We start from the raw sequence: 54,683 nt of genomic DNA, 5'->3' as shown, positions 1-54,683 counted from the left end.
CGCATTGGCCTGGCGGACGGCTTGATTTGATCAAAGGGGCCGAGCATGAGGTGCTTATGGAGGCCCCGGCGATGCGCGATGGCATCCTTGATGCGATTGTGACCTGGTTCGAGGGCGACAGTTAGGCCGCTTAACACGCGGCCGCGGTCAGACCGCCTCGGGCGCATCCATAAGAACGCCACCGTCAAGCCGCAAGACGCGATCCATTCGCCCGGCCAGCTCCAGATTATGCGTCGCGATCAGCGCGCCAAGCCCGCGCCCGCGCACCAGCCCCATTAAGGCATCGAACACGCGATCCGACGTCGCTGGATCAAGGTTTCCGGTTGGCTCATCCGCCAAAAGCAAGGCAGGTCGGTTCGCCAAAGCGCGGCAGAACGCAACGCGCTGTTGTTCGCCGCCCGACATCGCGGCGGGCCGATGGCTGGCGCGGTCTCCCACGCCGACGCTTTCCAATAGCTCTTGCGCATGCGCCTCGGCCTCGGCGCGGGGCGCCCCATGGGCCAGTTGCGGCAGCACGATATTCTCAGCCGCCGTGAACTCCGGCAGCAGATGGTGGAACTGATAGATAAACCCGATCTGTCCGCGCCGCGCCGCGGTCCGCGCCCGATCAGACGCTTGGCCCTGATCCACACCCGCGATTTCGACCACGCCTGCATCCTGAGTATCGAGCAGACCGGCGATATGGAGAAGCGTCGACTTCCCGGCACCCGAAGGCGCGACCAGCGCAACGATCTCGCCCGGTTGCACCTCCACGGAGGCTCCGCGCAACACGCGGATTTCATTCGGCAATCCGTGATTGTAGCCCTTCTCGATCCCATCGAGGCGCAACACTGGCTTACTCATAGCGCAGCGCCTCCACCGGGTTCATCCGCGCCGCGCGGCGGGCGGGGAAGATCGTCACGACAAAAGACAGGCCCAAAGACAGCGTGACCGCCGACATCACATCGCCCCATTCAAGCCGTGCGGGCAGTTGCGACAAAAGCCGGACCGATGGGTCCCAAACACCGCCACCCGCGACCCAGTTCACAAAGCTGAAGATCGGGTCAATCCAGATCGCAAAGGCGCAGCCAAGCGCCACGCCCACAACCGTGCCCGCGAGCCCAATGGCGGAGCCGCAGATAAAGAACACCCGCAGGATCGAGCCTTCGCTCAGGCCCACAGTTCGCAGAATCCCAATATCGTGGCTCTTGTTTTTCACCAGCATGATCAGGCCGGAGACAATGTTCATCGTTGCGATCAAAACCAGGATCGAGAGGATGACGAACATGATGTTGTCTTCCATCTGCAAGGCTTGCAGATACGCTCCGGAACTGTCCTGCCAGGTGCGGACATAGGTGCCCTGCCCCGCCGCTTGGGACACCTCCCAAACCACCTCTTCGACGGACTCGGGATCGCCGACTGCCACGTCAATGCTATCGGCCACGCCATCGCGGCCAAAGAAGCTCTGCGCCTCGGCAAAGGGCATATAGATGCGCACATTGTCGATGTCCCACCGGCCCACCCGGAACACATAGACGACCTCATAACCTCCGATCCGGGCGGCCCGCCCGCCGACAGTCTGCGCGCCCGTCGGTGAGGTCAGGCGGATCGTATCGCCGATCCGCAGCCCCAAACGCCGCGCCACGCCCTCGCCAATTGCGACACCCTCGTTGAAACGCTGCAAATCGCCAAAGGCGGCTTCCGGCTCGCGCACCAAAGGCACGGTGGCCAAGTCTTCGGCCGTGATCCCAATCACTTGGCCTAGCGTATTTTCGGCCCGCGCGCTCGCCATGACCTCGGCGCGAATGACGGCGGCGGCATGTTCGACACCGGCCACTGCGCGGACCGCGTCGGCCACCGCTTGCGGTGCTTCAATTGTGCGTGTGGTGGCCGCGCGCCCGGCCAAGGCCGCCGCGACATCCGGGTTCGCGTCGATCAAAGCGCGCTCTTCTTCGGTATAGTCGAACCGCTCCAACCCAAGAACAGAGATATGCGGGTTCGCGCCAACAATCGTCGCGACAAATTCATGGCGAAAGCCCGAGCGGACGGCCAAGGTCGCGATCAGCGCCATAACCGCCAAAGCGATGCCAATGAAGCTGATCCAGGTCATCACGCTGACGCCACCCTCGGCGCGGCGGGCGCGCAGATAACGCCAAGCGATCATAAACTCAAAGCCCGAGAACGGTTTGGTTCGGCCAGACATCCGGCGCTCCTGCCCATTATTGTTGCGCGCAAACTGGGTGCTTTAAGGCCAAGGGTCAAGCTTCGTTGATTCCAGCACCAATAACGCTTGCACCCACCCAACATGTCGCTTTTAATCTTTCATGTCGTTTTTCGACATCGAACCGTGGCGGTTAGACGGGCCGACAGATGCCTGCGCCCCGCCTTTACCCAGAATGCCTGGAGTTGACGACCAGGCCGGGCTCCTGCCCGTTCGTCCAGGGAGACAAACACCTATGACTCATTCCGCACGAAACGTGCATCCCGCAGCTATGGCCTATGCGCAGGAAGTCGCTGACGGCACGATGGACCGCCGCGAGTTTTTGACCCGCGCGACTGCGCTTGGCGTATCGGCCAGCGTGGCCTATGGCCTGATCGGCTCGGCCAAACCTGCCCGCGCCGCCGGGCATATCCAACAAGGCGGAACGATCCGCATCCAGCAAGAAGTCCGGGCGATGAAAGATCCGCCCTCCTATGACTGGCCGCAGATCGCGAATTTCAGCCGTGGGTGGCTGGAATACCTGGTGGAATACAGCCGTGATGGCGTGTTCTCGGGCCGACTTCTGGAAAACTGGGAGGTCAATGAGGACGCGACACAATACACGTTGTACCTGCGTCAGGGTGTGATGTGGAACGATGGCACGCCGTTTACCTCGGCCGATGTGGCCTACAACATCACCCGGTGGTGCGACCGCTCGATGGAAGGCAACGCAATGGCCTCGCGGATGGGCGCGCTCATCGACGAAGCGACCGGCGCGATTGCCGATGGCGTCTTGGAGGTCGTCGACGATCACACCGTGGTGCTGAATCTGGCACAGCCCGACATCACCATCATCCCGACCATGTCCGATTACCCCTCTGCCATCGTGCAGAACGGTTTCTCGGGCAGCCCGGTCGATAACCCCGTCGGCACAGGCCCCTATCGGCCCGTCTCTTACGAGGTGGGTGTCGGCGCGGTGATGGAGAAGAACCCCGATCACACCTGGTGGGATGCCGATAATGGCGCGGCGCTGGACCGGATTGAGTTTGTCGATCTCGGCACCGACCAATCGGCCCATTTGGCCGCGGCCGAGGCCGGCGAGATCGACATGCTCTATGAAACTGTCGGCAATTTCGTCGATATTTTCGACTCGATCGGCTGGACCAAATCCGAAGCGCTCTCGGCCAACTCGCTGGTGCTCCGGACCAATCAGAACAACGCACCTTATGACGATGTGCGGGTGCGCCGCGCCTTGGCGCTGGCATGTGACAACAGTGTTCTGCTTGAAATCGGCTATGACGGGCGCGGAACCGTGGCGGAAAACCACCATGTCTGCCCGATCCATCCCGAATATGCCGATATCGGACCGCCGGAATACAACCCGGAAGAAGCCCGTCGCCTGATGGAAGAGGCTGGTGTGCTCGACTTTGAGCATGAGCTGATCTCGATCGATGACAGTTGGCGGCGCCCCACCTCAGACGCACTGGCGGCGCAGCTTCGCGATGCCGGTTTGAACGTGACGCGGACCATCTATCCAGGGTCGACCTTCTGGAACGATTGGGCCGAATATCCGTTCAGCTCCACCGATTGGGGCCACCGGCCCTTGGGCGTGCAGAACCTGACGCTGGCCTATAAGTCGGGCGAGCCCTGGAACGAAACTGGCTTCAACAACGAAGAGTTCGACACGCTTCTGGCCGAAGCCTCGGCAATTGCCGATGCCGAAGCCCGCAGCCAGGTGATGGCCCGGATTCAACAGATCATGCGCGATGAAGGGGTAATCATTCAGCCCTATTGGCGCTCGGTCTATCGGCACCATAGGGAGGACATCGTCGGCGCGGAAACGCACCCGATCTATGAGATCCACCTACATTACCTGGGCTTCGCAGCCTAATGCAAAGAAGGGCGGCGCAGAATGCGCCGCCCTCTCCGGGACCATCTGGCAATGGATGGCTGCTTAGACCCACCCCACCAAATGCCCTTCCAGAATCTGTTGTACGCACGTCATCAGCTTCACGAGGGATGGGTAGAACCCCCGTCACGTTTGACAACAAATCCTGGGAACCGCCGCGCCTGCAAAACGGCGGATTTGATCTGATCTTGGCTAGAACAAGATCGTGTCCATCACGAATTCGACAAACGCCTCCCCACGATCGGTATGGTCCTCGATCACGACGGATTGCGCGCCAGCGAGACGCATCTTGACGTCCCCATCCGCCGTCACTGTGACATTGGCCGCTTGCCAGGCATCCAGATCGGCATACGCCGTCAGGAAGCCAAAATCGGACAGATCAATGGTGTCTTTGGCCGACCCAAAGACTTGCAGATCGGTGATCGTATCGCGGGAAAAGCCGCCGTCTTTGAAAACAAAGACATCTGCACCGGAGCCGCCAGTCAATTGGTTGACGCCCGATCCACCCTCAAGGCGATCGGTCCCGTGGCCACCGTCCAGCGTGTCAGCACCGGCACCGCCGCGGAGCACATCCGCACCGGAATCGCCGTTCAGCACATCGCGCCCCGCATCGCCCGACAGATCGTCTGCGCCAGCGCCGCCGTTCAGCACATCGCCACCGCCGCCACCAGACAAGACATCCTTGCCATTGCCGCCGAACAGAGCATCGACCCCTGCTCCGCCAGACAGAACGTCGTCCCCCTGGCGCCCCATCAACGTGTCATTGCCCGTGCCACCGTCCAGCATGTCATTGCCTTGGCCACCGCCAAGAAAGTCGCTGCCGCCGTCGCCGTAAAGCACGTCGTCGCCAATGCCGCCTCTCAACTCGTCATTGCCGGTGCCGCCATGCAACTCGTCATTGTCGGCCCGACCATAGAGAAGATCTTTGCCACTGCCGCCCCAAAGGATGTCATTTCCGTCTGCGCCGCCAAGCCGGTCATTGCCCGCCCCGCCGAACATGACGTCATCGCCCTTGCCGCCCCAGAGGAAATCGGCCCCGATACCGCCATCCAACGCGTCGTTGCCAGCGCCACCATAGAGACGGTCGTCGCCACCATCGCCCGTCAGGGTATCATCGCCATCGGCCCCATAGACCTTGTCATTCCCCTCGTCGCCCTGGGAGTGATCATGACCAGCACCACCATAAAGGCGGTCGGAGCCGGTGCCGCCGGACAAAACATCTTGATCAGCACCGCCATAGAGGCGATCCGCCCCGATGTTGCCGGAGATGTTGTCGTTCCCTTGGCCACCAATGGCGACATCATTTGCGCCGCCACCTGAAATCTCGTCATTATCATTGCCGCCAAAGAGGCTGTCTGCACCGGCACCGCCAAACATCTGATCCTGCTCATCGCCGCCGAAGAGTTTGTCGTTCCCTCCTTGGCCATACATGGTGTCATTACCATCACCACCCCAGAGTTTGTCATCGACGCCACCCGATCCGGAGCCAGAGCCGGAGCTAGAGCCACCGGCCCGGACATTGCCGCCGGTTAGGTAGTCGTCACCTGTGCCGCCATAAATTTTGTCCTGACCCGCGCCGCCATCGATCACATCGGCGCCACCGCCGCCGCGCAGCGCATCTGCACCACCTGCGCCAGAGATCGTGTCGTCGCCGCCTTGGCCATAAACTCGGTCGGCGCTGTTGCCTGCCGAAATCGTGTCGTCACTTTCTTTGCCGTGAATGCGGTCCGGACCTGCGCCGCCGCTGATCTCATCGGCCTCCGGTGTTCCGTATATATGTCTCGCCATTGTGGTCTCCCCTAACAGGCGTTGCGTTTTCTCATCACGCGACACCTATCGGACCATGGGGCGGAAGCGACCTGAGCAATGGCATATCTTCAGAAGAATTCGGATAGGCCCCCTGTCCGAAAGGAGAAGAAATGTTGCCCGACCAAACACAATCGGCACGATCAAAACAGATTGAAAATGAGCGTCATGGCCCGGCAAGATTGCACCGGCCAAACGTTCTGCCCCGGACATGCCGGGACAGTATGAGTCGTTAGAGTTCAGACACGCCTGTCTGGCGCTAGAGCCAAGTGTGGAAGCTCCGATCCGCCATCGGCTCTACCATCGCGCCAGCATGGCCATGATGCGGCGCATAGATCTCGGCCACTTTTGCCGCCGCCGCCTCCGCGCTCATCTCTTCGCTCTCGCCAGTCCGGCGGCAGGTGAGCTCCACGACGCCTTTGTCCAACCCACGTGGCCCGACGGTGATCCGCCAGGGGAGACCAATCAGATCCATGGTGGCGAATTTCGCGCCCGCCCGCTCTTCGCGGTCGTCATAGAGCGGTTCCAGACCCTTGGCTTGAAGCGCCTTATAGAGCCCCTCGCAAGCGGCATCCGTGCCAGCATCACCCTGACGCAGATTGACAATGCCGCAATGGAACGGCGTCACACCTTCGGGCCAGATGATGCCTTTGTCGTCATGGCTGGCCTCGATAATCGCCCCCATAAGGCGGCTGACACCGATCCCGTGACTGCCCATATGAACCGGCACTTTCTGCCCATCGGCGGTTTGCACCGTCGCGCCCATCGCGTCGGAGTATTTGGTGCCGAAATAGAAAATCTGACCCACTTCGATGCCGCGGGCCACCCGGCGCCGTTCTTCGGGGATTTCCATGAAGAGCGCTTCATCATGGGTCTCGTCGGTGCGGGCATAGCGGCTGGTGAACTCTTCCAACACAGCCTGACACTCTGCCTCGCTGTCGTAATCCACCGCGCGGTCACCGAATTTCAGATCGGTGATCTCGCTGTCATAAAACACTTCGCTCTCGCCGGTCTCGGCCAACACCAAAAACTCATGGGTGTCATCGCCGCCAATCGGCCCGCTATCGGCCCGCATCGGGATGGCCTGAAGACCCATACGCTCATAGGTGCGCAGATAGCTCACCAAATGGCGGTTATACGCGTGCATCGCGGCCTCTTTCGAGACGTCGAAATTATAGCCATCTTTCATCAGGAATTCGCGCCCGCGCATCACGCCAAAGCGCGGGCGGATCTCATCTCGGAATTTCCACTGGATATGATAGAGCGTCAGCGGCAGGTCCTTGTAGCTGGTTACATGGGACCGGAAAATATCGGTGATCAGCTCTTCATTGGTCGGACCATAAAGCATGTCCCGATCTTGCCGGTCGCGAATGCGCAGCATCTCTGGACCATAGGCGTCATAACGCCCGCTCTCTTTCCAAAGATCAGCGCTTTGCAAAGTCGGCATCAACATCGGGATATGGCCCGCGCGTTGCTGCTCTTCATTCACGATCCGCGCGATCCGCGTCAGCACCCGATAGCCAAGCGGCAGCCAAGAATAGATCCCCGCACTGGCTTGCTTGATCATCCCCGCGCGCAACATCAGCCGGTGGCTGACAATCTGCGCCTCAGCAGGGGTCTCTTTCAGAACGGGCAGGAAATAGCGGCTTAGGCGCATGGGTTCTCTCATCTCGGGGTCGCGTTCCGCCCGGGTTACGCGATTGCCCGAGGTCGGACAAGAGATCACGCACCATCACAGGATCGTGATCGCCGTGATCGGATCAAGATGACCCCTCGTAACCCCTTCCGTGTTCAGACAATGGGAGACACATAAATGAAAAAATTGCTTGCCACCGCCCTCACCGCGGCCACCCTGATGGGCTCCGCTGCCAGCGCCAACACCATCGTTGATATCGCCGCCGCCGATGAGCGCTTCTCGACCCTCGTGGCTGCCGTGACCGCCGCAGGCCTGGTCGATACGCTGTCTGGACCTGGCCCGTTCACCGTCTTCGCGCCGGTCAATGACGCCTTCGCCGCGCTGCCTGAGGGTACGGTTGAAACGCTGCTCTTGCCGGAGAACCAGGGGCAGTTGACCGATATCTTGCTCTACCATGTAGATGATCGCGAGCTGACCTCGGGCATGTTGCCGAACGGGTCGATCTATATCCGCCCGGCACTGACCTCAGCGCGCCTTTGTGTAACCGCTGGCTCGGGCGGCGTGTCCATCGCCGACGGCTCCGGAGAAATGGCCAATGTGGTTATCGCCGATATCGAGGCCGACAACGGCGTGATCCATGTGATTGATCGTGTGTTGATCCCTGGCGATCGTCCGGCCTGCCACTGAGCTTTGATCAGGGGCCGGAACGCACCACCGCTTCGGCCCCAATCGCACCTGCAAGCGCCTGAAACCGGGCCTCGGCCACCTCGCCAAACAGGTTCCGCCCCGCATCCGTCGTCAGTGTCAGCTCCAGAACTCTCTTTTTTGGATAAAGCTTGAGCCGCCCATGATCCGGCAGTCGGTCGAGCGCAAACATCGCGCCAAAGCGCATTGCGCGGCCCAGGATCTCCGCTTGCACCACATCGGCCTCAGGCAAAAGCTTCAACAAATCCGTGTCAAAATTCGTGCCCGAGCGGCTGGATTTATACCGGTGCAACAACGCCAGACCCAAAAACACCCGCTCCGCATGGGTCATGCCGCCCAAATTGGCGCGAGTTGCGGTGTCGAAACACACCTCGGCCCGGTAATCGGGATGCGCGCGCCAGCTTACATCATGCAACAGACAGGCCGCCCGCACCAAGCGCTTTCGCGCCGGTCTGGCATTGGAAAAAAGCGGTTCCACGAATTTGTAGAGCGCGCGACCAAAGCCCTGCATCCGCGCGTTCTGCGCCTCCGCATGGCGCGCGGCTTCGATCAGAGGGTCACGATGGCGGAGCTCCGGCCCCATCTGCTCATAGAGCAACCCCTCGCGGATGCCATAGCTTGAGATCGCCACCTCATGCGGCCTGATCTGCCGCATCAACACGCGCAGCACCTCGGACGCCAAAGGCACCAGGCGCATCCGCGCCTCGCTGGTGCCGGTTTGCCCCCGCAACACATCGATATCGGTCTTGGCGATGTATTTGATCGTCTCCATGATCGCGCGCGGCGTCATGCGATATTCATGCAGCACTTTCAAAGGGTACCCGCGCCGCTCCATGTCGATCCGGGCAATGGCACGCCACGATCCGCCGACTAAAAACAACCGCTCCGGGCGGTCCGGGAACTGGGTTTTGAGCGCTACGATCCGATCCTTGATATGGGCGCGAACGGCTTTTTTGCCGCCCTTGATCCCCATCAGCTTCAACGGCCCCAAATCCGAGGTCTCGCAACGGCCCACCTGGCCTTCGCCCAACAGCTCCGCCAGTTCCATAGACGAGCCACCGATATCGCAGATCAGCCCCTGCGCCCCGGGCCAGCCCAACAGCACGCCCTGCGCCGCAAGACGCGCCTCTTCCGCGCCATCGACGACGACAATCTGCAAGCCAGTCTCCGCCGCCACTTCGGCGCGAAACTCTGGCCCATCCTCGGCCTCCCGCACTGCCGCCGTTGCAACCGTCACCAAGGGCGACACATCCATCGCCTCGGCCAGTGCCGCAAAGCGTTTCAAAGCAGTCAAAGCCCGCGCGCGACCATCAACCGACAGCCGCCCGGTTTCGGCAAAGCCTGCACCCAGACCGCAAAGGATTTTCTCGTTGAAGAAGTAAGCCGGCGACCGCGCCGCGCCGTCGAACACCACCAGGCGGACGGAGTTCGAGCCGATATCGATCACACCCACCCGGCTTAGCGCGCGGGCTTGCGGCCCATCGAAAAGCGGCGCGCCAAACGGTCCCCAATCGGGGTGCGTCTCAATCGGAACGGCAGCCTCTCCCATCATAGTCACAGGCATGACATGCCGCTCACGCACCCGTCAATCATTCGAATGGGTCAGCGCTGGTACGTCTTTCGCCCCGGCGGACCCTCGGCCCGACAGCGACGGGTTCTCCATAAAGAACCGGTGGCAGGAAAATGGGTTCTCGATCTGGCTCAGGTCGGGGCGCTCAAAGCTGCCATCGGGGGTCAACACCCAGCTCTGCGCCACATCGGCCAGATTGGCGGCCATGATCTGGCTCACAATCTGCGCTTTCACCGTCGCATTTTTGCATTCCACCAGAGTTTCGACCCGTCGGTTCAGGTTCCGACCCATCCAATCCGCCGAACTGATATAGACCCGCGCCTTCTTCGACGGCAGGCCCGATCCGTTGCCAAAACAGACAATCCGCGAGTGCTCCAGGAACCGGCCTACAACCGATTTCACCCGGATATTCTCGCTCAACCCCTTCACCCCAGGCCGGAGCCCGCAGATGCCCCGGATCACAAGATCGATCTTCACCCCCGCCTGGCTCGCCTGATAGAGCGCGTCAATGACATCAGCCTCGATCAGGCTGTTCATCTTGGCCCAAACCATCGCAGGTTTGCCCGCTTTGGCATGCGCCGCCTCGGCCTTGAGGTTCTCGAGGATTGTCGATTTCAGGCTGATCGGAGAGATCGCCAGATTCTCCAGCCCCTCCGGCTCGGCATATCCGCCGATATAATTGAACACCTTCGTCGCATCTCGGCCAAGCGCATCATCGCAGGTAAAGAGGCTCAAATCGGTGTAAATCCGCGCTGTGATCGGGTGGTAATTGCCGGTTCCGTAATGGGTATAGGTCACCAGCTTGTCACCCTCGCGGCGCACGACCGTCGAGATCTTGGCGTGGGTTTTATAGTTGATGAAGCCGTAAACCACATGCGCGCCCGAGCGTTCCAGCTTGCGCGACTGTCGGATATTCGCCGCCTCATCAAACCGCGCTTTCAACTCCACAAGTGCGGTGACCGACTTGCCATTCTCCGCCGCCTCACACAGCGCCTCGACAATCGGGCTCTCGTTAGACGTCCGATAAAGCGTCTGTTTGATCGCAACCACATTCGGGTCCCGCGCCGCCTGCGCCAGAAAGCGGACCACCATGTCGAAGGTCTCATACGGGTGATGGAGCAGCATATCCTTCTGCTGGATCGCAGCGAACATATCCCCTTCGTGATCCTGCACCCGCTCGGGCACGCGCGGCATGAAACCGGGCCAGAGCAGGTCGGGGCGTTCGTCGATCACCAGTTCTTTCAGAGCGATGAGGCCGATCATGCCTTTGACTTCAACGATCTCGTCGCCTTGAACATTCAGTTGTTCGATGATCTCCGCGCGCAGATTTTCTGGCGCTGCATCAGAGATTTGCAGGCGAACAACTTCGCCACGGCGGCGGCGCTTGAGTGCGGTCTCAAATTCGCGCACCAAATCTTCGGCCTCTTCCTCAACCTCCAAATCGCTGTCGCGCAGGATGCGGAAGCTGCACGACCCGGTGAGTTTATAGCCGGGGAACAGCGCCCCCACATGCAGCAGCAACAACTCTTCCAATGGCAGGAATCTGGCCTGCCCGTCTGGTGCCTGTAGTTGCACAAAACGGTCGATCTGCCCCGGGATCGGCAAAAGCGCTTGCAAGCTCCGCCCGTCGCGCTCGCGTTTCATCTGCAAGGCCAGCGAGAACCCCTCGTTGGCGATAAACGGGAACGGATGCGCCGGGTCGATGGCCAAAGGCGACAGAACAGGAAACACCTGGGTCAAGAACACCGTTTCGAGATAGGATTTGTCCGCAGCGGTGAGGTCCGACCGGGCGACCACGTTGATCCCCTCGCCTTCCAGTTCCTTTTTCAACGCAATCCAAACGTCCTGCTGGCTCTGCATCAACGCTCGGGCATCGGCATTGATCAGGGTCAGCTGTTCGGTCGGGCTGCGGCCATCGTCGGAGGGCATGACATTGCCCTCAAGCGCCAACTCTCTGAGGCCCGCGACGCGAACCGTGTAAAACTCATCAAGATTGCCCGCCGAGATCGAGACAAACCGAACACGTTCCAAAAGCGGTACACGCGGATTTTCGGCCTCTTCCAAGACTCGCCAGTTAAACGCAAGCCAGCTGAGTTCCCGATTGAAAAACCGTTGCGGCCCCTTGGTTTGCGCCTCGGGCAAATCAACGGGGTCGGGAATTGGGGCCGTGAGGAAATCTGCTGTGCTCATGGGTTCTTGCGTTAGGTCAGTTCTATATCAAGAACGTGACATTTATTCCTTGTCATCCGCAAGGATCGCCTTGGCCATTTTGCGGGTGGGTGGGCGTTTTGCCGCCAATGCCATCGCGTCAAGCGCCGTGATAAAGGCTTGAGCGGCGGCAAAAGAACGTTCGATCCGAGCCAGGGCGTAGCTCAGGATGCGTGGCTTGAGGGGCATCTCCCTGTCTTGGGCGAGTTTCAACATGACCGCCGCCAGAAGCGCGTCATCGGGTGGAGACAAACACAACACGCCCGCCTGCCGCATCCGACTGTCCAGATCGGGCAAATCGAGCCCCCAACGTTCCGGCGCATCCCGCGCCGTCAGGAGGAGCGGCGCATCGCGCCCCGCCAGGGCATTGTGCAAATGGAACAGCGCCGTTTCTGCCTCCGGTTGACCGGCAATGTCATCGGCGTCTTCGACAGCAACGCCCGGCGCATCGGCCAGCGCCTCAACCCGCGCCGCCGTCAGATCGCGCGCTTGGATCAGAACCGCGCCTGACATGTCGGCCCAGACATGCGCCAGATGGGTCTTGCCCGCCCCTTCGGGACCAACCAAGATCATTTTCCCGAAAGGCCAGCTTTGCCAACCGTCGATACCGGCGACCGCCACCGCATTGCCCGGGGAGACGAAGAAATCCTCGCGCCCCATCGCGGCGCGGAGGGGAAGTGTGAAGACCAGTTGCTCGGCCATCGCTAGTCGTCCTTGGTCTCGCCAAGGCCCTGATAGAGCAAACTCTGCTTATATTGCTCCACCCCATATCGGACCAAAACACCGATCACGGCCGCGACCGGCACCGCCACCAATAGGCCAACAAAGCCGAACACCGCGCCAAACGCCGAAAGCGCAAAGATTAACCACACCGGGTGCAGCCCGACCGAGCCCCCCACCAGATTGGGGGTCAGGATATTGCCTTCGACAACCTGGCCGACTTGAAAAATCGCCGCCACGGCGACAATCCACCACCATTCGCCCCAGAATTGGAAGAGCGCCAGGCCAACGGCCAGAACCCCGCCAAACAACGCCCCGATATAGGGGATGAACGAGATCAAACCGGCGATAAACCCGACAACAACGCCAAATTGCAGGCCGATAATCATCAAGGCAACGGCATAGAACGTGCCTAGGATCAGGCAGACCGTCCCTTGCCCGCGGACGAAACTCGCCAAGGTCTGATCAATCTCGGAGGCCAGGCGACGGATGACGGGGCGATGATCGCGCGGCAGAAGATCGTCGATCCGGGCCACCATCCGATCCCAATCCCACAGCAGATAGAATGAGACGACGGGCACAACGACGATGAACACGATGACATTGATCACCGACATGGCGGAACTCAACACGCCATTGAGCAACTCGCCGCCACGGGATTGGATCGTCTCGCCGATTGCCACGAGCGAGCCCCGGAGTGGTGAGCTCTCATCCATCAATTGCGGGAACTGCGTGATCAGGAAATCGCGCAATTGGATGAAAAGATCAGGTGCCGCGGAGATGAGGCCCGTGAGCTGACTGATCAGAAGCGGCACCACGATCAGCGCCGCAATGACAACGACCAGCAGCGCCATCAATGAAATCAGAACCGTGGCCCAGATGCGTTTGAGCCCCTTTGCTTCGAGCCAATCGGCCACAGGATCAAGGAAATACGCCACGGCACCGCCGACGACGAACGGCAAAATGACATCGCCAAGCGCCCACAGGATCAAAAGGAACACCGCAAAGGCGATGCCCCAATAGATCAGTTGTTGTCGGACCGGCAAAGCCATAACGCGCGGGTCTCCTTCCTGCCCCCTTGATGCGACAGGGGCCGGATCAGGGCAAGAGCAAACCCAAAGGCCGGTTTCCGCGAGGAAACCGACCGGAAAACGCGCGTTTTCCGGCTCCCTCTCCTCAATCTCTCAATATTGGGCGGATCAGCCTCGGGCTTCCCCAATCAAGCGCAGAATATCCTGAGCCGCTTCCGGGATGTTCGTGCCGGGCCCGAAGATGGCTTTGACACCAGCATTTTGCAGGAATTCATAATCCTGGTGCGGGATCACACCGCCGCAAATCACGATGATATCCCCGGCATCATTGGCCTTCAGCGCCTCGATCAGCTTTGGCGCGAGGGTCTTGTGCCCGGCGGCCTGAGACGAGATGCCGATGACATGAACGTCATTGTCGATCGCGTCCTGCGCCGCCTCCTCCGGGGTTTGGAAGAGCGGCCCCACATCCACATCAAACCCGATATCGGCGAAGGCCGTGGCAATGACCTTGGCACCCCGATCATGCCCGTCCTGTCCCATTTTCACCACCAGCATACGCGGGCGGCGGCCCTCTGCCTCGGCGAATTTCTCCACATCGGCCTGGATCGCCGCGAAGCCTTCATCGCCCTCATAGGCGGCACCATAGACACCGGCCAGGGTTTTGACTTCCGCCCGGTGGCGGCCAAAGGATTTTTCCATCGCCATGCTGATCTCCCCCACGGATGCCCGCGCGCGGGCCGCTTCGACGGCCAGTTCCAACAGATTTCCAGTGCCGGTCGAGGCGGCCTGCTCAAGCGCCGCAAGGGCACCCTCGCAGGCCGCCGCATCACGCGTCTCGCGGATGCGCGCTAGCCGCGCCACCTGCGCCTCCCGAACCGCGGTGTTGTCAATTTCGAGAATGTCGATCGGGTCTTCCTCGGTCAGCCGGTACTTGTTCACCCCGACAATCACCTCATCGCCCCGATCGATCATCGCCTGGCGTTTGGCTGCACTTTCCTCGATCCGAAGCTTCGGCATGCCGGTGGCGACAGCTTTGGTCATGCCGCCCATCTCTTCGACCTCTTCGATCAGGGCCCAAGCCTGCTCGATCAGCTCTGCCGTCAGCGCTTCGACATAGTAGGAACCCGCCAACGGGTCGACCACATTGGTCACGCCGGTTTCTTCTTGCAAAATCAACTGCGTATTCCGGGCGATCCGGGCGGCAAACTCGGTGGGCAATGCGATGGCTTCGTCCAGAGCGTTGGTATGCAGCGACTGCGTACCACCCAGAACCGCACTCATCGCTTCATAGGCAGTGCGCACCACGTTGTTATAGGGATCCTGCTCCTGCAGGCTGACCCCCGAGGTCTGGCAGTGGGTCCGCAGCATCTTGGAGCGTTCGGATTTCGCACCGAACTCCGTCATGATCCGGTGCCAGAGGAACCGCGCCGCGCGAAGCTTGGCCGCCTCCATGAAGAAATTCATGCCAATGGCAAAGAAGAAGCTCAGCCGCCCGGCGAATTTGTCGACATCCATGCCGCGGGCCATCGCCGCACGCACATATTCGCGGCCATCGGCCAGCGTATAGGCCAGTTCTTGCACAAGGTTCGCCCCCGCCTCTTGCATGTGATAGCCGGAGATCGAGATCGAGTTGAATTTCGGCATCTCATTCGACGTATATTCGATGATGTCGGCAATGATCCGCATCGAGGCCTCGGGCGGGTAGATATAGGTGTTCCGCACCATGAACTCTTTCAGAATATCGTTCTGAATCGTGCCCGAGAGCACCGCGCGCTCATGGCCTTGCTCCTCACCTGCCACGATGAAATTCGCCAGGATTGGGATCACCGCGCCGTTCATCGTCATCGAGACAGAGACCTTATCAAGTGGGATCCCGTCGAAGAGGATTTTCATATCCTCCACACTATCGATCGCCACACCGGCCTTGCCCACATCGCCCACAACGCGGGGATGATCACTGTCATAGCCCCGATGCGTGGCCAGATCGAAGGCGACCGACACACCTTGCTGCCCGGCGGCCAGCGCTTTGCGGTAAAAGGCATTCGACTCTTCCGCCGTCGAGAACCCCGCATATTGCCGGATCGTCCAGGGCCGCCCGGCATACATCGTCGCCTTCACGCCCCGGGTAAACGGCGCCTCGCCCGGCACGCCTCCCATATGTGGCAGGTCCGTCGCATCTTCAGAGGTATAGAGCGGTTTGACCGGGATGCCCTCCAGCGTATCCCAGGTCAGATCGTCCAAGGCACGACCGCGCAATTCTTTCGCGGCTAGGTCACGCCAGGCGTCGGTGTTCTCCGTCATATTAGGATCCTCTTACTTGTCTTGTCGCGTCCCGATCTGTGGTCGGGTCGTCGATATCTCGTCGCAGCTCAGCGGCCTTGACGGACCACCAAGGCAGATTTCCCGGCAAACGGGGCCGCCCGATCAGCGGCGAACCTTGCACCGGCTTAAGCCCTTCAATTGAAGCAGGTTTCGCCCGCCACAATGCCGCAGCACATCTGTGAGCCAGGCAAATCAGGTTTTTGCGGTAATCCGAGGCGTATTGCGCCACGAAACCCTTCGCATTCCATCGCTGACCCCCTATATCTGGCAGAGACGGAGGATTCATGCGCGCATCCCTACTGACCAGCCTAACCCTTGGTTTTTCACTGTTTCTCGCCTTGCCCGGGGCCGCGCAAGATGTTGCGATGGCGCAAAACGAGACTGGGGAAACCGAAACCGAGGCTGTTGATCCGCTGGAACCGCGCAGCGCGGTTGATTTGGATTTGAACGACTTTCTTTGGGTATCCAGACCGATTGTCGTCTTTGCCGACACCGATGCCGACCCCAGATTTCGCGAGCAAATGGCGCTTCTGGCCGACCGGCCCGACCCGCTTTTGGAGCGCGATGTGGTGATCATCTTCGACACCGACCCCGAGGCCCGGTCGGAGATTCGCCGCCAACTGCGCCCACGCGGCTTTGCACTGGTGCTGATGGACAAAGACGGCACCGTCAATCTGCGCCGCCCCTCGCCACGCGATGTGCGCGAGATCATGCGCGCCATCGACAACATGCCGCTCCGCATCGAAGAGCTGCGGTCGGACGGATAGCCCGCGCCAGGGGTATGCGGAACGGCCCAGGTCACCGGATCACTCGAACTCCATAATCACGTCATCGACCGCAAGGCTGTCACCGGCGCCTGCGTTGATCTTGGCGACCACGCCTTTCTTCTCGGCGCGCAGGATGTTTTCCATCTTCATCGCCTCAATGGTGCAAAGCGCTTGACCTTCCTGCACCTCATCGCCCTCGGCGACATCAACCTTCACGATCAAGCCCGGCATTGGGCAGAGCAGCAGCCGCGACGTATCCGGCGGCAGCTTCTCGGGCATCAGCCCCGCCAATTCGGCCTGCCTTGGCGTTCGCACCACTGCCTTGAGATCCGCACCGCGATACCTGAGCCGCGCGCCCCCTCGGATGAAATCGGTCTTCACGATCATCGGAAGCTCACCCACGCTGCCTTCAAACAGCGTATCGCCAAGCTGCCAGTCCGAGTTCACCTTGAAATGACTGTCATCGGCGAAAGTCACCTCGGTGCCGAAATCGGTCTCTTCGATATGCACCGGGAAGGATTCTTTGCCGACAAACACCACCCAATCGGGCGCAACGCGGCGCGAATGATTGGGCATCGTCCCGCTGATCTTGGCGGCCCGCTCTTCTTTCAACATCTTCATATGCGCCGCGACCGCGGCCAGATGTTTCAGATCATTGCCCTGTGGTGTCACGCCCTCGAACCCATCGGGATATTCCTCCTCGATAAAGGCCGTCGTGATCTCACCCGAGACAAAACGCGGATGGTCCATCACGGCAGCGAGGAATGGCAGATTGTGCCCAATCCCTTCCAACTCGAACCCATCGAGCGCGTTGCGCATGCCTTCAATCGCTGCGGGCCGATCCGGTGCCCAAGTGCAGAGCTTGGCGATCATCGGGTCGTAATACATCGAAATCTCGCCGCCCTCGAAGACGCCGGTGTCATTCCGCACCGCCGTTGTGCCGCTCGGTGCCTCACCCTGCCACTTGTCACTGTCCAGAAGCGGCCCCGACGCGACTTCCGCCGGCGGGCGATAACGCACAAGGCGCCCGATGGAAGGCAGAAAGCCGCGATACGGGTCCTCAGCGTAAAGCCGACTCTCGATCGCCCAACCGGTCAGCGTGATGTCGTCTTGCGCAAAGGGCAGCGCCTCGCCGCCCGCAACGCGGATCATCTGCTCCACAAGATCAACGCCGGTGATCAGCTCCGTCACCGGATGCTCCACCTGAAGCCGGGTGTTCATCTCAAGGAAATAGAAGTTTTTCTCACCATCGACGATGAATTCCACCGTTCCCGCACTGGTGTATCCGACTGCTTCGGCCAAGGCGACGGCCTGCTCCCCCATCGCTTTCCGCGTGGCCTCATCCAGGAACGGCGACGGGGCCTCTTCGATCACCTTTTGGTTCCGGCGTTGGATCGAGCATTCCCGCTCGCCCAGATAGACCGCGTTGCCATGGCTGTCAGCCAGAACCTGGATTTCGATATGGCGTGGTTGGGTGACGAACTTCTCAATGAAAATCCGGTCATCGCCGAAGCTGCTGGCCGCTTCGTTTTTCGAGCTTTGGAAACCTTCGCGCGCTTCGTCATCATTCCAAGCGATCCGCATGCCTTTGCCGCCACCACCGGCGCTGGCTTTGATCATCACCGGATAGTCAATCTCATTCGAGATTTTGACTGCCTCTTCGGCATCCTCGATCAGCCCCATATAACCGGGTACGGTGCTCACCCCCGCCTCTTGAGCAATCTTTTTCGAGGTGATCTTGTCGCCCATCGATTCAATTGCGCCGGCGGGCGGGCCGACAAAGGCCACGCCTTCCGCCTCGAGGGCCTCAGCGAATTTCTTGTTTTCAGAAAGAAAGCCGTAGCCTGGATGCACAGCCTCGGCGCCCGTGTCGCGGATCGCCTGCATCACCTTGTCGATCACGATGTAGCTTTCCGACGCGGCTGGCGGACCAATATGTACCGCTTCATCGGCCATCTTCACATGCAGCGCATTGCGATCCGCATCGGAATAGATCGCGACCGTCTTGATCCCCATCTTCTGCGCTGTCTTGATAACGCGGCAAGCAATCTCGCCGCGATTGGCGATGAGCAGTTTCTTGAACATTATTGGCTGTCCCCTTCTTTCAGGCGCAGTGGCCTGTCTTCAGCACAAAAAAGGCCGCCCGGGGTTCTGCCCCGGCGGCCTTCTGTTAGATCGTTGGTACGAGTTGTGGCGGGTCGCGCCTTAGTTGCAGAGCCCCGCGTCGTCGCAAAGCGCGCCGCCGGCCGCACCGATAAGCACACCGGTTGCGATATTGCCGTTAAGCGCGGCTGCGGTGACACCACCGGCCGCGGCACCAAGACCGGCGCGTTCCAAATCGGACGCCACGCAAGCCGATAGGCCCAGGGTGGCAACAAGGGCGAGTGTGAGTTTGTAGGTTCCGCGCATTGTGCGTCTTCTCCTGTCGATTTTATGCCTCTATCGCGACAGCCTACCTCAGTTCGCCCCCGGAAAAAAGGCGGTCGGCACAGAAACCTGGCCGACCGCTTCGAAGGGGAAGGGTAACACGTCTTGTCACGACCGGCCCGAAAACAGCTGGGGACAGGGGCCGGTAAAAGGACGTTGGCACAGGAAAAACCGGCCCAAAAGGACAAGTTACCAGCAAATCTGCTTTGGGCCGGAAACCGCGCAATCGAGAGGAGCATAGGCAGCATCATGCCGATCCGCCCTCCCAAATACCGCGCCCGTCGAAGGCCTCAGGGAAGGATGCGCGGGCGCGACCCTCATCAATCTGCAGAAGAGCGTCATAACTCTTGGGATCAAACGGATCTTCGGCGGCAACGACTTCACGACCGAACACCCAACTCAGCCGTCCGGCATCCAGATTTCCGCGCTCAAAAGGCTCTGACCCGAAATAGAGCCAGAGCGCCTCCATGAAGGCCGCATCCGCGCGCCGATCGGCAGGGCGTCGGTCGGCATGGCGCTCCCGCCGGATAAGCGGTGTTGCTCCCGCCTTGTTTTCACGGCGGATGGTGAATTGATAATCGCTGCCCGGAAGGCGGCCAGGGAAGCCGCGATGCTTGATCATCGCGGCCCCCAATTCTCAGAGTTACGGAACCCGTGGGCCACCAGCGGCGTTCTGACCACGCCCACCGGTCTGGGTCGAACTGTCGTCACCATCATCGCCGATCGGCTGACGTCCGCGATCATAGACAGGCGGGCAGATCGCCACATTCGCGCCAGCTGTGTAGCTTTCCTCACAGACCTCGTCGCAGTTCGGAATATTAGACGAATAATTCGTACCGGGCACAGGATCACTTGGGACACAAAGCGCCTCGCCGGATTTGGAAAAGAGTGGCATCGCTCGCGCCACTTGCGGCTCTGGTGGCTGTGCACATCCGGCCAAAACCAACGCCGCGGGGCCCGTAATGGCCAACAATCGTATTCTAAGCATGGGAGTCTCCCCTTCAAAAATGTGACTTCACAATACTGTGTTCGCGTCACATTACAAAGAGGTTCAAAAAAGATCGCCGCCGGAGTGGCCGCGATGTGCCGGACGGACAGCAAAGCCCGTCCGGCGAGGACACCGTCAGTTGTACTTGTTGTACACCGGTTCCTCGACAATAGGGGCCGGCTCGACAATGATGATTTCTTCCTGCGCGGGGGCCTGCGCACAAGCGGCGACGCTTGCCAAAAGTCCCAATGCAAGAAGCGCTTTGATGCTCTTGGACATCTCGCTCTCCTGTTATGTGTGACCCTGCCGGGGTTGATCCCAGTCATGATCATTGGTTCGGTCACTTGGAGGTAACCAGGGCCGAAGATACCCTGAATTGGGATCAATCGACACCGGTTTCGCGGGACAGCTCGGGTCTGTGGCGCGCTTGCATCAAATGCTTGTCGGCATGAACCGCGATCCGCAACATATTGTGGCTGCATCAAAAACCCTCCCAGATGCAGGAGTTGTCGTCAAAGACATACCCGGCAAAAACCTGCGCAGCTTCGGCATCGGCCTGACCACGCGGCACCACCCGATCCATGATCTGCACAACGATCTGCACTAGCGGTTCGGGGGCAGCGTCTACAGCCCCCGGCGCGAAATGCGTGCATGCCCAATCCAAATCCTCCTGCGGGTCATCCTCGGCATCGGCAAGATCCGGGGCCAGAAGTCGGATCACCGCCCATAACTCCTCGGAATAGGGCTGCACCTCATAGAGCACCTCGTGCAACGTCACCGCCATCCCCGACGGCGCGACCACCTCTTCCGCCTCCGCCGGTGCCGCCACGAGGGCGAGAGGGATCACCAACGCCTTCATGGCCGCCGCGCCAACATGTCGATTTCGACCAATGCGCCCACCGCCAACGCCGTGACCCCAACGGTCGTGCGCGCGGGCCGCCGATCCGCCGAAAAATAGCTCTGATAGGTCTCATTGAACGCCGCATAATCGCGTTCGAACTCGGTCAGATAACAACGGCATTGCACCACATGTCTCAGATCAAGCCGAACGCCCTGAAGCACGATCTTAAGATTCCGCATCACGGCCTGGGTTTGCGCCACGATCCCGTCCGGCAATGGCCCGTCGGGGTTCTCCGGATCGGTCGGCATCTGGCCGGTCAGGACAACCCACCCGTCCGTCTCGACCGCGTGGGAAAACGGCGCTACGGGGCGAGGGCCGCCCAAAATCATATGGAAAACCGGCTCAGACATCCCGACTCACAACGGAATATTGTCGTGCTTCTTCCACGGCATTTGCACGTGCTTGGTCCGAAGCGCGGCAAAGGCCCGGCAAACCCGCCGCCGGGTGGAACGCGGCTGGATCACTTCATCGATGAAGCCGCGCTCGGCGGCGACAAACGGGTTCGCAAATCGGTCCTCATATTCCGCCGTATGGGCCGCGATTTTCTCCGGATCGTCCAGATCGGCGCGATGCAGAATCTCCGTCGCCCCTTTCGCCCCCATCACCGCAATCTCTGAGGTCGGCCAAGCGTAGTTGATATCGCCCTGCATGTGTTTCGAGCTCATCACCACATAGGCGCCGCCATAAGCTTTCCGGGTGATCACCGTCACTTTCGGCACCGTCGCCTCACCATAGGCGAAGAGCAGTTTCGCGCCGTGTTTGATGACGCCCGCATATTCCTGCCCGGTTCCGGGGAGGAAGCCCGGCACATCGACAAAGGTCAGGATCGGGATTTCAAACGCATCGCAAAACCGCACGAACCGTGCCCCTTTTCGGGCGCTGTCGATATCCAGCACACCGGCGAGGTTCAGCGGCTGATTGGCGACCACACCGACCGTCTGGCCCTCAAGCCGGATGAAGCCGGTGATGATGTTCTTGGCGAACTCCTCCTGAATCTCGAAAAAATCGCCTTCATCAGCGGTCTTCAGGATCAGTTCCTTCATGTCATAGGGCATGTTCGGATTGTCGGGGACCAGCGTGTCGAGGCTCTCCTCAATCCGGTCGGGGCTGTCGAAAAACGCACGCACCGGCGGCTTTTCCCGGTTCGACAGCGGCAGGAAGTCGATCAACCGGCGCACTTCGTTCAGCGCTTCGACGTCATCTTCAAACGCGCCATCCGCGACGGACGATTTGCGGGTATGGGTCGTGGCCCCGCCCAGTTCCTCAGCCGTCACATGCTCATTGGTCACGGTCTTCACCACGTCCGGCCCGGTGACGAACATGTAGGAGCTGTCCTTCACCATGAAGATGAAATCGGTCATCGCCGGCGAATAGACCGCGCCGCCCGCACAGGGGCCCATGATCATCGAGATCTGCGGCACAACGCCAGAGGCGCGAATATTGCGCTGGAACACCTCGCCATAGGCCGCGAGGCTGGAGACGCCTTCCTGAATCCGCGCGCCGCCGGAATCGTTGATCCCGATCACAGGCGCGCCGTTCTGCATCGCCATATCCATGATTTTGCAGATTTTCGCCGCATGGGTCTCCGAGACCGACCCCCCCAGAACCGTGAAATCCTGCGAAAACACATAGATCATCCGCCCGTTCACCGTGCCCCAGCCGGTGACAACGCCATCGCCGCGCGGTTTGGTCTTCTCCATCCCGAAATCGGTGCAGCGATGGGTGACGAACATGTCGTATTCTTCGAAACTGTCCTCATCCAGCAAAAGCTCGATCCGCTCGCGCGCCGTCAGCTTGCCCTTGGCGTGCTGGCTATCGATGCGTTTCTGGCCACCGCCCAGGCGGGCCTCTTCGCGACGATGCTCAAGCTCTTGCAGGATGTCTTTCATGGGGTCCCTCCGATCCAGGCGCGAGATACGCGCGCGTTTCCGGGCAGGTTATCCAGATGGCCCCCGCAAAGACAGCCCGAACTCGCATATTTGCAAATTCATTCGCAACCTGCACTGTAATATTGCAAATTCGCAAATACCCAAGATGCACAGCCGCCTGTGCATCCGCGCCATGGACAAGCTCCGGGCCGCGACATAGACCTCTCATATGAGTTCGCGGCCGACTGTCCGGTTTTTAGACCGGACAACCCCTCCACATATCTTCACCCTCATCGTGCTGACCGGGCTCGGCGCGTTGTCGATGAACCTGTTTTTGCCCTCGCTGCCGAATATGTCGGTCTATTTCGACACCGACTATAGGGTGATGCAGCTCTCGGTCGCGGGCTATCTCGGCATGAACGCCGTGCTGCAACTGATCGTCGGCCCGATCTCTGATCGCTATGGGCGCAGGCCCGTCCTGCTCTGGGGTCTGGGCATCTTCATTCTCGCCACGATCGGCTGCGTCTTTGCCACAACGGTCGAGATATTCCTGGTGTTCCGCATGATCCAAGCAACCGTTGTGGTCGGCATGGTTCTGGGCCGGGCCGTCGTCCGCGATATGGTCCCGCAAGAAGAAGCCGCCTCGATGATCGGTTATGTCACCATGGGGATGGCGATCGTCCCGATGATCGGTCCGGTCTTTGGCGGCATCATGGATGAAACCCTCGGCTGGCAATCGACCTTCTGGCTCCTGGCCATCCTTGGCATAATGGTCTGGGCCCTCATCTGGCGCGATTTAGGAGAGACAGTCGCCCGCAAAACCACGAGTTTCAGGGCACAATTCGCCGAATACCCCGAGTTGCTCGCCTCGCGTCGGTTCTGGGGGTATTGCCTCGCCGCCGCCTTCGCCTCGGGCGCGTTTTTCGCCTATCTCGGCGGTGCGCCTTATGTCGGGTCCGAAGTCTTTGGCCTCTCGCCCGCGATGGTTGGGTTTTTCTTCGGCGCCCCGGCTGTGGGCTATTTCTTCGGCAATTTCGTCTCTGGTCGCTACTCGGTCCGCGTCGGCATCAACGCGATGATCCTTTGGGGCGCGATTATCTCGGCAACCGGCGTTTTCCTCTCGCTCTTGTTCTTCTTAGGTGGGGTGCAGACGGCCCCGATCTTCTTTGGCTTCATGACCTTTGTCGGCCTCGGCAATGGGATGGTCCTGCCCAACGCCACATCCGGCATGTTGTCTGTCCGGCCCCATCTGGCGGGGACGGCCTCGGGTCTTGGCGGGGCCTTCATGATTGGCGGCGGCGCGGCGCTCTCGGCATTGGCCGGCACCCTTCTGACCGAAGGCCGCGGGGCCTTTCCGCTGATCTGGATTATGCTGATCACAGCCCTTTTGGCGGTGGCGTCGATCCTCTACACGATCCGCCGCGAGCGGCAGGTTTCTGGCCTCTGAACCAACGCGAAACGCGCAAGGCTGCCCAGCCCCTTCCAAAACACACGACCACCGGGTAGATTTGCAAACTGATCTGCAAATTCTGCAAACCGAGGGTCATATGGCCGTTCAGAAACTCTATGCCGGGGCCAAGCTCCGCGAACTCCGCACCCGCCTTGGCCTGACGCAGAAGGATTTCGCCGCCAAGCTTGGCGTGTCGCTCCCGTACCTCAATCAAATGGAGAACAACAACCGCCCGGTCTCGACCACAGTTGTCCTCGGCTTGGCGCAGGAGTTCGGCTTCGACGTCACCGAACTCAGCACCGGTGATGCCGAACGTCTGGTCTCCGACATGCGCGAGGCACTGGCCGATCCGGTCTTTACAGACAGCACCCCACCGCTGGCCGATCTGCGCCTGGCCGCCTCAAACGCCCCGGCCCTCGCCCGCGCCTTTCTCGACCTGCATCGCAGCTATCGTCAGACCCACGAACGCCTCGCTTCGCTGGACGAAGCGCTAGGCCAAAGCGGGACACCCACCGCCGCCTCCCCCTGGGAAGAGGTGCGCGATTTCTTCCACTATTGTGACAATTACATCGACGCGATGGACCGCGCCGCCGAACGCTTCGCGGCGCAGGCCACCTCCGATCTCGCCAGCCATACCGAGGATCTGCTCCGCGCCCGTGGCATCACCATCCGCCGTGCGGCGGGCGAAGGCGTCCGCCACTATGACACAGCCTCGCGGACCCTCACCCTCTCGCCCCGCGCCGCGCCTGAAACCCAGCGCTTCCAACTGCTCCACCAATATGCGCTTCTGGAACAGGCCCAGCTTCTGGAGGCCACGCTCGATCTCGCCCGGTTCCAATCCGACACCGCGCGGGCCATCGCGCAGATCGGCATGGCCAACTATTTCGCCGGCGCGGTGCTCATGCCCTATACCCGCTTCGCCGAGGCCGCCGCCGAGACCCGCCATGACCTGGAGCGCCTCTCGATCCAATTCGACGCCTCGATTGAGCAGATCGCCCATCGGCTCTCGACGCTACAACGCCCCGGCGCCAAGGGCGTGCCGTTTTTCTTCACCCGGGTGGATCAGGCCGGCACGATCACCAAACGCCACTCCGCCACGCGGCTGCAATTTGCGCGTTTCGGCGGCGCCTGCCCCCTTTGGAATGTGCATAGCGCCTTTGAAACGCCGGGCCGGTTCCTGCGGCAACTGGCCGAAACCCCTGATGGCGTCCGCTATGTGATCCTCGCCCGCGACGTTTCCAAAACCGGCGGCGCCTGGAACAGCCCGACCCGGCGCTATGCGATCTCGCTTGGCTGCGAGGTGAAACATGCGGGTGCGTTGGTTTATGCCGATGGGCTGGACCTGACCAGCGCCAGCAGTTTCCAACCGATTGGCATCTCCTGCCGGATTTGCGAACGGGTTGGCTGCCATCAACGCTCGGTCCCGCCGCTTGAACGCAAGCTCAGCGTCGATCCGAACCATCGCGACACGCTGCCTTATGAGATCGAACGTTGACGCGGCCCGCGCCTGCGCTCTACTCCTGATCAGACCGCCTGGAGGAGACGTTTCATGGAATTACACGCCACCCGCACCATCGCCGCCGACCGCGCCACGGTCTGGGCCGCGTTGAACGATGCCGAGACCCTGAAAGCCTGCATTCCGGGCTGCGAAGAGCTGACCGGATCGCCGGAAGAGGGGTTCTCCGCCGTGGTCAAACAGAAGGTCGGCCCGGTAAAAGCCACGTTCAAAGGGGAGGTCACGCTCAGCGATATCGTGCCCGAAACAAGCTATACCATTTCCGGCGAGGGCAAAGGCGGGGTGGCCGGTTTTGCCAAAGGTGGTGCAGAGGTCACGCTCAGCGATGCCGAGGGCGGAGGCACCGATCTGCATTATGACGTGGACGCTAAAGTCGGCGGCAAAATCGCTCAACTCGGCTCGCGCCTGATCGACAGTTTCGCCCGGAAAATGGCCGATCAATTCTTCGAGAACTTTCAGGCTCAGGTCGAAGGCACCGACGACGACGCCGAGACCGCTTAGCTCTGGCGCACCAAAGGACTTATCGATCCAACATAGATCAGCGCTCCGCCGAATAGGATCAGGGGCAGCGGGATCAGGACCATCACCTGCCAAACGGCCAGAGCGTCAAAATACACGGCCGCGAACAACCCTGCGGCGACGATCAATCCGCCGCCGAGACGCTCATACCGAAACGCGACAGCAACCAGGATGGCCAGCCCAACCCAGGGCAGGGCATTGGGGCTATTTCTCAGCACACCGCCCGCCTGTTCCGCCCCGGAGAGCAGCGCGAAGATGAACCAGATCAGGCAAAACATCCCCAAACCGACCCGCGCAACATAACGGAGGCCTCTTACAAACCTGATCTGTGGGGGATCTGGTTGGGACACTCTTGCACCCTGAAAACCTGCTTTGCTTGGCAGAGCGCCGCATGTCACGACCGGCAGGTGGAACGCGCCATGCAGCGCTTGGGACCTCCGGTCAGGCCTTCGCCAACATCGCCGCGATCTGATCTTTCAAATGCATCCGCTCTTTCCGCATCTGCACCTGGGCCAGGTCATCGCAGGGTTCCACGCCCGTCTCTGCGCGGTGCACGGCACGGTTCACCTCGTGATAGTCCTTCATCAGCTTGGCAAAATGCTTGTCGGTGGTCTTGAGCATATGAATCTGCTCGACCTTATCCGGGAACTCCTCGGCCAATTCATGTGGGGTGTGGGACATACGGGTTTCCTCCTGCATGCTGCGTGCGACTCAATTGGTAGCACTTGCGCCCGCGCTCCGATTTGACGGAAATCAAGTCATCCGCGCGGCGCGCGCCATCCCGCTGCTTCGGCCTCGGCAATTGTGCAAAACCAACGCTCGCCGCGCGCTAGATCGATCCGCGTTCGGCCATAAGATCGGCTCCCCGGCACATGATAAATTCGACCGTTGTCCGAGATATTGCCTTTGATCGCACAGCCCGCCGCCACATCCGACAGCAGCGCGCCGCACCGCGCGCGATGGTCGGCGGGGGCGCTCCACGCACCGGCCCACAATCCAACGCCAGCCGCCCGGGCCGCGTCCTCTTGCGCCGCATAGGCCATCGAATACCGCCGATAGGCCCGCGCCATGCCACCGCTGACCAACCAGTCGCCCAGATCCTGCCCAGTCTCAGTGGTGCAGCGCGCCAGAAGCCGACCATAGCGGTCGGTCTCGTCTCCCACGCAACTCACAACGGCGCCGCGTGTTTCTGCCGCCACTTGCGCCGCGACCCAGACCCCGCAGGCCCAGTCATCCCCATTCGTTCGGCGACAGCGTTGATCCTGCTCCGGTGCGTCGATCCCGTCTAGTCGGACAACCCGCCTGTCCAGACGTAGGGTATCTCCATCGAGGATTTCGACAGCCCCGCGCAGCACCTCCGCGCCACCGGGGGAGAGCGTGAACAGATACAGGGTGGCAAGAATGCAAACAAAGCATGAACATTTTCTCATGCCTCCCCATCTAACGCGATGCGACCCAGCACAAGGTAAATCTTACGGAAAGGTTAACCATCGGGGCTGCAGCGACGTTATTCCGCCACCATCATCGGCAGGCCGCGCCACGTTTCAATCACCCGATCCACCCGCAAGATCGGTGCCCGCACGATCGGCGGATCAAAGCGCTCGTTTTCTGCCAAAACGCCGGGATAGGCCAAGCAGGGCAGGCCCGCCTCCCGCGCGGCCTCCGCCGTGGCGGGGGTATCGACAATGGCCACCGCCTGTTTTGGCGCCAATCCCAGTTCCGTCAGCGCCAGCACCATTGCCTCGGGGTCTGGTGCCATCCGGCGGACATCGCTGCGCAGAATGATCATGTCAAACGGAATGCCCGCCCGCGCCCGCGCCGTCGCTTTCAAAAGCGCCTCGACGGGCCCGGCTTCGGACCGGCTGACCAAGACAATCGGCAGCCGCGCCTTCGCCGCCCAACGCAGCACCGCATCGACGCCCGGGCGAAGCGGAATGCCATCAGCCAACCGCGCCGCGAACAGACGCTGATGCGTGACGTCGAGCCGCGCCGCATCCACCTCCATGCCGAGATAATCCGCGAAGCGGGCAGCCAATTGCCAATCGCCGCCGGGGCGCATCAATTCGGCATAGACATCCCAGGACCAGTCCCAGCCAACGCCATGTATCCGAAAGGCCGCATTCCAGGCCTGCCGGTCCAAATCCGCGCACTCCACCAAGCTGCCGAGCCCGCCAAAAATCACTGCTTTCGGTGCCATCATCAACCCTCCGCCCTATCACCGGGGAGGAGACTGGCGCGCAACGCAACCGTCGCATTAGAATTGCCGCGTCGCAGCAGAGGGTTTTGGTCTCGCAATGGGCGCTGCCGCAAGACGCTGCCTCATTTCTGAGCATGGCAAAGACCGCACGCTAGCGCGTTGCGATCGCATAATCTTCTAAAAGAAACAGAATGTTAACCTTTGGTCTGCGACACAGCCGGGGTGACATTGCGCCGCCGCAAGACCGCCTCGCGCCAGGTCATGAAACTGATCGCCGCGATGATCAATCCGCCCCCCGCGATCACCCAGATATCCACCGGCTCGGCAAAGACCAAGGCGCCCAAAGCGGTGGCCCAAACCAACTGCAAGAACGTAACCGGCTGCGTGACCGTCAAAGGCGCCGCCGCAAAGGCCAGCGTCATCGTATAGTGCCCCGCCGTCGCAAACACCGCGACCAGGAAGAGCCACCCCAACTGCTCCCACGTGACCGGCACCCAGACCGCCCAGGCAAACGGCGCCAGGCAAATCGTGACCGTGATCGAGAGCATGCCCACCACCACCGCCGCATCCACCTCATCGGCCATAATTTTCGCCACCAGATACCCAACGGCAAAACTCGCCGCCGTGATCAGCATCGCAAAATGCCCGGGGCTGAGTTCTCGAAACCCGGGCCGCAGGATGATTAACGCGCCGACCAGAGCGACAACAATCGCCAAAATCCGCCGCACCGCCATCCGCTCGCCCAGAAAGAAGACCGCGAGAATGCTGACATAAACCGGGCTCAGATAATTCATCGCCGTGACCTCGGCGATCGGGATTTGCGTCATCGCATAGAACCAGCAAATCACCCCCCCGGTATGGGCAACACCGCGCAAGCCAAAAAGGCCAATCGCCCGGCGGCTCAACTGCGCCCGCAGGATCGGACGGATCATAGGGATCAGAAACACCAGCCCCAAAACATAACGCAGAAAGGCGGATTGCGCGGGCGGCACATCGGAGCCCACGACCTTCACAATGGCGGTGACGGCCACAAAACAAGCCCCGGTGACCAACATCCAAAACACCCCCATCAGGGGGCGGGTCGTCGGCTTTTCAAGGGTTTGCGCGGCATCGGCCATGACCGCCAAAGAACCCTATCGCCCGGGCGGCTGCAAGTCGGTCAGATCAGAAAGATCAGCTTATACGCAATCGCCCACATCACCAGGCCAACAAAGACGTCCAGAATCTGCCAAGCGCGGGGCCGCGCGAAAAGCGGCGCCAAAAGCTGAGCGCCATAGCCGAGGGAGAAGAAAAATACGAAGCTGGACGTCACCGCGCCGGCCCCGAACCAAACCGCGTTCTCGCCATATTGGGTGGAGATCGAGCCCAATAAGACCACCGTGTCCAAATACACATGCGGGTTCAGCCAGGTCAGCGCCAGAACCGTCAGGATCGTCGCGCGCAAGCTGCCAACGCCATCGCGCCCCACGGCAAGTGCGTCGGCGCCCCTCCAAGCCGCCCAGAAGGCCTTGGCACCATAGACAATCAGGAACGCTGCCCCACCATACCGAAAAGCCGGGGTCAGCCAGGGCAATGCCTCGGCCACAACCGAAAAGGAACTCACCCCCAGGGCGATCAGAAGCGCGTCGGAGACCGCACAGGTCAGGCAGACCGCGAAGACATGCGCCCGCCGAATACCTTGCCGGAGCACAAAGGCGTTTTGCGCCCCGATGGCGAGGATCAGGCTGAACCCGAGGGCAAAGCCGGGCAGGAAGGCAGTGGTCATATCGCGCTCTCGCTCTTGGCAACCCGCCCCGGTTAGGCCATAGGCTACCATAAGACCAGTTACGTTTTCTGAAGCCACATTAGAATTGCCAATGATCGACACGCACGCCCTGATGGCGCTTTCCGCGGTCCTGCGCTCCGGCTCGTTCGAGGGTGCAGCGGCCGAGTTGAACATCACCCAATCCGCCGTTTCGCAGCGGGTGAAGGCGCTGGAAGAGCGGCTCGGCACGGTCCTGATCCGCCGGACCCGGCCTGCAAGTGCAACCAGGGCGGGCGCGCGGCTCTTGCGCCATGCCGAGGAGGTGGGCTTACTCGAAAAAACGCTCGCCGCCGATCTCAAAGGTCTTTTGCCCGATCCGGCAACGCCGCTTCGGATCGCGGTGAATGCCGACAGCTTGGCCAGTTGGGCTATGCCAGCCTTGGCCGCCGTGCCTGGCTTTCTCTACCACTTGGAGATTGATGATCAGGACCATTCCGCCGATTGGCTGAAGCGGGGCGAGGTCTCGGCGGCGGTGACGGCGGGGGAGTCCGTGGTGCCCGGTTGCGATGCCTTCCCGCTCGGGTCGCTCCGCTATATCGCCACCTGCGCCCCCGATTTTGCCGCCACGTGGTTCGCCGATGGCGTGACCGCCGAGGCGCTGGCCAAAGCTCCGGCCCTGACCTTCAACTCCAAAGACCGCTTGCAACAAAGATGGGCGGAACAGATCACCGGCTCGAAGATCGCGCTTCCGACCCATTTCCTGGCCTCAAGCCATGGATTTGTCGATGCGGCAAAGCTCGGCATTGGCTGGGGGCTGAACCCTGAAATGATGGTGGAGCAACCGCTGGCCGAGGGTTCGCTTGTGGCGCTTGCGCCGGACCAGGTCTTCGATACGCCGCTCAGTTGGCAGGTGCCTCGGCAGATGGCAGAACCGCTCCGCCCGCTCACCCGGGCGATCCGCAAAGCGGCGGCGGCGCATCTGATCCCGGCGAAATAGGTTACAAGAAACGCCAGATTTCGGAATCTTCGTAACCTATTGCCGCGGCTCAGAGCTGCGCCATCACCTCGTCGGAGATGTCGAAATTCGCGGTCACGGTCTGGATGTCGTCGTCATCCTCCAGTGCCTCGATCAGCTTCATCAGCTTCTGCGCGCCGTCCAGATCAAGCTCCGTTGTGGTCGTCGGGCGCCAAACCAGTTTGGTCGACTCACTCTCGCCCAGTTCAGCTTCCAACGCGGTCGAGACCTCGTTCAAATCCGTGTCCGCGCACCAGATCACATGCCCATCCTCGGCGCTTTCCACATCTTCGGCGCCAGCTTCGATCGCGGCCATCATCACCGTATCCGCATCGCCCACATCCGCCGGATAGCTCACCTGCCCCTTACGGTCGAACATGAAGGCAACCGATCCGGTCTCGCCCAGATTTCCGCCATGTTTTCCGAAGGTTGACCGCACGGTTGAGGCAGTTCGGTTGCGGTTGTCAGTCATCGCCTCGACAATCACCGCAACGCCATTCGGCCCATAGCCCTCATAGCGGATTTCGTCGTAATTCTCGGCATCGCCACCCTGGGATTTCTTGATCGCGCGGTCGATCACATCCTTCGGCACCGACTGCCCCTTGGCCTCTTTCACGGCAAGGCGGAGGCGTGGGTTTTTCTCTGGATCCGGGTCGCCCATCTTGGCGGCGACGGTGATTTCCTTGGCAAGTTTCGAGAACAGCTTGGAACGCGCCGCGTCCTGCCGCCCCTTCCGGTGCTGAATATTCGCCCATTTTGAATGGCCTGCCATCGTCGTCTCCCGCGCAAAATCTTCGGCAGCCCCGTCTATACGGCAGGCCAAGCAGGCTCGGCAATCCCCTGGGGCCGGATTTCGCGCAACGCCGGACTCATCGAGAAACATGCCGTTTTCGAGACCCAAATCCGGCGCAAAACCTGCTAGGCTGTCCTGAGCCGGGAGGAGACTGCCATGATCATCTACCCCACGATTGAACTGCAAAACGGCCATTGCGTGAGCCTCTATCGCGGTCGCCTGGACGAGCCGCAGATCTGGCATGTGGACCCGGTTGCCAAAGCGCAGAGTTTTGCCGAGGCGGGCGCAGAATGGTTGCATGTGACCGACTTCGACTGGGTCGCTGGCGAAGGCGGCAATCAGGATCTGGTACAAGAGATCATCCGCAGCGCGGGTATCCCGGTGCAGATCGGCGGCGGTTTCCGGTCGCTCGATTCCATTGCAAACTGGATCGATATGGGGGCGGGCCGCGTTGTGGTCGGGACGCTTGCGGCGACCAATCCGGATATCGTGAAGGAGGCGGCAAAACGCTTTCCAGATCAAATCGTTATTGCGCTTGACGTGTTCCAGGGTCAGTTGATGACCGAAGGCTGGCGCAGAAGCTCCGCGATAACGCCCGAGGCGTTTCTGGCCGCCTATGAGACCGATCCACTGGCGGCTGTGATCGTGACCGATATCGATGCGGATGTGGAAGATAGCGACGGGTCTCTCGCCCTGGTCACGCGGCTGGCCGACATGGCGCGCGCGCCGGTGATCGCGCGCGGGTTGTCGCGCAGCCTCGATGACATCTCGCGGCTGAAATATGTGCCGCATGTCTCAGGTGCGATTATCGGGCGGGCCCTCTTCGACCGCTCGATCGATCTGGCCGAAGCGCTGGCCGTCGCCAACGCCGTTTCAGGCCGCACGCCCGAGTTTCTCTAGACCCGCGACCGATTGCGTGGGTAACTGCGGCCATGACGGCTGATCAGATTATCCTCTTCGCGCTCTTCGGCGCGGTATTCGCGCTGCTCCTTTGGGGGCGGTTTCGCTATGATTTGGTGGCGTTTTCCGCCTTGATGGTTGGGGTTTTGCTGGGCGTCGTGCCCTCGGATGCCGCGTTTTCCGGCTTTGGCCATCCCGCAACACTGGTCGTGGCGCTGGTTTTGGTGGTTTCTGCCGGGCTGGTGCGCTCAGGCGCGGTGTTCTTGATCACCCGAACGCTGGTCGATGCCTCCCGCTCGCTTGGCGCCCATATCGCGATTATGGGCGGGGTGGGCGGCGTGCTCTCGGCCTTCATGAACAATGTCGCCGCGCTGGCGCTGCTCATGCCGGTCGACATCGCCACGGCGCGGAAAGCGGGCCGGTCACCCGCCGTTTCGCTGATGCCGCTCAGCTTTGCCACGATCCTTGGCGGCATGGTGACGCTGATCGGGACGCCGCCCAATATCATCATCGCCACGATCCGCGAGGACGCATTGGGCGAGCCGTTTCGGATGTTCGATTTCGCCCCCGTGGGCGGACTCGCCGCGATTGCCGGGCTGGCCTTTGTCGCGCTGATCGGCTGGCGGCTGATCCCGACAAGGGATAGCGGCGTGGGCGGTGATCGGATGGCTGAGCTGGCACCCTATATCGCGGAACTGGCGATTCCAGAGGACAGCAAACTGATTGGTACCCGCATTCGGGAGCTGGTAGAACCTGCGGAAAAGGCCGATGTGGCGATTTTGGGGTTGCTGCGCGATGGCAAACGGCGGTTTGGCACCGGGCGGAACCTGCTTTTGAAAGCCGGCGATATCCTGGTTCTGGAAGCCGCGCCCGAAGCGCTTGACGAGTTCCGCACGGCCTTTTCCCTGCCTTTGGCGCCGGCGGACAACCCGGCTGCGAATGCGCTTGGGGACGGGGTCCATTTGGTTGAGATGGTCGTGCCGGAAGGGGCGCGGATTGCCGGTCGGACGGCCGAAGCCATTGGCCTTGCGTGGCGCAAACGCACGGTTCTGATGGGCATTGCCCGGAAAGGCAAACATATCACCAAACGCCTGCGCAAGACCGAGATTGAGCCGGGCGATATTCTGCTGTTGTTGATCCCATCTGACAGTGTCGATGATGTGGTGGATTGGCTGGGCGGCCTGGCGCTGGCCGACCGCGGTTTGAACGTTACGCAGGACGGTAAGACCTGGCTCGCGATTGGACTCTTTGGCGGCGCGGTCTTAGCGGCATCACTTGGGCTGGTCTATCTGCCGATTGCGCTTGGCATTGTGGTGGTGGGCTATGTGCTGACCCGGATTCTGCCGATTGCCGACATCTACGATCATATCGAATGGCCGGTGGTGGTGCTCTTGGGCTCAATGATCCCGCTCGGCGCCGCGCTCGAGAACTCCGGCGGGACGGAGCTGATCGCAGGCGCTCTCGTATCGCTCACCCAAGGCTTGCCCGCTTGGGCCATTTTGACCGTATTAATGGTGGTGACGATGACGCTGAGCGACATCTTGAACAACACCGCCACGACCATTGTTGCCGCCCCTGTCGGCATTCAGATGGCCAATACGCTTGGGGTCTCCGCCGACCCATTTCTGATGGCCGTGGCCATTGCGGCTTCGGCGGCGTTTCTGACGCCGATTGGACATAAGAACAACACGCTGATCCTGGGGCCAGGTGGGTATGGGTTCGGCGATTACTGGCGGATGGGATTGCCGCTCGAGATCATCATTATCGCGGTGTCGATCCCGTCGATCCTCGTATTCTGGCCGCTCTGAGACATCCGATCACGGCTGATCGGGTCAATCCTCTGGCAGTGGTGGTGGCGAGGCGAAAGTCCGGGTTCTGCCGGTCTCATCGGTGATGGTGACAGTGGCCAGGGGCGCGATCACGTCGGGGCCGCCAAGTGCGGTGAAGATTTCTTCCAGAATGAAGCGGACCGGATTGGTGCCCGGATCGATCTCAACCGTATAGGCATAAGGCGTCGGGCAGTTTTGCAGTGTGCCGGACCAGCCGGTTGTGGCCCCTTCGGGTGCCGTGCCGGTGCAGGTGGTGCCGTTTGACATCGGCACGGTGAGGCTGGTGTCGGTCAAGCTGACCGAGAGCGGGCGCGGCGGGGTGGTGGCGCAGGCCGAGAGGCCGAGGGCGACCGCAGAGATCAGAAGCAAGAGGCGCATGGGAAGCTATCCTTCGCGAGGGGTTATAAGGGCCATATGAGCGGGATAACCGCGCTGACCACAAGGCCGAGGCTGAGCGTGAGCGGAATTCCGACCTTCATGAAATCGGTGAACTTATAGCCGCCGGGGCCGTAGACCAGCATATTGGTCTGATAGCCAATAGGCGTCGCGAAACTGGCCGAGGCCGCGATCATCACGGCGATGACCAGCGGGCGCGGATCGACGCCGATGGCTTGGGCCAAGCCGATGGCAACCGGTGTGATCACCACCGCCACGGCGTTGTTGGAAACCAGTTCGGTCAAAATGGAGGTGATCAGATAGATCGCCCAGACCAGGAGGAAGGGCGGCAGATCGGCGAGCCAAGGCGCAAGATTGCCGACGACCAGAGCCACCGCGCCGGTTGCCTGCAGGGCCGCACCGATGGCCAGCATCGAGAAGATCAGCGCCAGAAGGCGCCCATCGACGAAGGAAAACGCCTCATCGGCATCGATGCAGCGGGTTAGGAGCACGACAGCCACGGCGACAATCGCCAGAAGGAAGATCGGCGCCACATTGAACGCCGCCAAGATCACGACGCCTGCCATTGCCCCGATCGCAATTGGCGCATGGCTCCGCCGATAAGCGCGTGCGGAGGGTTTGGTGACGTCCACGAGGTCCATATCAGCAGCGAGGCGTTGAATATCCGCCGGATCGCCTTCCAAGAGAAGCGTGTCGCCAACACGGACCACCAGATCATCGAGCTGCCGCCCGATATTCTGGCTTCGCCGATGCACGGCCAGCGGATAGACACCATAGCGACGGCGCAGGCGGAGCGCGCCAAGCGAGCGGCCAATCATCCGGCAGCCGGGCGTGATAAGCACCTCAACGGTCTGGGTCGCGACCGAGCTCAACTGATCAACCGTGCGGAGCTGCTTATTGGCTTGCAGCCCCAGAACCTCGGACATCTCGGTGCGCAGTACCACGCGATCCCCGGCCTGCAACACGACGCCCGCCATATCGCGCCGAAGCGAGGCGTCGCCGCGCAGCACATCGATCAAACGCACGCCATCACGGCGGAACAGATCCACTTCATTGACGTTTTGGCCGATGAGCGCGCTGTCTTCGGGCAGGGCCACCTCGGTGAAAAACTTCATCCGACCGCGATTGGAGAGCATATCAGCCATCGAGCCGCGGTCGGGCAGCAAGCGCGGCGCGACAAGCCAGAGATAGAGCATGCCCCAGGCGACCACCACGAGTCCGATCGGCGTGACCTCGAAAATCGTAAACGGCTCCAAGCCTTGCGAGCGCGCGACACCATCGACCAGGAGGTTCGTCGAGGTTCCGATCAGGGTCAGGGTACCGCCCATAATCGCGCCATAGCTGAGCGGGATGAGCAGTTTGGAGGCTGGCCGACCAAGCGTGCGGGCGATTTGCACGAAGACCGGGATCATCACCACCACAACCGGCGTGTTCGATACGAAGGCCGATCCGATGACCACAAACGCCATCAAAGCCCCAAGCGCCAAGAGGGGTTTTGTCTCTGCATTGGCCTCCGCCATCGCGGTGAAACGCTCCAACGCGCCGGTGCGCACCAGGGCGCCCATGGTGATGAACATCGCCGCGATGGTCCATGGAGCCGGGTTTGACAGAACAGCAAGCGCGTTCTGATACGGCAAAAGCCCGGTGACGAGCAGCAAGGAGACGCCCGCCAGCGCCACAACCTCGGTTGGATAACGCTCGCGAATGAACATCACAAACATCAGGCCGACCACCGCGAGGGTCGCGATGGCTTGGGCCTCGGCCGAGAGAGTCAGATCAATCATATGTGCCTTTGCAACCCTGCCTCAGCGGGCATCATTCCCCAGGGGCGCGGCCCCGTCCAGCACCTCTTTCGGTCGGGGCTGCACGAAAAACAGGCCAAGGAACATCACCACCAACGCCGCCCAGACCCAAGGCGAGTAGGTTTCGGCCAATAAAAGCTTGGCCCAGAGGATGCCGCAGCCGGTGACCAGATAACTGACCTGCGCCGCAAAAACCGGCCCGGCGCGCCCAACCGTCCAGACATATCCGGCATAGGCCGTTGCGTGGAACACACCGGAAGCCAGGATCGCCAGGTCAGGCAGGCCGTAGGGCGGCAGGGGTGAAATCCACTGTCCAGTCATCAAAGCGAGCGGCGCCGACATCACGATCCCGACCAGAGACGCCCCAAGTAAGACCTGCACCGGACCCAGCCCTTCGGTGCCGTAGCGCGAGACGAAATTGCCCTCAATGGCATAAAAGGCGGGGGCGATAAGGGCGACCGGCAGCCACAAGACCATGGCGCGGTCAGGCAAGCTGGTCTCCGGCGCGGCGATCAGGACGATGGCGATCAACCCCAATATTAATCCAAAGAGCCGGAGCCAAGAGAAGCGATCCAGCCCCCACGCCAGCGCAATCGGAAAGGCCAACATCGGCACCAGAGAGATCACAATCGACAAGATACCGGCAGGCAAATGGATCGCCGCCGTGTAACTGGCCGAATTGGGCAGCAGCGTCCCGATCAGGGCGATGATCACATACAGCGCCAGATGCCGCCCCTCCCACGGCAAGCGGCGGCCCCGGACCCAGGTTATGGCCCCGAGAAGGATGGCTCCGATCACGAATTGCCAGAAGATGATACCGAAATGGCGATACCCTTCTGAGACCGCGATTTTCGAGAGCGGTTGGGTGATCCCCCAAGCGGCGCCGAGCACGAGCAACAGCGCCCATAGCCCGACCCAGTCGCGTCTCACGGGGTGCTCTCTTGCAATCGGCCGCCAACGCGGATGGGCTCGATCCGGGTGGCTTTGCCCGTGCGATCATCGGTTTCGACATAGACGCCCGAGAGTGTGGCCTCGCCCGTCGCCGGGGTGAAGCGTTCCTTTGGCATACCGGTCAAGAAGCGCCTGAGCGGCTCGGCCTTTTCCATGCCGATTACAGAGTGATAGTCGCCGCACATCCCGGCGTCGGTCATATAGCCCGTGCCGCCGGGCAGGATTTGCGCATCGCCGGTCGGCACGTGGGTATGGGTGCCCACCACCAAGCTCGCCCGCCCGTCGCAGTAATGCCCAACGGCCATTTTCTCGGAGGTTGCCTCGGCATGGATATCTACAATCACTGCCTGCGCCTGCCCACCCAATGGATAGGCCGTCAACGTGGTTTGTAGAGCCGAGAATGGGTCATCGAAGGGGCGTTTCATGAAGACCTGGCCCAAAACCTGCGTGACCAGCACCTTCCGCCCGCCCCGCGCCTCGAAAAGCCGGGCGCCTTTGCCTGGCGCGGCCTTCGAGAAATTCACCGGGCGCAGGATACGCGGCTCGCTTTCGATGAATTGCAACATATCGCGTTGATCAAAGGCATGATCGCCAAGCGTCATGCAATCGATCCCGGCCTCCAAGAGCGTTCTTGCGTGGCCCGCCGAGAGACCGGCGCCCGAGGTCGCGTTCTCGCCATTGACGACGACAAAATCGAGCCGCCAGTCTTCGCGCAGTTTCGGCAGTTGGCTTGTGACCGCAGCCCGACCGGCGCGGCCCATTACATCACCTAGGAACAAACATTTCATAGGGTTCGGCTTATGCGTTCAAGCTCGTTACGGCAAGGGGGCGGACGGCGGGCGCACCGTCCCCGCCTCGGTCACGATAACGTCCAGCACCTGATCCGTCGGCTCCTGCACCAGCGCCGGGAGCTCTTGTGCCGCGAACGCAAAACCAATGGCACGCACCAGCCCCCGATCCCGCCGCAGCTTGGCCAATGTCCGATCGTAAAACCCTCCGCCATAGCCCAGGCGATTTGCGTCTTTGTCGAACCCAACCAGGGGCACGATGAGGATATCCGGCTCCAACCAGGCGCCTGATGCAGGCACCTTGGCCCCGAAAGGGCCATCGACCATCGGCACACCAGGTGCCCATTCCCGAAATCTCAACGGCTGGCCTGCGGCCTCAATCACCGGCACGCAAATTCGGTTCTCGCCAGCCAAGGCCGTCATCGCCGGGACCGGGTCAAGCTCGGTTCGGATTGGCATATAGCCGGAAATGATCCGGCCTCGCACGGGTCCGATTTCCGCCAAAAGCGCCGCCGTCGCCGCAAGCCCATGCCCTTGGTCAAACGCCGCTTTCCGCGCTGCATAGGCCGCTTTGCGCAAGGCGGCTTTCTGATCAGAGATACTCATGGCCAGGCAAGCTCCGGACCGGTTTTGAAATAAGAGACGTTATTGGTGAAGATGCTCTCAGGCAGCAGCCGGATCAACCGGCCATTGGGGTCTTCGATCTTGGCCACGGCGTCGACGAACCAAGGGTTCCACGCCGCCGGATCAGGGCCGAGATACTTCGCCAAAAGCCGCCGGAACAGCGCCGGATCCATCGGGGTGATCTCGGCCCTTCCCCGTAGGCCCAAATGCAGCAAAACGCCCCTTTGCGGATCGAACTGCACAATCTCCACCGCGACCCGTGGATCATCGGCGATCCGGCGCACCGAGCTTGACCCCGCATCGCCCAAGAGCCAGAGCGCGCCCGCCTCCCAAAGGAACCACATCGGCGCGTTGCGCGGACCATCGGCGCAAACCGTTGCCAGATTGGCCATCAGCGGCGCGTGCAGAAGCACATCGGAGTCAAATTCCTGAGCCATCCTGTTATCTCTGGCGGAAATCACACATCAGGCAAGTCCAAACATGCGGATACCCTTTCGTCGGCCTGCGCCAACGGCTATAGGCGGCCCATGGCCCTCAACCCTCCCAATCTCCGCCCCGATCTGGCCCCTGCGGCCCGGCTCCCCGAGGCCGCGCGCCCGGGCCAGCCGACGATCGGAATGGTCTCGCTCGGCTGTCCGAAAGCGTTGGTCGATAGTGAACGTATCCTGACCCGGCTCCGCGCCGAGGGCTATGCGATCTCGCCCGACTACACGGGTGCCGAAGCGGTCATCGTGAACACCTGCGGCTTTCTCGATAGCGCCAAGGCGGAAAGCCTGGATGCGATTGGCGAGGCCCTGGAGGAAAACGGGCGGGTGATTGTGACCGGCTGTCTGGGGGCGGAACCGGAGTATATCACGGGCGCGCATCCGAAAGTGCTCGCCGTCACCGGCCCGCATCAATATGAGCAGGTGCTGGATGCGGTGCACAAAGCCGTGCCGCCCGCGCCCGATCCGTTTGTTGATCTGCTGCCCGCGACCGGCGTGCCGCTGACACCGCGCCATTACAGCTATCTGAAGATCTCCGAAGGCTGTAACCACAAATGCAAATTCTGCATCATCCCAGATATGCGCGGCAAGCTCGCCTCGCGCCCGGCTCATGCGGTGCTACGCGAAGCGGAGAAACTGGTTCAAGCGGGTGTGAAAGAGCTTCTGGTGATCAGCCAGGACACCTCCGCCTATGGTCTCGACCGGCGCTATGATGTGAACCCGTGGAAAGACGGCGAGGTCCGGTCTCATATCACCGATCTGTCGCGAGAGTTAGGACGGCTTGGGGCCTGGGTGCGGCTGCATTACGTCTACCCCTACCCCCATGTACGCGAGTTGATCCCGCTGATGGCGGATCCAGAGAATGGGCTTTTGCCCTATCTCGACATCCCATTCCAACACGCGCACCCGGATGTCCTCCGCCGCATGGCGCGCCCTGCCGCCGCCGCGCGCACCTTGGATGAGATCGCGGCGTGGCGGGAGATTTGCCCAGAGATCACGCTCAGAAGCACTTTCATCGTTGGCTACCCCGGCGAGACAGAAGCGGAGTTTCAATCCCTGCTCGACTGGATGGACGAGGCGCAGCTCGACCGGGTCGGCTGCTTCCAATACGAAAATGTCGAGGGCGCGCGGTCCAACGCCTTGCCTGATCACGTGCCCGATGAGGTGAAAGCAGAGCGATTCCACCGGTTCATGGAGAAGGCCCAGGCCATCTCGGCGGCGAAGCTAGACGCCAAAGTAGGTCAGCGGATTGATGTGATCGTCGATAGTGTTGACGCAGAGGGCACGACGTGCCGGACGAAAGCGGATGCACCCGAGATCGACGGGAACCTCTTTATTGATCAGGGTTTTGAGACGCTGGCCCCAGGGCAGATCGTCTCGGTCGAGGTGGATGAGGCGTCGGAATACGATCTCTGGGGTCGGTTAGTCTGACGGGCCGCTCTGCGGACACCTTCCCGACTTTCGCTTCGGCTGCGCCAATGTCTGGTTCCATAAGCATCTCCTCGTCTTCTGGATGAGTCATTGCGCAAGGATGCGCAAAGGCAGATGCTGCCGCTATGGCGACGGAAACTGATTTCTCTTTCAAAACACTGACCGACAGGGCGCGTCGGCACATTCGGGTGTTTCAAATACATCAGTTTCTTGACCGTTTTGCCATGGGTCTCACAGTGGCCGTGGTCGCGCTCGCACTGACCGATCGCGGCATGGACCTGTTCCAGATTTCGCTGCTCTTCGGGGTCTACTCGCTCACAACCATGGCGATGGAATTGCCGTTCGGCGGGCTGGCCGATAACATCGGTCGCAAGCCAGTATTCCTCGCGGCGGTCTTGGCCAGTTTGGTTTCACTGGCGCTTTTTCTGTCATCGAGTGACTTCGGAGTCCTGGCTCTTTCGTTCGCCTTCATCGGCTTTGGGCGCGCCCTGCGCTCAGGCACGCTTGACGCGTGGTTTGTCGAGACCTTCAAAGCTGCCGCGCCAAATGTGGATGTCCAACCCGCTCTCGCGAAAGCGCAATGGGCCAACGCGATGGGCCTCGCGGTCGGTGCCGTTTTGGGAGGTCTCTTGCCAGACATGCTCGGCGCGATAGGCCTCCGGCATGGGATCAGCATCTATGATGTATCCTACGCTGCGAGCTTCATCGTGATGGTCGGTGTGCTCGTCTACACCATGTTCGCCATCGCCGAAGACCCGCGCCCACTGAACCGCAATGCGCTCAGACAAGGCTTCGCCAGCGTTCCGTCGGTGATTGCCGAAGCCAGTCTTCTGGCCCTAAAGCATCCGACGCTCTCCAAGCTTCTGGCGGCTCTAGCGCTGTTCCTTATGGCAACAAACCCGGTCGAAGTGATCTGGCCAACATATGCCAAGCCTATGCTGGACGAGGATTATGCCAACACCGTCATCGGTGTCCTGACGGCGGGCTACTTTTTCGCCATCGCCTTCGGTGCGTCGCTGTCGCCCCATATCAGCCGGATCTTCAAACGTCGCCACGCTGTCACGCTTGCGGCAGTCTTTGCATGCCTCGCGGTTGTTCAGGTCACCCTGGCGATGCAAGGTGGCATCGCCGGATTTGTTGGCGTCTTTCTGCTGTATTCCGTCCTTCTCGGAGCAAGCGAGACACCAGCGAGCAGCATCTTGCATCGCTGTGTGGAAGATCGTCAGAGGTCCACCATGCTGTCGCTCCGATCCCTGATCCAGCAACTTGGCGGTGCGATAGGACTGGTCATGGCAGGAGCTCTCGCCGAAATCTACTCGACGCCCGTGGCCTGGAGTGCCGGTGCAGTCTTTCTGCTCACGGCGTTGGCGCTGAGCTTGGTGCTGGCCAAACGATTGGCTGCTGAAGCCAAATAGCGGACGTTCGCGCGGCGTGCAGCATACTTACTTTTGGGCTCAAGAGTGGACATTAACCAGAAATAGATGTGATGCGGTACTATCTCCCAGCAACACGGGAGGCCCGATGCCCTGGATCGAAACTGTTCCCTACACCGCCAACACTGGCTAGCTGCACCGGCTCTACGACCGCATCAAAGGCCCTGCAACAACGTCGAAAACATCATGATGATGCATTCGCTCCGCCCCCATTCGATGGCGGGGCCGGACTGGACGCCCGGGATTTGGGCGTCACCGAGGCGTCCGGCTGAGCAGTTCTAACCCTGTGCCATCGGCCCATGTGCCGTGTAGATCGCCATCGGGCATCACCACGTAGACCGCCGGGTCGGGAGCCCCCCATTCGACGGTCAGGACCTGGCCTGCGAGCACGCCAGTACCGGAATAGGTGGTGCCCACAGTCCAGTTCACCGCGAAACTGCCATCAGCATTTTGACCAATCACGACCATCCCATCATAGGCGCTTCCGTCAGCATTCCGGCCATAGGCGTAGTAGGCACCGGTGATATCCGCGAGGCTGGCCAGGGTGCTCATGGCCAGAACGGCAAATGCGAGAGCCGTGGTTAGAATAAATCTCACAGGGAAGAAACGTGCCATCATCGGGAAAATCCTTGCAGTCAAGAAATGGAGTCAATGACTACAGATTGTCCGATTTGCCGGATTTTGTCATCTAAGATGGCGGTGAGTAGAGCCGTCGCGCCTTAACGCGCCGCTCGAATCCGATCAAAGACAGCCGCATTCGGGCAAGCGCGCGGCACCTCGGCCAAGGCCTCACCCTGCGCTGCCAACCAGGAGGCGCAACCATCGGCCCATTGGCATCCGCGGCAGCGTTGGACCATATCGGCCCAGTCCGACTGGTCGATCCACCCAGCCGCCATCGCTTGCGGCAGATCGGCCCCGGTGGTTTTGGCCATGCCGAGCGCCTGCCAATAATGCCGATTTGCGAGACCAAGCGGATGAATGGTCGAGGTTGTCATAAAGAGATGCCTCAGCTTGTGCGCAGCGCCATCAAGACCATACCGTTCCGACAATACTCGGGTGTGCCCTCGGCAATCTCGGTCGTGTCGAGAAACCGTTCACATTCCTGAGGTGAGGCGCATCCCGTGCAGCGCAACAGCATGTCATTGCGCATTTCGGGAGGGAGATCGCCGCGGAGTTCAGCCTCGTCCAAATCGGTGCCAACGGTGCGCGCCATCCGCGACATCAGCGCCTCGTGTTCCTTCAGGGTCTTACTTCCGGGCATATCCCAAATCCTCCCAAGCTCCCGCGCCCCGTGAAACAAGGCGCTCCCTGAACGCAAAAGTAGATTAGGCGGGAGGCGGCACCATGACTCAGATCAATTGCGGCGTCCGAATTGGGCGGCCGTATTGCGCACGATGGCCTGGCGGGCGGCATTGGGGGGATGCGTGCCCAAAAATTGATCGCCTGGGTCGGGCAAACGTTCGAAAAATGCCGACCCACGCACAGGGTCGAAGCCGGCTCTGATCGCTATGATCGTGCCGAGTCGATCGGCCTCCAACTCATGATCTTGCGAAAACCGCCGCGCGCCAACGAAGGCACCAATCTCGACGGCCTCCCTAATCCCGGACTGACTGGCACCGCCCATCTGCGCCAAAGTGCCGAGGACGAACGCCCCCTCGCGCGCGGACTGACGTTGTTGCGGAATGTGCTGCTCGATGTGATGCGCCGCTTCATGCCCCATGACAAAGGCCAACTCATCGATGTTGCGCGCCTCGGCGATCAGCCCAAGCGTAAAGACGAGGAATGGGCGACCATTTTTATCGAGCGTTTGAAACGCATTTACTCCGGCGCGCGGATCCCTTTCCACCGCAATCACGAAGTCGCAGTTTTGCCGGGGTGTTTCGCGCCGACAGACAGACTCAGCGACGGGTTCAACCCGAGCCACAACCTCCTCGAAATTCGCGACGGCGACCGAAGGCGGCAGGCGCGGCGTGTCACTTGTAGCCGGTGGGGCCGAAGGCGTGATCGGCGCGGGCGCGATGTTACACGCCGCAAGCCCCATCAAGGCCAAAATCAACAAATAGGTCCGCATTTGCGCCCTCCTCCTCAATCCCGTCACCCAGTAACCGAACCCTTCAAGCAGTAACACGGGCAGCCTGCCGGTCCAGAGTCCTCACGCCAATGTGCCCGATTTTGTGCGCGGCGTAGATGTCGAAACGCGCCGTTGCATATGCCGAACATCCTCCATAGGCTGAATTTATGTTTACGATTGAGCATGAATTCGACGCCACAGTGATCACCTTGGTGGATGAGGGTGACGCTCCGTTGAACGAGGATCTCACCATATCCGCCTTCTCCGAATGTGTGACGGTGGAGCAGCACGATCCGCGCACCGATCAGATGCAGAAAATCACACTTTCGATGGCGCAGCTGCAAGATCTCGCGGCAGCGTTGGACTTGCCAGAAGGCGTCTATCGGCTGCGTCGTGAAGCAACGGACTAAGACGCGCAACTCACGCAGCGTGGGGCGCAGGGATCGAAATCCAAACGACCCTGGCCGATGAACTCACCGCAATCTTCGCACCAGCCAAACTCCGCGTCTCGTATGCGGGCCAGTGCTGCATCGATCGCTTTCAGCCGACCGTGACGCCGCGCCTCTAGACCTTTCGCCATCGCCTGCCCCTGCAACGCGTCCATCCGGCTCAGCCGCCCGACGGATTGCTGATCCAGTTCGACGGGCTTGCGGTTGTCTTTCGTCTCGTCCGACGCCGCCATCAACTCGGCCCGTTCCGCCTCAAGCTGCGGGCGATACCGGGCGGCAAGCATATCATCTGTTGGATCGCTCATCTCTCCATGCCAGCAGATTGCGCCTCATGCGGCAAGTCCTGATATCTTTGCCCGCCCCATTGCCCCCAAGAGGCCGCCGCTGCCATAGTCCGCTTAAGAAGCGGAGGGTATCATGGCGACGGGGTTTTTCTGGGACGAGCGGTGTTTCTGGCATTCGGGCGGCAATTACGCCTTCATGAGTCCGGTCGGCGGTTTGGTGCAACCTATGGCGACCGGCGGCCTGCCTGAAGACCCCGAGACAAAGCGGCGCTTGAAGAACCTTCTGGATGTTACGGGCCTTCTTGCCGACCTGGACAGTGGCAGCGCACCGCCCATCACGACAGAAGATCTGCTCCGCGTGCATCCGCAAAGCTATCTCGACAGCTTTCGCGAAGCGGCCGCGGCTGGCGGTGGCGAGCTTGGCCTGCGGACGCCATTCGGCCCCGATGGATATGAGATCGCCTGCCTTTCGGCCGGGCTATCCCAGGCGGCGCTTTTCGCCACGCTGCGAGGGGATGTCACAAACGCTTATGCGCTCTCCCGCCCGCCCGGGCATCATTGCTTGCCGGACTTCCCAAATGGGTTCTGTCTCCTGGCGAATATCGCCATCGCAGTCGAGGCGGCCTTCGCCGCCCGCATGGTCGAGCGAGTTGCGATCCTCGATTGGGATGTGCATCACGGCAATGGCACCGAGGCGATTTTCTATGATCGCGACGATGTGCTGACCATCTCGATCCATCAGGAGCGGAATTACCCTCGAGATTCCGGTGATTTTCAGGATCGCGGGTCAGATCGGGGTGACGGGTACAATCTCAACATCCCACTGCCGCCCGGTGCGGGCCATGCCACCTATATCGAGGTCACGGAGCGGTTGGTCCTGCCACAGCTTCGGTCCTTCGAACCGGATGCGATCGTCGTCGCCTGTGGGTTTGATGCGTCGGGCGTTGATCCGCTCAGCCGGATGCTGGCCGGGTCAAACACCTTCCGGCAGATGACCGAGTTGGTGATGGAAGCTGCCGCAGATCTCTGCGCAGGGCGTCTGACGCTGGTGCATGAGGGCGGATATGCGGCGTCCCATGTGCCGTTCTGCGGCCATGCCGTGCTTGAAGCGCTCTCGGGGAGCGCGATCACAGCGCCCGACCCGTTGGCCGACCGGATCACCGCGCAACAGCCGGGCGCGCGCTTCCAGGCGTTTTGCTCCACGCTCATCGGCGAGATGGAAGACGCGATCCGCGCCTGAGACCAAAGCGCCGCAGCGCGGCATCCGCGTTGACTTCCCCCACGGCACAGGCCAGTTTGCGGCAAGTTTGCCAAGAGGGGGAGCGTCAGCTCATGAAAAAGGTATACGGCTCAGCCGCCGAAGCGCTGGACGGGCTTTTGTTTGACGGGATGTTCATTGCGGCGGGCGGTTTCGGCCTCTGCGGTATCCCCGAGCTTCTGATCGACGCGATCAACAAGGCGGGCACCAAGGATTTGACTGTTGCCTCGAACAATTGCGGCGTAGACGATTTTGGCCTCGGCATCCTCCTGGCCGACAAGCAGATCAAGAAGATGCTCTCCTCTTATGTCGGCGAGAATGCCGAATTCATGCGGCAATTCCTGTCGGGCGAGCTGGAGCTGGAATTCAATCCGCAAGGCACCTTGGCCGAGCGGATGCGGGCCGGCGGCTGCGGCATTCCGGGCTTTTATACCAAGACCGGCGTCGGAACGGTGATTGCCGAAGGCAAAGAGCACAAGGACTTCAACGGCGAGACCTATATCATGGAAGAGGGTATTTTCGCCGATCTCTCCATCGTCAAAGCCTGGAAGGCCGATGAGACCGGTAATCTGATCTTCCGCAAGACCGCGCGGAACTTCAACCCGCCTGCGGCGATGTGCGGCAAAGTCTGCGTGGTCGAGGTTGAAGAGATTGTGCCGACCGGCAGTTTGGACCCCGACGCGATCCATCTGCCCGGGATTTATGTGCATCGCCTCATTCAAGGCGAGCATGAGAAACGTATCGAACAACGCACTGTGAGGGCTGCCTGATGCCTTGGGATCGCAATCAAATGGCCGCCCGCGCGGCGCAAGAGCTGGAAGACGGCTGGTACGTCAATCTGGGCATTGGCATTCCGACCCTCGTGTCGAATTTCATTCCCGAGGGGATTGAGGTGACGCTGCAATCGGAAAACGGGATGCTCGGCATGGGCCCCTTCCCCACCGAAGACGAGGTGGATGCGGATCTGATCAACGCTGGCAAGCAGACGATCACTGAACTCCCGCAAACCGCCTATTTCGATAGCGCGCAGTCTTTCGGCATGATCCGAGGCGGCAAAATCGCCATGGCGATCCTGGGTGCGATGGAAGTGGCCGAAAATGGCGACCTCGCCAACTGGATGATCCCTGGCAAGCTGGTCAAAGGTATGGGCGGCGCGATGGATCTGGTCGCCGGTGTCGGCCGCGTGGTCGTGGTGATGGATCACACCAACAAACACGGCGACAGCAAGGTGCTCAAGGAATGCACCCTGCCACTGACCGGCAAATCAGTGGTCGACCGGATCATCACCAACCTGGGCGTGATGGATGTGGTCGAGGGCGGCTTGAAAATCGTCGAGACCGCCGAGGGTGTCACCGAAGAGGACCTGCGCGCCGCGACAGAGGCGACCATTGTCTGACATCACGCGCGAGGTCAGCGGCTCCAAGGGCCGCTATGTTCTCGCGCAAAACGGGGCCGAGGCGGAGTTGACCTATTCCATCGCCTCGCCCCATCTGATCATCGCCGATCACACCGGCGTGCCAGATGCCATGCGCAGCAGCGGCGCGGGCAAAGCGCTCGTCGAGCGACTGGTGGCGGATGCAAGGGCCGAGGGCGTGAAGATCGTCCCGCTCTGCCCCTTTGTGAAATCGCTTTCTCGACGTCACCCAGAATGGGCAGACGTCTTTCAATAGGCATCAACCGTCGATCATCGCCTCAAAGACACAGCCATCCGAGATCAGCTCGGGCGGCGAAAGACAAAGCGCGCGCGCGACGAGCCACGTTGCAAGCACCTTGGGCACGTAACGCCGGGTTTCGGCATAGTCCGGCACGCCGCCTGCGGTTCTGACCGCCCCTTCGCCCGCATTATAAGCCGCCAGAACCAGAACCGGGTCGCGGTCGAACTCTTCTATCAGCCAGGCCAGATAGGCGACACCGCCAGCGATGTTCTGCTCCACATCGAACGCATCCTCGACGCCGAACCGCTCGGCCGTGGCCGGGATCAACTGCATCAACCCTTGAGCACCTGCGCTGCTGATCGCTTCACTTGCCCCCGCGGATTCGACCGACATCACGGACAGAACCAAGGCTGGCGACACAGGTGTCCCAACCGTGGCGCGCAGGATATCCGCACCATGTGCCCCAGATAGCGCACGCAGTTGGTCCAATCGCGCGACACCAAGCGTGGCCGCCTCCGGCGCCGAGGAGAGATGATCCAGCGCGGCTTGGAACCGCCCCGCCCCTTCCGCGAGGCCCGGGGAAATCTCGGACCAGAACCAATCCAAACCTGTCGCGGCGGGCGCCTCCGGCTCCGGCGTCAAAGACGGGGCGGCCACGGGCGTCACCTGAGGCTCGATCTGGATATTGATCCGCGGCCCGGTGTGCCCTGCCGCTGGCGGCGCCACACGGCGAAAGGTGAATTCGGGGAACGGAGGCGGGTCGGCGGATTGCGCTTGAATGGGCAGCGCCGCAAGCAGCGATAGCCCGATTGTCAGGAAGGAGGAGGTCACCTGCATAGGTCAAACTTGCCTGTTGTTCTTTTCTTTCAGCTTGCCTGAAAGAACCGAGAATAGGAATCCCCTTGTCTGGTTAGAGCACGACCCCCACCGACATCGAATGAATACAATGCGCTAGACGGTGGGCAATTTACATGTCCCTCGCAACAAACCGCAAAAGAACCGCGAACAATTCTTACAAAAATCCAGCCCTCGCCCAATTTGCGCCCCGATTCGGAGGGAAAACAACGCTGTCCCGAGGGGGCAGGAACCAAACAGGTAAACTGTCAAAGACTTGAAACTGGAGATTAAGATAATGACTGCACTGATCAAAAACTTCGCCGCATCTGAATCCGGCGCCGTGACCGTTGACTGGGTCGTTCTGACCGCAGCCATCGTGGGCCTGGGCCTGGCCGTTATGGCCGTTGTGTCGGGTGGTGTTGAGAACCTGTCGACCGACATTGGCCAGGCCTTGACCGATACCGATCCGCTGACCGACCCGTTCGATGGCAACACGGTCTTCACTGAGACCGAGACAACTCCTTAATCAACAGATTATCGCCATACGGCGTTATCTAAGATATCTGAGAAAGGCCGCGCTGAAAGAAGCGCGGCCTTTTTTATTGCCGCAACGGGAACAGTATCACCAGATTGCTTCCAAGATTTGCCAAAAATACACCATAGCTGCGCATCTCTAACACATTTGTGCCACATTTCGCCCCGACTCTGCCTCGGTCTGCTTAGGAGCCCTGCCAGGCTTTCAATTATCACCCGCCGGGGAGAATTTTATGCATCTGTCGATACCTGTTCGATCCTTCATATTGGACGACACTGGTGCTGTGACCGTGGATTGGGTCGTACTCACTGCGGCCCTCGTTGGACTTGGCCTCGCCGTGGCAAATGTTGTCGGTGCCGGGCTTGAGACTCTGTCTCGTGACATTCAAACGCAACTGTTGACCGACCATCGCTATGACGGGTTCACACATCCGGAGACTCCTGGAAACTAGCAAAATCAAACAGAGTCGGAGGGCATAACGGCCCGCAGCGTGGACGAACATCATCTGCCATATCCACCCCGCCAGACCCAAAGACACCGTGTTGCCACCATGTTTCCGCCCAATTCGGAGTGCATGATTATATCAGAAAACTGCGCGGCACGTGTCATCGGCACGTGCTGCGCGCTAATTAAAGGACCTACGACATGCGAGTGATTTTCGGGCTTGTCCTCATCGTCGGCGTCGCCTTGGCAGGATTTGCAGTCTATGTGGCGCAAGACAGATTTGCTCAGTATCAAACCGCCTTAGCCAATCAAAGAAACGCTGTTATCCAGACGACAGAGGTCTATGTGGTCAATACGCAACTAAGATATGGGCAACAGCTACGGCAAGAGCATGTGACGGCTGTCTTGTGGCCCGCGGCCCATGTACCGTTCGGCGCTTTCACCAGCCTTGAGGAGTTGTTCCCCGAAGGTCCGGAAGAACTGCGCACCGTTCTCCGTGTGATGGAGCGCGATGAGCCGATTTTGGTTTCCAAGGTGACGGCACCTGGCCAAGATGCCGGCGTGGCCTCACGGCTGGGGGCCGGTATGCGCGCTTTTGCGCTGTCAGTCGATGTGGCTTCGGGCGTCTCAGGCTTTCTCCGGCCAGGTGACCGCGTAGATGTGTATTGGACCGGTACGGCCCGGGGTGAGAACGTGACCCGATTGATCCGCTCGAATGTGCAAATTATCGCAATTGACCAGATCGCCGACGAAGACCGGAACAACCCAACCATCGCGCGGACGATCACAGTCGAGGCACCTCCGGAAGAGATCGCCGCCTTGGCTCATGCGCAGTCTTCCGGCCGCCTAACACTCGCGCTGGTGGGCGTCGGGGATGAAACGATCAGCGAGACGGTCGAAATCAACCAGGATCAGCTCTTGGGCATCGCCGCTGTTGAGCAGGAAGCCGGCCCTCGGATTTGCACCGTTCGTAACCGTCGTGGTGGTGAAGTGGTCGTGACCCCGGTGCCCTGCACCAACTAGCACCTTCGAAACAATCACAAGACGCGGCCCTCTATCTTGGGGGCCGTGTTTCTTTTTACGCCACACCTTGGGCCGCGTGGTTTCCAGATCACATAAAAAACGGGCTGCAAATGCCTGATTCTTGCGCGGAAAGCGGAATTGGGGCATGGTGCGCTCAATCGGGCACGAAAAATCGGCCCATAACGTGATCAGAGAGGCAGGATCACAATGAGCTTTATGACCGTTCTTCGGGCAAGCCTGTTCGGCTTTGCCCTCGCGCTGGCAGCAGCGCCTCTTACCCAAGCCCAGACCTTGCGCGTCTTGGAAGGTGCAACATCAACCTCATTGCGCGTTCCAATGAACCGCGCGGTCGTCGTTGAAAGCGATGCGATCTTTGCAGAGCTCTCAGTAGCGAACCCGGCGATCGCCGATATCGCCACGCTCTCGGAACGCACAATCTATGTTTTGGGCCGTGCACCCGGGCGGACAACCATGACCCTTTTGGGTGTCGATGGCAGCCTGATTGCAAATGTCGAAGTGCAAGTGATCCCGGATGTGGCGGAGCTGCGCGAGCGCCTTCAGGATATCCTGCCAGGCGAAGAGGTTGAAGTAAGGACGGCGAATGACGGTATCGTTCTGTCCGGCATCGTGAGTTCTGGTCAAACTGTAGAACGTGCAATGGAACTTGGTGAACGCTATGCACCAGGTCGCGTGTCGAACTTGATGTCGGTTGGCGGATCTCAGCAGGTGCTGCTCCAGGTGCGTTTCGCAGAGATGTCGCGGTCGGTCCGTCAGAATCTGTCAACAAGTTTTGGGGCTCTACGCGGTGACGCACAGTTTGGCTCCGGTAGCGCCGCAACCAACTTCCCCGCAGCAGTGATCAACCCAACCCTGGACGGCCGAAACGGTGTGTTCGGCGTCACCTTCGGCTCAGGAAGCACGGAGTTCGGTATCCTTCTGGAAGCCCTTGAGACCAATGGCTTGGCCCGCACCCTGGCGGAGCCGAACCTAACGGCCCTTTCCGGTCAAACTGCATCATTCCTGGCAGGTGGAGAATACCCAATACCGGTTTCCACCGAAGAAGGCGTGGCCATTGACTTCAAACCTTTTGGTGTCAACCTGTCCTTCACGCCGACCGTTGTACATGACGAGGTCATAAACTTGAGCCTCGCCAGCGAGGTTTCGTCGATCGGAGAGATTCAACCCGGCACGAACATTCCCGAAATCAACACCCGTCGAGCTTCGACGACAGTCGAGATGCGGGATGGCGAGAGCTTTGCGATTGCCGGATTGTTGCAGGATGATTTCCGCGACTCGATCGGCCAGGTGCCGTGGTTGGGCGATATCCCGATCCTCGGCGCGTTGTTCCGCAGCACAAATTATCAACGGGATCAAACAGAGCTTGTGATCATTGTCACAGCACATCTGGTTTCCCCTACACGTGGAGAGGCCCTGGCGCTGCCTACTGACAGGGTGGCAATTCCAACCGAGCGCGAGTTGTTTCTCGGGGGTCGCGTTAGCGGTGCGCCGCGTGCCGGCACTGCTACTGCCGATGTCGCACAACAAGATTTCAGCGGCTCCTACGGCTATGTGATGGAGTGAGCAAATGGCTATCCTGACATCAGTAAGATACGCGATTTTTGGGGCCGCTGGCCTTGCATTGGCGGCATGTGGACCCAACTTTGAACGTCCGGCAGGCGCACGCATTGATGAGGGCGGGTTTGGCAACCCCACAATGAACAACGTCCTCGTCATGACAGGGCAGCGTAGTTACGTGGAAAGCCTCGCGGGCCGATTCGCCGCAGAAGTGCCAACGACGATCAATTTCGCTTTCAACTCCGCCCAACTCGACGATACCGCTCGCGCGACACTGCGACAGCAGGCGACCTGGATCCGGCAGTTCCCCGAAGTCCGTTTCAGTGTTTATGGCCATACCGATCTCGTGGGCAGCCAAGGCTACAATCAACGGCTTGGTCAACGTCGCGCGCGCGCCGCGGTGAATTACCTGGTCAGCCAAGGGGTCGACCGTAGCCGTTTGGAAGCGCTTGTTTCCTTTGGGGAAACACAGCCGATCGTCGCCACCGAGGCCCGTGAGCGCCGCAACCGTCGCACCGTGACCGAAGTAAGTGGCTTTGTTCAAGACCACCCGATGGTTCTTGATGGAAGGTACGCGCAAGTGGTCTACCGGAGGTATACCGGCGGTAGCGAGTCCGCCGAATAACCTGCAATCATGAAACGCCACGTGTCCAATACGTGGCGTTTTTCCCAATAGTTACGGCTTTTTGGTCGTATTGTTGCCCTTTTTACGCATCAAAACTCTTTCAAGGCATAGGGCAAACCGCATCCGAGCAGCGCGGAAATGATCCTAGCTCCCCCGGTAAAACGCACGTGCCGCGCAATACCGGATGGCAACAGAACCTGGCGAAGTCAGGCAATATGGGAATTGAGGAATGAGTGGCGGACTTGCGCTGAAATCTGATCCCGCACCGATCGTGGCTTCCACGATTTCTAGGGACGTGCAGAATTTCGATCTTTTGATCGATGATATGGAAACCGAACTCGGCGAAAGCTGGGGCGATTTGCATTTGGACGAAGCCCGCGCCTTTCTTGAGCAACGAGAATCCGACGGCCTGGAATTCGTCGCTATTGCAGTTGATCAACAAGATGAAGGTGACATTGGTCTGATCGGTGAGTTGATCCGCGCCGCCAAGGCCAAAGGGATCAAAGTGATCCTAATCGCCAATGAATTAAGCACCCAAGGCCTGCATCAGTTAATGAAACTGGGCGCGGATGATTTCGTGCCCTACCCTTTGCCCGAGCGGGCTTTGCACGATGCTATAAAACGTATCCGCGAGCCCGCTCCCGGAACGCAACCAGCTGGCGACACCGAAACTTCATCGCTTGATCCCCGACCCACGATGGATGGCCGATCTGCGATCTTCGCCGTGCAAAGCCTGGCTGGCGGCACAGGGTCCACGACTTTGGCTGTCAATTTGGCCTGGGAACTGGCCAATATCGACAAGAAGAGAGCGCCGTCCGTTTGCCTGATCGACTTTGATCTGCAGTTTGGCTCGGCGTCGACATTCCTTGACCTGCCGCGGCGCGAGGTGATCCTCGAAGTGCTGTCAGATAGTCAGGGCATGGATGTGGACGCCTTCAAACAGGCCCTCCTTGATTACAACGGAAAATTGTCGGTCTTTACGGCACCGTCCGAGATCATCCCGCTCGATATGATCTC

General features: G+C 60.6%; 59 protein-coding genes and 1 pseudogene (2 of these 60 only partly in view). 24 read left to right on the top strand and 36 right to left on the bottom strand.

The window, feature by feature from the left end; genetic code table 11:
- Positions 1 to 125 carry the 3' end of an alpha/beta fold hydrolase gene (locus GTF44_RS04205; RefSeq protein ID WP_171557746.1) on the top strand. 826 nt of this gene lie to the left of the window's left edge, so 125 of the gene's 951 nt are visible here — the last part of the coding sequence; the start codon falls outside the window, past its left edge; its stop codon occupies positions 123 to 125.
- Between the two features lie 22 nt (positions 126 to 147).
- Here the strand turns inward: GTF44_RS04205 and GTF44_RS04200 are convergent, their stop codons facing one another.
- Both GTF44_RS04200 and GTF44_RS04195 read right to left on the bottom strand, forming a co-directional pair.
- Positions 148 to 843 carry an ABC transporter ATP-binding protein gene (locus GTF44_RS04200; RefSeq protein WP_171557744.1) on the bottom strand — a complete coding sequence of 232 codons (696 nt, stop codon included), beginning with the start codon at positions 841 to 843 and terminating at the stop codon, positions 148 to 150.
- Positions 836 to 2,182 carry an ABC transporter permease gene (locus GTF44_RS04195; protein ID WP_171557743.1) on the bottom strand — a complete coding sequence of 449 codons (1,347 nt, stop codon included), beginning with the start codon at positions 2,180 to 2,182 and terminating at the stop codon, positions 836 to 838. Before GTF44_RS04195 ends, GTF44_RS04200 begins: the two co-directional genes overlap by 8 nt.
- A gap of 253 nt (positions 2,183 to 2,435) precedes the next feature.
- Between GTF44_RS04195 and GTF44_RS04190 the strand changes: the two genes are divergently transcribed.
- On the top strand, positions 2,436 to 4,070 hold the full coding sequence (locus GTF44_RS04190; protein WP_171557741.1) for an ABC transporter substrate-binding protein: 1,635 nt from the start codon (positions 2,436 to 2,438) through the stop codon (positions 4,068 to 4,070).
- 210 nt (positions 4,071 to 4,280) lie between these two features.
- Here GTF44_RS04190 and GTF44_RS04185 read toward each other — a convergent pair whose 3' ends face one another.
- Positions 4,281 to 5,876, bottom strand: a complete 1,596-nt coding sequence (locus tag GTF44_RS04185; protein ID WP_171557740.1) for a calcium-binding protein — start codon at positions 5,874 to 5,876, stop codon at positions 4,281 to 4,283.
- Between the two features lie 277 nt (positions 5,877 to 6,153).
- A complete protein-coding gene (gene proS, locus GTF44_RS04180) occupies positions 6,154 to 7,551 on the bottom strand; it encodes a proline--tRNA ligase (RefSeq protein ID WP_171557738.1) in 1,398 nt (465 codons plus the stop codon).
- 156 nt (positions 7,552 to 7,707) lie between these two features.
- Here proS and GTF44_RS04175 point away from each other — a divergent pair, with 156 nt between their 5' ends.
- Positions 7,708 to 8,217, top strand: a complete 510-nt coding sequence (locus GTF44_RS04175) for a fasciclin domain-containing protein (protein WP_145211536.1) — start codon at positions 7,708 to 7,710, stop codon at positions 8,215 to 8,217.
- Between the two features lie 7 nt (positions 8,218 to 8,224).
- On the opposite strand, the gene GTF44_RS04170 is transcribed toward GTF44_RS04175, so the two are convergent.
- The 5 genes from GTF44_RS04170 to scpA form a co-directional block, all read right to left on the bottom strand.
- Positions 8,225 to 9,799: a Ppx/GppA family phosphatase gene (locus tag GTF44_RS04170; RefSeq protein ID WP_253261147.1), complete on the bottom strand. Its 1,575-nt coding sequence runs from the start codon at positions 9,797 to 9,799 to the stop codon at positions 8,225 to 8,227.
- 21 nt (positions 9,800 to 9,820) lie between these two features.
- Entirely contained in the window at positions 9,821 to 11,995 is a 2,175-nt protein-coding gene (locus tag GTF44_RS04165; RefSeq protein WP_171557736.1) for an RNA degradosome polyphosphate kinase, read from the bottom strand.
- A 42-nt stretch (positions 11,996 to 12,037) separates the two neighbouring features.
- Positions 12,038 to 12,715 carry a DnaA/Hda family protein gene (locus GTF44_RS04160; RefSeq protein WP_171557735.1) on the bottom strand — a complete coding sequence of 226 codons (678 nt, stop codon included), beginning with the start codon at positions 12,713 to 12,715 and terminating at the stop codon, positions 12,038 to 12,040.
- 2 nt (positions 12,716 to 12,717) lie between these two features.
- The gene (locus GTF44_RS04155) at positions 12,718 to 13,785 is read right to left on the bottom strand and encodes an AI-2E family transporter (RefSeq protein ID WP_171557733.1); all 1,068 of its coding nucleotides are present in this window, start codon (positions 13,783 to 13,785) and stop codon (positions 12,718 to 12,720) included.
- Positions 13,786 to 13,932: 147 nt separating this feature from the next.
- Positions 13,933 to 16,065, bottom strand: a complete 2,133-nt coding sequence (gene scpA, locus GTF44_RS04150) for a methylmalonyl-CoA mutase (protein WP_171557731.1) — start codon at positions 16,063 to 16,065, stop codon at positions 13,933 to 13,935.
- Between the two features lie 305 nt (positions 16,066 to 16,370).
- Between scpA and GTF44_RS04145 the strand changes: the two genes are divergently transcribed.
- On the top strand, positions 16,371 to 16,853 hold the full coding sequence (locus GTF44_RS04145; RefSeq protein ID WP_253261146.1) for a DUF4174 domain-containing protein: 483 nt from the start codon (positions 16,371 to 16,373) through the stop codon (positions 16,851 to 16,853).
- Positions 16,854 to 16,892: 39 nt separating this feature from the next.
- Here the strand turns inward: GTF44_RS04145 and GTF44_RS04140 are convergent, their stop codons facing one another.
- From GTF44_RS04140 to GTF44_RS04105, 8 genes are all read right to left on the bottom strand, one after another.
- Entirely contained in the window at positions 16,893 to 18,938 is a 2,046-nt protein-coding gene (locus GTF44_RS04140) for an acetyl/propionyl/methylcrotonyl-CoA carboxylase subunit alpha (RefSeq protein ID WP_171557730.1), read from the bottom strand.
- A 120-nt stretch (positions 18,939 to 19,058) separates the two neighbouring features.
- On the bottom strand, positions 19,059 to 19,262 hold the full coding sequence (locus GTF44_RS04135; RefSeq protein WP_171557728.1) for a hypothetical protein: 204 nt from the start codon (positions 19,260 to 19,262) through the stop codon (positions 19,059 to 19,061).
- A 265-nt stretch (positions 19,263 to 19,527) separates the two neighbouring features.
- Positions 19,528 to 19,902, bottom strand: coding sequence for a hypothetical protein (locus GTF44_RS04130; RefSeq protein WP_171557726.1), 375 nt, complete (start codon positions 19,900 to 19,902; stop codon positions 19,528 to 19,530).
- Between the two features lie 21 nt (positions 19,903 to 19,923).
- The gene (locus GTF44_RS04125; protein ID WP_171557725.1) at positions 19,924 to 20,268 is read right to left on the bottom strand and encodes a hypothetical protein; all 345 of its coding nucleotides are present in this window, start codon (positions 20,266 to 20,268) and stop codon (positions 19,924 to 19,926) included.
- Between the two features lie 135 nt (positions 20,269 to 20,403).
- Positions 20,404 to 20,547 carry a hypothetical protein gene (locus GTF44_RS04120; RefSeq protein ID WP_171557724.1) on the bottom strand — a complete coding sequence of 48 codons (144 nt, stop codon included), beginning with the start codon at positions 20,545 to 20,547 and terminating at the stop codon, positions 20,404 to 20,406.
- A gap of 202 nt (positions 20,548 to 20,749) precedes the next feature.
- Positions 20,750 to 21,115, bottom strand: coding sequence for a DUF6497 family protein (locus tag GTF44_RS04115; RefSeq protein ID WP_171559553.1), 366 nt, complete (start codon positions 21,113 to 21,115; stop codon positions 20,750 to 20,752).
- 8 nt (positions 21,116 to 21,123) lie between these two features.
- Entirely contained in the window at positions 21,124 to 21,519 is a 396-nt protein-coding gene (locus GTF44_RS04110) for a RidA family protein (protein WP_171557720.1), read from the bottom strand.
- A gap of 6 nt (positions 21,520 to 21,525) precedes the next feature.
- Positions 21,526 to 23,058 carry an acyl-CoA carboxylase subunit beta gene (locus GTF44_RS04105; RefSeq protein WP_171557718.1) on the bottom strand — a complete coding sequence of 511 codons (1,533 nt, stop codon included), beginning with the start codon at positions 23,056 to 23,058 and terminating at the stop codon, positions 21,526 to 21,528.
- Between the two features lie 208 nt (positions 23,059 to 23,266).
- Between GTF44_RS04105 and GTF44_RS04100 the strand changes: the two genes are divergently transcribed.
- The 3 genes from GTF44_RS04100 (at position 23,267) to GTF44_RS04090 (ending at position 26,504) form a co-directional block, all read left to right on the top strand.
- Entirely contained in the window at positions 23,267 to 24,484 is a 1,218-nt protein-coding gene (locus GTF44_RS04100; protein ID WP_171557717.1) for a multidrug effflux MFS transporter, read from the top strand.
- 100 nt (positions 24,485 to 24,584) lie between these two features.
- Positions 24,585 to 25,982, top strand: a complete 1,398-nt coding sequence (locus GTF44_RS04095) for a short-chain fatty acyl-CoA regulator family protein (protein WP_171557715.1) — start codon at positions 24,585 to 24,587, stop codon at positions 25,980 to 25,982.
- A gap of 54 nt (positions 25,983 to 26,036) precedes the next feature.
- Positions 26,037 to 26,504, top strand: a complete 468-nt coding sequence (locus GTF44_RS04090) for a CoxG family protein (protein WP_171557713.1) — start codon at positions 26,037 to 26,039, stop codon at positions 26,502 to 26,504.
- On the opposite strand, the gene GTF44_RS04085 is transcribed toward GTF44_RS04090, so the two are convergent.
- The 6 genes from GTF44_RS04085 to GTF44_RS04060 form a co-directional block, all read right to left on the bottom strand.
- Positions 26,501 to 26,800 (bottom strand): hypothetical protein, encoded by a 300-nt coding sequence (locus GTF44_RS04085; protein ID WP_171557711.1) that lies wholly within the window; start codon positions 26,798 to 26,800, stop codon positions 26,501 to 26,503. The genes GTF44_RS04090 and GTF44_RS04085 overlap by 4 nt on opposite strands.
- 163 nt (positions 26,801 to 26,963) lie before the next feature.
- Entirely contained in the window at positions 26,964 to 27,203 is a 240-nt protein-coding gene (locus tag GTF44_RS04080; RefSeq protein ID WP_145211583.1) for a YdcH family protein, read from the bottom strand.
- Between the two features lie 77 nt (positions 27,204 to 27,280).
- The gene (locus tag GTF44_RS04075; RefSeq protein WP_171557710.1) at positions 27,281 to 27,952 is read right to left on the bottom strand and encodes a thermonuclease family protein; all 672 of its coding nucleotides are present in this window, start codon (positions 27,950 to 27,952) and stop codon (positions 27,281 to 27,283) included.
- A gap of 77 nt (positions 27,953 to 28,029) precedes the next feature.
- Positions 28,030 to 28,722 (bottom strand): HAD family phosphatase, encoded by a 693-nt coding sequence (locus GTF44_RS04070; protein ID WP_171557708.1) that lies wholly within the window; start codon positions 28,720 to 28,722, stop codon positions 28,030 to 28,032.
- Positions 28,723 to 28,913: 191 nt separating this feature from the next.
- Positions 28,914 to 29,837 (bottom strand): DMT family transporter, encoded by a 924-nt coding sequence (locus GTF44_RS04065; RefSeq protein ID WP_253261145.1) that lies wholly within the window; start codon positions 29,835 to 29,837, stop codon positions 28,914 to 28,916.
- Between the two features lie 41 nt (positions 29,838 to 29,878).
- On the bottom strand, positions 29,879 to 30,484 hold the full coding sequence (locus GTF44_RS04060) for a LysE/ArgO family amino acid transporter (protein ID WP_171557706.1): 606 nt from the start codon (positions 30,482 to 30,484) through the stop codon (positions 29,879 to 29,881).
- Positions 30,485 to 30,575: 91 nt separating this feature from the next.
- Here GTF44_RS04060 and GTF44_RS04055 point away from each other — a divergent pair, with 91 nt between their 5' ends.
- On the top strand, positions 30,576 to 31,460 hold the full coding sequence (locus GTF44_RS04055; RefSeq protein ID WP_171557704.1) for a LysR family transcriptional regulator ArgP: 885 nt from the start codon (positions 30,576 to 30,578) through the stop codon (positions 31,458 to 31,460).
- 49 nt (positions 31,461 to 31,509) lie between these two features.
- Here the strand turns inward: GTF44_RS04055 and GTF44_RS04050 are convergent, their stop codons facing one another.
- Positions 31,510 to 32,250: a YebC/PmpR family DNA-binding transcriptional regulator gene (locus tag GTF44_RS04050; RefSeq protein ID WP_171557702.1), complete on the bottom strand. Its 741-nt coding sequence runs from the start codon at positions 32,248 to 32,250 to the stop codon at positions 31,510 to 31,512.
- Between the two features lie 177 nt (positions 32,251 to 32,427).
- Between GTF44_RS04050 and GTF44_RS04045 the strand changes: the two genes are divergently transcribed.
- Both GTF44_RS04045 and GTF44_RS04040 read left to right on the top strand, forming a co-directional pair.
- On the top strand, positions 32,428 to 33,171 hold the full coding sequence (locus tag GTF44_RS04045) for a HisA/HisF-related TIM barrel protein (RefSeq protein ID WP_171557701.1): 744 nt from the start codon (positions 32,428 to 32,430) through the stop codon (positions 33,169 to 33,171).
- A 32-nt stretch (positions 33,172 to 33,203) separates the two neighbouring features.
- The gene (locus GTF44_RS04040) at positions 33,204 to 34,979 is read left to right on the top strand and encodes an SLC13 family permease (RefSeq protein WP_171557699.1); all 1,776 of its coding nucleotides are present in this window, start codon (positions 33,204 to 33,206) and stop codon (positions 34,977 to 34,979) included.
- 24 nt (positions 34,980 to 35,003) lie between these two features.
- On the opposite strand, the gene GTF44_RS04035 is transcribed toward GTF44_RS04040, so the two are convergent.
- From GTF44_RS04035 to GTF44_RS04010, 6 genes are read right to left on the bottom strand one after another with little or no spacing between them, the layout of a single operon-like run.
- Positions 35,004 to 35,378 (bottom strand): hypothetical protein, encoded by a 375-nt coding sequence (locus GTF44_RS04035; RefSeq protein ID WP_171557697.1) that lies wholly within the window; start codon positions 35,376 to 35,378, stop codon positions 35,004 to 35,006.
- Positions 35,379 to 35,401: 23 nt separating this feature from the next.
- Positions 35,402 to 37,180, bottom strand: a complete 1,779-nt coding sequence (locus tag GTF44_RS04030) for an SLC13 family permease (protein ID WP_171557695.1) — start codon at positions 37,178 to 37,180, stop codon at positions 35,402 to 35,404.
- Positions 37,181 to 37,201: 21 nt separating this feature from the next.
- On the bottom strand, positions 37,202 to 38,128 hold the full coding sequence (locus tag GTF44_RS04025) for an EamA family transporter (RefSeq protein ID WP_171557693.1): 927 nt from the start codon (positions 38,126 to 38,128) through the stop codon (positions 37,202 to 37,204).
- On the bottom strand, positions 38,125 to 38,937 hold the full coding sequence (locus tag GTF44_RS04020) for a TIGR00282 family metallophosphoesterase (protein ID WP_171557691.1): 813 nt from the start codon (positions 38,935 to 38,937) through the stop codon (positions 38,125 to 38,127). Before GTF44_RS04020 ends, GTF44_RS04025 begins: the two co-directional genes overlap by 4 nt.
- Positions 38,938 to 38,964: 27 nt before the next feature.
- Positions 38,965 to 39,543: a 5-formyltetrahydrofolate cyclo-ligase gene (locus tag GTF44_RS04015; RefSeq protein WP_171557689.1), complete on the bottom strand. Its 579-nt coding sequence runs from the start codon at positions 39,541 to 39,543 to the stop codon at positions 38,965 to 38,967.
- On the bottom strand, positions 39,540 to 39,998 hold the full coding sequence (locus GTF44_RS04010; protein ID WP_171557687.1) for a pyridoxamine 5'-phosphate oxidase family protein: 459 nt from the start codon (positions 39,996 to 39,998) through the stop codon (positions 39,540 to 39,542). The genes GTF44_RS04015 and GTF44_RS04010 overlap by 4 nt, the downstream gene beginning before the upstream one ends.
- A 90-nt stretch (positions 39,999 to 40,088) precedes the next feature.
- On the opposite strand from GTF44_RS04010, the gene rimO reads away from it, so the two are divergent.
- From rimO to GTF44_RS22065, 3 genes and pseudogenes are all read left to right on the top strand, one after another.
- A complete protein-coding gene (rimO, locus tag GTF44_RS04005) occupies positions 40,089 to 41,477 on the top strand; it encodes a 30S ribosomal protein S12 methylthiotransferase RimO (RefSeq protein ID WP_171557686.1) in 1,389 nt (462 codons plus the stop codon).
- A 125-nt stretch (positions 41,478 to 41,602) separates the two neighbouring features.
- Positions 41,603 to 42,892, top strand: a complete 1,290-nt coding sequence (locus GTF44_RS04000; protein WP_171557684.1) for an MFS transporter — start codon at positions 41,603 to 41,605, stop codon at positions 42,890 to 42,892.
- A 151-nt stretch (positions 42,893 to 43,043) separates the two neighbouring features.
- A pseudogene (locus tag GTF44_RS22065) lies at positions 43,044 to 43,135 on the top strand (alkylhydroperoxidase); the annotation flags it as partial.
- 27 nt (positions 43,136 to 43,162) lie between these two features.
- Here GTF44_RS22065 and GTF44_RS03995 read toward each other — a convergent pair.
- The 4 genes from GTF44_RS03995 to GTF44_RS03980 form a co-directional block, all read right to left on the bottom strand.
- The gene (locus GTF44_RS03995; protein ID WP_253261144.1) at positions 43,163 to 43,528 is read right to left on the bottom strand and encodes a hypothetical protein; all 366 of its coding nucleotides are present in this window, start codon (positions 43,526 to 43,528) and stop codon (positions 43,163 to 43,165) included.
- 101 nt (positions 43,529 to 43,629) lie between these two features.
- A complete protein-coding gene (locus GTF44_RS03990; protein ID WP_171557682.1) occupies positions 43,630 to 43,905 on the bottom strand; it encodes a DUF6455 family protein in 276 nt (91 codons plus the stop codon).
- An 11-nt stretch (positions 43,906 to 43,916) separates the two neighbouring features.
- Positions 43,917 to 44,171 carry a DUF6455 family protein gene (locus tag GTF44_RS03985; protein ID WP_145211635.1) on the bottom strand — a complete coding sequence of 85 codons (255 nt, stop codon included), beginning with the start codon at positions 44,169 to 44,171 and terminating at the stop codon, positions 43,917 to 43,919.
- A 93-nt stretch (positions 44,172 to 44,264) separates the two neighbouring features.
- Positions 44,265 to 44,981 carry a M48 family metallopeptidase gene (locus tag GTF44_RS03980; protein ID WP_171557681.1) on the bottom strand — a complete coding sequence of 239 codons (717 nt, stop codon included), beginning with the start codon at positions 44,979 to 44,981 and terminating at the stop codon, positions 44,265 to 44,267.
- A gap of 167 nt (positions 44,982 to 45,148) precedes the next feature.
- Between GTF44_RS03980 and GTF44_RS03975 the strand changes: the two genes are divergently transcribed.
- Positions 45,149 to 45,391: a hypothetical protein gene (locus GTF44_RS03975; RefSeq protein WP_145211641.1), complete on the top strand. Its 243-nt coding sequence runs from the start codon at positions 45,149 to 45,151 to the stop codon at positions 45,389 to 45,391.
- On the opposite strand, the gene GTF44_RS03970 is transcribed toward GTF44_RS03975, so the two are convergent.
- Positions 45,388 to 45,735 (bottom strand): TraR/DksA family transcriptional regulator, encoded by a 348-nt coding sequence (locus tag GTF44_RS03970; protein ID WP_171557679.1) that lies wholly within the window; start codon positions 45,733 to 45,735, stop codon positions 45,388 to 45,390. The genes GTF44_RS03975 and GTF44_RS03970 overlap by 4 nt on opposite strands.
- 112 nt (positions 45,736 to 45,847) lie before the next feature.
- On the opposite strand from GTF44_RS03970, the gene GTF44_RS03965 reads away from it, so the two are divergent.
- The 4 genes from GTF44_RS03965 (at position 45,848) to GTF44_RS03950 (ending at position 48,642) form a co-directional block, all read left to right on the top strand.
- Positions 45,848 to 46,954, top strand: a complete 1,107-nt coding sequence (locus tag GTF44_RS03965; RefSeq protein ID WP_171557677.1) for a class II histone deacetylase — start codon at positions 45,848 to 45,850, stop codon at positions 46,952 to 46,954.
- Positions 46,955 to 47,046: 92 nt separating this feature from the next.
- Complete coding sequence (locus GTF44_RS03960; RefSeq protein WP_171557675.1) at positions 47,047 to 47,742, top strand: CoA transferase subunit A; 696 nt, start codon at positions 47,047 to 47,049, stop codon at positions 47,740 to 47,742.
- Positions 47,742 to 48,368, top strand: a complete 627-nt coding sequence (locus tag GTF44_RS03955; RefSeq protein WP_171557674.1) for a 3-oxoacid CoA-transferase subunit B — start codon at positions 47,742 to 47,744, stop codon at positions 48,366 to 48,368. The genes GTF44_RS03960 and GTF44_RS03955 overlap by 1 nt, the downstream gene beginning before the upstream one ends.
- Complete coding sequence (locus GTF44_RS03950) at positions 48,361 to 48,642, top strand: GNAT family N-acetyltransferase (RefSeq protein ID WP_171557672.1); 282 nt, start codon at positions 48,361 to 48,363, stop codon at positions 48,640 to 48,642. The genes GTF44_RS03955 and GTF44_RS03950 overlap by 8 nt, the downstream gene beginning before the upstream one ends.
- Positions 48,643 to 48,645: 3 nt before the next feature.
- Here the strand turns inward: GTF44_RS03950 and GTF44_RS03945 are convergent, their stop codons facing one another.
- A complete protein-coding gene (locus GTF44_RS03945) occupies positions 48,646 to 49,464 on the bottom strand; it encodes a lytic transglycosylase domain-containing protein (RefSeq protein ID WP_171557671.1) in 819 nt (272 codons plus the stop codon).
- A gap of 295 nt (positions 49,465 to 49,759) precedes the next feature.
- Here GTF44_RS03945 and GTF44_RS03940 point away from each other — a divergent pair, with 295 nt between their 5' ends.
- The 6 genes from GTF44_RS03940 to GTF44_RS03915 all read left to right on the top strand — a co-directional run.
- Positions 49,760 to 49,990, top strand: a complete 231-nt coding sequence (locus GTF44_RS03940) for a hypothetical protein (RefSeq protein WP_171557669.1) — start codon at positions 49,760 to 49,762, stop codon at positions 49,988 to 49,990.
- A gap of 241 nt (positions 49,991 to 50,231) precedes the next feature.
- Positions 50,232 to 50,450: a pilus assembly protein gene (locus tag GTF44_RS03935; RefSeq protein ID WP_171557667.1), complete on the top strand. Its 219-nt coding sequence runs from the start codon at positions 50,232 to 50,234 to the stop codon at positions 50,448 to 50,450.
- 194 nt (positions 50,451 to 50,644) lie between these two features.
- The gene (cpaB, locus tag GTF44_RS03930) at positions 50,645 to 51,466 is read left to right on the top strand and encodes a Flp pilus assembly protein CpaB (protein ID WP_171557666.1); all 822 of its coding nucleotides are present in this window, start codon (positions 50,645 to 50,647) and stop codon (positions 51,464 to 51,466) included.
- Positions 51,467 to 51,673: 207 nt separating this feature from the next.
- Entirely contained in the window at positions 51,674 to 53,047 is a 1,374-nt protein-coding gene (locus GTF44_RS03925; protein ID WP_171557664.1) for a type II and III secretion system protein family protein, read from the top strand.
- A 4-nt stretch (positions 53,048 to 53,051) separates the two neighbouring features.
- Entirely contained in the window at positions 53,052 to 53,666 is a 615-nt protein-coding gene (locus tag GTF44_RS03920; RefSeq protein ID WP_171557662.1) for an OmpA family protein, read from the top strand.
- A gap of 229 nt (positions 53,667 to 53,895) precedes the next feature.
- Positions 53,896 to 54,683 carry the 5' portion of an AAA family ATPase gene (locus tag GTF44_RS03915; protein WP_171557660.1) on the top strand. Its footprint extends 463 nt past the window's final position, so the window shows 788 of its 1,251 coding nt (coding positions 1-788); it begins with the start codon at positions 53,896 to 53,898; the stop codon falls past the right edge of the window.

The organism is Roseobacter sp. HKCCD6576-2, from assembly GCF_013179285.1.
Taxonomy (GTDB): Bacteria; Pseudomonadota; Alphaproteobacteria; order Rhodobacterales; family Rhodobacteraceae; genus Rhodophyticola; species Rhodophyticola oceani.
This window is presented reverse-complemented; position numbering and strand designations above follow the sequence as displayed.

Excerpts from the sequence above, each read along its gene's own strand:
- GTF44_RS04200 (WP_171557744.1), bottom strand. The coding sequence starts at position 843 with ATGAGTAAGCCAGTGTTGCGCCTCGATGGGATCGAGAAGGGCTACAAT.
- GTF44_RS04195 (WP_171557743.1), bottom strand. The coding sequence starts at position 2,182 with ATGTCTGGCCGAACCAAACCGTTCTCGGGCTTTGAGTTTATGATCGCT.
- GTF44_RS04190 (WP_171557741.1), top strand. The coding sequence starts at position 2,436 with ATGACTCATTCCGCACGAAACGTGCATCCCGCAGCTATGGCCTATGCG.
- GTF44_RS04185 (WP_171557740.1), bottom strand. The coding sequence starts at position 5,876 with ATGGCGAGACATATATACGGAACACCGGAGGCCGATGAGATCAGCGGC.
- proS (WP_171557738.1), bottom strand. The coding sequence starts at position 7,551 with ATGCGCCTAAGCCGCTATTTCCTGCCCGTTCTGAAAGAGACCCCTGCT.
- GTF44_RS04175 (WP_145211536.1), top strand. The coding sequence starts at position 7,708 with ATGAAAAAATTGCTTGCCACCGCCCTCACCGCGGCCACCCTGATGGGC.
- GTF44_RS04170 (WP_253261147.1), bottom strand. The coding sequence starts at position 9,799 with ATGCCTGTGACTATGATGGGAGAGGCTGCCGTTCCGATTGAGACGCAC.
- GTF44_RS04165 (WP_171557736.1), bottom strand. The coding sequence starts at position 11,995 with ATGAGCACAGCAGATTTCCTCACGGCCCCAATTCCCGACCCCGTTGAT.
- GTF44_RS04160 (WP_171557735.1), bottom strand. The coding sequence starts at position 12,715 with ATGGCCGAGCAACTGGTCTTCACACTTCCCCTCCGCGCCGCGATGGGG.
- GTF44_RS04155 (WP_171557733.1), bottom strand. The coding sequence starts at position 13,785 with ATGGCTTTGCCGGTCCGACAACAACTGATCTATTGGGGCATCGCCTTT.
- scpA (WP_171557731.1), bottom strand. The coding sequence starts at position 16,065 with ATGACGGAGAACACCGACGCCTGGCGTGACCTAGCCGCGAAAGAATTG.
- GTF44_RS04145 (WP_253261146.1), top strand. The coding sequence starts at position 16,371 with ATGCGCGCATCCCTACTGACCAGCCTAACCCTTGGTTTTTCACTGTTT.
- GTF44_RS04140 (WP_171557730.1), bottom strand. The coding sequence starts at position 18,938 with ATGTTCAAGAAACTGCTCATCGCCAATCGCGGCGAGATTGCTTGCCGC.
- GTF44_RS04135 (WP_171557728.1), bottom strand. The coding sequence starts at position 19,262 with ATGCGCGGAACCTACAAACTCACACTCGCCCTTGTTGCCACCCTGGGC.
- GTF44_RS04130 (WP_171557726.1), bottom strand. The coding sequence starts at position 19,902 with ATGATCAAGCATCGCGGCTTCCCTGGCCGCCTTCCGGGCAGCGATTAT.
- GTF44_RS04125 (WP_171557725.1), bottom strand. The coding sequence starts at position 20,268 with ATGCTTAGAATACGATTGTTGGCCATTACGGGCCCCGCGGCGTTGGTT.
- GTF44_RS04120 (WP_171557724.1), bottom strand. The coding sequence starts at position 20,547 with ATGTCCAAGAGCATCAAAGCGCTTCTTGCATTGGGACTTTTGGCAAGC.
- GTF44_RS04110 (WP_171557720.1), bottom strand. The coding sequence starts at position 21,519 with ATGTCTGAGCCGGTTTTCCATATGATTTTGGGCGGCCCTCGCCCCGTA.
- GTF44_RS04105 (WP_171557718.1), bottom strand. The coding sequence starts at position 23,058 with ATGAAAGACATCCTGCAAGAGCTTGAGCATCGTCGCGAAGAGGCCCGC.
- GTF44_RS04100 (WP_171557717.1), top strand. The coding sequence starts at position 23,267 with ATGAGTTCGCGGCCGACTGTCCGGTTTTTAGACCGGACAACCCCTCCA.
- GTF44_RS04095 (WP_171557715.1), top strand. The coding sequence starts at position 24,585 with ATGGCCGTTCAGAAACTCTATGCCGGGGCCAAGCTCCGCGAACTCCGC.
- GTF44_RS04090 (WP_171557713.1), top strand. The coding sequence starts at position 26,037 with ATGGAATTACACGCCACCCGCACCATCGCCGCCGACCGCGCCACGGTC.
- GTF44_RS04085 (WP_171557711.1), bottom strand. The coding sequence starts at position 26,800 with ATGTTTTGCCTGATCTGGTTCATCTTCGCGCTGCTCTCCGGGGCGGAA.
- GTF44_RS04080 (WP_145211583.1), bottom strand. The coding sequence starts at position 27,203 with ATGTCCCACACCCCACATGAATTGGCCGAGGAGTTCCCGGATAAGGTC.
- GTF44_RS04075 (WP_171557710.1), bottom strand. The coding sequence starts at position 27,952 with ATGAGAAAATGTTCATGCTTTGTTTGCATTCTTGCCACCCTGTATCTG.
- GTF44_RS04070 (WP_171557708.1), bottom strand. The coding sequence starts at position 28,722 with ATGATGGCACCGAAAGCAGTGATTTTTGGCGGGCTCGGCAGCTTGGTG.
- GTF44_RS04065 (WP_253261145.1), bottom strand. The coding sequence starts at position 29,837 with ATGGCCGATGCCGCGCAAACCCTTGAAAAGCCGACGACCCGCCCCCTG.
- GTF44_RS04060 (WP_171557706.1), bottom strand. The coding sequence starts at position 30,484 with ATGACCACTGCCTTCCTGCCCGGCTTTGCCCTCGGGTTCAGCCTGATC.
- GTF44_RS04055 (WP_171557704.1), top strand. The coding sequence starts at position 30,576 with ATGATCGACACGCACGCCCTGATGGCGCTTTCCGCGGTCCTGCGCTCC.
- GTF44_RS04050 (WP_171557702.1), bottom strand. The coding sequence starts at position 32,250 with ATGGCAGGCCATTCAAAATGGGCGAATATTCAGCACCGGAAGGGGCGG.
- GTF44_RS04045 (WP_171557701.1), top strand. The coding sequence starts at position 32,428 with ATGATCATCTACCCCACGATTGAACTGCAAAACGGCCATTGCGTGAGC.
- GTF44_RS04040 (WP_171557699.1), top strand. The coding sequence starts at position 33,204 with ATGACGGCTGATCAGATTATCCTCTTCGCGCTCTTCGGCGCGGTATTC.
- GTF44_RS04035 (WP_171557697.1), bottom strand. The coding sequence starts at position 35,378 with ATGCGCCTCTTGCTTCTGATCTCTGCGGTCGCCCTCGGCCTCTCGGCC.
- GTF44_RS04030 (WP_171557695.1), bottom strand. The coding sequence starts at position 37,180 with ATGATTGATCTGACTCTCTCGGCCGAGGCCCAAGCCATCGCGACCCTC.
- GTF44_RS04020 (WP_171557691.1), bottom strand. The coding sequence starts at position 38,937 with ATGAAATGTTTGTTCCTAGGTGATGTAATGGGCCGCGCCGGTCGGGCT.
- GTF44_RS04015 (WP_171557689.1), bottom strand. The coding sequence starts at position 39,543 with ATGAGTATCTCTGATCAGAAAGCCGCCTTGCGCAAAGCGGCCTATGCA.
- GTF44_RS04010 (WP_171557687.1), bottom strand. The coding sequence starts at position 39,998 with ATGGCTCAGGAATTTGACTCCGATGTGCTTCTGCACGCGCCGCTGATG.
- rimO (WP_171557686.1), top strand. The coding sequence starts at position 40,089 with ATGGCCCTCAACCCTCCCAATCTCCGCCCCGATCTGGCCCCTGCGGCC.
- GTF44_RS04000 (WP_171557684.1), top strand. The coding sequence starts at position 41,603 with ATGGCGACGGAAACTGATTTCTCTTTCAAAACACTGACCGACAGGGCG.
- GTF44_RS03995 (WP_253261144.1), bottom strand. The coding sequence starts at position 43,528 with ATGATGGCACGTTTCTTCCCTGTGAGATTTATTCTAACCACGGCTCTC.
- GTF44_RS03990 (WP_171557682.1), bottom strand. The coding sequence starts at position 43,905 with ATGACAACCTCGACCATTCATCCGCTTGGTCTCGCAAATCGGCATTAT.
- GTF44_RS03985 (WP_145211635.1), bottom strand. The coding sequence starts at position 44,171 with ATGCCCGGAAGTAAGACCCTGAAGGAACACGAGGCGCTGATGTCGCGG.
- GTF44_RS03980 (WP_171557681.1), bottom strand. The coding sequence starts at position 44,981 with ATGCGGACCTATTTGTTGATTTTGGCCTTGATGGGGCTTGCGGCGTGT.
- GTF44_RS03975 (WP_145211641.1), top strand. The coding sequence starts at position 45,149 with ATGTTTACGATTGAGCATGAATTCGACGCCACAGTGATCACCTTGGTG.
- GTF44_RS03970 (WP_171557679.1), bottom strand. The coding sequence starts at position 45,735 with ATGAGCGATCCAACAGATGATATGCTTGCCGCCCGGTATCGCCCGCAG.
- GTF44_RS03965 (WP_171557677.1), top strand. The coding sequence starts at position 45,848 with ATGGCGACGGGGTTTTTCTGGGACGAGCGGTGTTTCTGGCATTCGGGC.
- GTF44_RS03960 (WP_171557675.1), top strand. The coding sequence starts at position 47,047 with ATGAAAAAGGTATACGGCTCAGCCGCCGAAGCGCTGGACGGGCTTTTG.
- GTF44_RS03955 (WP_171557674.1), top strand. The coding sequence starts at position 47,742 with ATGCCTTGGGATCGCAATCAAATGGCCGCCCGCGCGGCGCAAGAGCTG.
- GTF44_RS03945 (WP_171557671.1), bottom strand. The coding sequence starts at position 49,464 with ATGCAGGTGACCTCCTCCTTCCTGACAATCGGGCTATCGCTGCTTGCG.
- GTF44_RS03940 (WP_171557669.1), top strand. The coding sequence starts at position 49,760 with ATGACTGCACTGATCAAAAACTTCGCCGCATCTGAATCCGGCGCCGTG.
- GTF44_RS03935 (WP_171557667.1), top strand. The coding sequence starts at position 50,232 with ATGCATCTGTCGATACCTGTTCGATCCTTCATATTGGACGACACTGGT.
- cpaB (WP_171557666.1), top strand. The coding sequence starts at position 50,645 with ATGCGAGTGATTTTCGGGCTTGTCCTCATCGTCGGCGTCGCCTTGGCA.
- GTF44_RS03925 (WP_171557664.1), top strand. The coding sequence starts at position 51,674 with ATGAGCTTTATGACCGTTCTTCGGGCAAGCCTGTTCGGCTTTGCCCTC.
- GTF44_RS03920 (WP_171557662.1), top strand. The coding sequence starts at position 53,052 with ATGGCTATCCTGACATCAGTAAGATACGCGATTTTTGGGGCCGCTGGC.